Origin of the sequence: Acetobacterium fimetarium, from assembly GCF_014284475.1 — a bacterium.
Lineage (GTDB): Bacteria > Bacillota > Clostridia > Eubacteriales > Eubacteriaceae > Acetobacterium > Acetobacterium fimetarium.
Genome location: NZ_WJBC01000011.1, coordinates 1 through 57,671, shown reverse-complemented (window position 1 = coordinate 57,671; position 57,671 = coordinate 1). Strand labels below are relative to the sequence as shown.

The 57,671-nt window shown below is 45.6% G+C and carries 53 protein-coding genes and 1 riboswitch (1 of these 54 running past the window's edge); of the genes, 9 read left to right on the top strand and 44 right to left on the bottom strand.

Annotation, left to right across the window (positions count from 1 at the left end; all coding sequences use genetic code 11):
- The 8 genes from GH808_RS08855 to aroF form a co-directional block, all read right to left on the bottom strand.
- Nucleotides 1–55 carry the 5' portion of a CCA tRNA nucleotidyltransferase gene (locus GH808_RS08855; protein WP_186842426.1) on the bottom strand. Its footprint begins 1,283 nt before the window's first position, so 55 of the gene's 1,338 nt are visible here — the first part of the coding sequence; it begins with the start codon at nucleotides 53–55; its stop codon lies beyond the left edge, outside the window.
- The gene (locus tag GH808_RS08850) at nucleotides 45–623 is read right to left on the bottom strand and encodes an HD domain-containing protein (protein ID WP_186842425.1); all 579 of its coding nucleotides are present in this window, start codon (nucleotides 621–623) and stop codon (nucleotides 45–47) included. The genes GH808_RS08855 and GH808_RS08850 overlap by 11 nt, the downstream gene beginning before the upstream one ends.
- An 87-nt stretch (nucleotides 624–710) precedes the next feature.
- A complete protein-coding gene (locus GH808_RS08845) occupies nucleotides 711–1,529 on the bottom strand; it encodes an aminotransferase class IV (protein ID WP_186842424.1) in 819 nt (272 codons plus the stop codon).
- Nucleotides 1,530–1,549: 20 nt separating this feature from the next.
- Entirely contained in the window at nucleotides 1,550–2,920 is a 1,371-nt protein-coding gene (gene pabB / locus GH808_RS08840) for an aminodeoxychorismate synthase component I (protein ID WP_186842423.1), read from the bottom strand.
- Nucleotides 2,914–3,501 carry an anthranilate synthase component II gene (locus GH808_RS08835; RefSeq protein ID WP_186842422.1) on the bottom strand — a complete coding sequence of 196 codons (588 nt, stop codon included), beginning with the start codon at nucleotides 3,499–3,501 and terminating at the stop codon, nucleotides 2,914–2,916. The genes pabB and GH808_RS08835 overlap by 7 nt, the downstream gene beginning before the upstream one ends.
- 339 nt (nucleotides 3,502–3,840) lie before the next feature.
- Nucleotides 3,841–4,407 (bottom strand): FUSC family protein, encoded by a 567-nt coding sequence (locus GH808_RS08830; protein ID WP_186842421.1) that lies wholly within the window; start codon nucleotides 4,405–4,407, stop codon nucleotides 3,841–3,843.
- Nucleotides 4,408–4,597: 190 nt separating this feature from the next.
- Nucleotides 4,598–5,491, bottom strand: a complete 894-nt coding sequence (locus tag GH808_RS08825) for a prephenate dehydrogenase (protein ID WP_186842420.1) — start codon at nucleotides 5,489–5,491, stop codon at nucleotides 4,598–4,600.
- Nucleotides 5,491–6,501, bottom strand: coding sequence for a 3-deoxy-7-phosphoheptulonate synthase (gene aroF, locus GH808_RS08820; protein ID WP_186842419.1), 1,011 nt, complete (start codon nucleotides 6,499–6,501; stop codon nucleotides 5,491–5,493). The genes GH808_RS08825 and aroF overlap by 1 nt, the downstream gene beginning before the upstream one ends.
- Before the next feature lie 634 nt (nucleotides 6,502–7,135).
- Between aroF and GH808_RS08815 the strand changes: the two genes are divergently transcribed.
- The gene (locus GH808_RS08815; protein ID WP_186842418.1) at nucleotides 7,136–8,422 is read left to right on the top strand and encodes an O-acetylhomoserine aminocarboxypropyltransferase/cysteine synthase family protein; all 1,287 of its coding nucleotides are present in this window, start codon (nucleotides 7,136–7,138) and stop codon (nucleotides 8,420–8,422) included.
- A gap of 204 nt (nucleotides 8,423–8,626) precedes the next feature.
- Nucleotides 8,627–9,550, top strand: a complete 924-nt coding sequence (metA, locus tag GH808_RS08810; protein WP_186842417.1) for a homoserine O-acetyltransferase MetA — start codon at nucleotides 8,627–8,629, stop codon at nucleotides 9,548–9,550.
- 125 nt (nucleotides 9,551–9,675) lie between these two features.
- Here the strand turns inward: metA and GH808_RS08805 are convergent, their stop codons facing one another.
- The 14 genes from GH808_RS08805 to GH808_RS08740 all read right to left on the bottom strand — a co-directional run bounded on the left by GH808_RS08805 (nucleotide 9,676) and on the right by GH808_RS08740 (nucleotide 26,348).
- Nucleotides 9,676–11,010 (bottom strand): RuBisCO large subunit C-terminal-like domain-containing protein, encoded by a 1,335-nt coding sequence (locus GH808_RS08805; RefSeq protein WP_243166163.1) that lies wholly within the window; start codon nucleotides 11,008–11,010, stop codon nucleotides 9,676–9,678.
- A 160-nt stretch (nucleotides 11,011–11,170) separates the two neighbouring features.
- The gene (locus GH808_RS08800; protein WP_186842415.1) at nucleotides 11,171–11,503 is read right to left on the bottom strand and encodes a cupin domain-containing protein; all 333 of its coding nucleotides are present in this window, start codon (nucleotides 11,501–11,503) and stop codon (nucleotides 11,171–11,173) included.
- A 20-nt stretch (nucleotides 11,504–11,523) separates the two neighbouring features.
- Nucleotides 11,524–11,892, bottom strand: a complete 369-nt coding sequence (locus GH808_RS08795; protein ID WP_186842414.1) for a DUF1667 domain-containing protein — start codon at nucleotides 11,890–11,892, stop codon at nucleotides 11,524–11,526.
- Between the two features lie 19 nt (nucleotides 11,893–11,911).
- A complete protein-coding gene (locus GH808_RS08790) occupies nucleotides 11,912–13,867 on the bottom strand; it encodes an FAD-dependent oxidoreductase (protein WP_186842413.1) in 1,956 nt (651 codons plus the stop codon).
- A gap of 104 nt (nucleotides 13,868–13,971) precedes the next feature.
- A complete protein-coding gene (glpK, locus tag GH808_RS08785; RefSeq protein ID WP_186842412.1) occupies nucleotides 13,972–15,474 on the bottom strand; it encodes a glycerol kinase GlpK in 1,503 nt (500 codons plus the stop codon).
- 53 nt (nucleotides 15,475–15,527) lie between these two features.
- The gene (locus tag GH808_RS08780) at nucleotides 15,528–16,550 is read right to left on the bottom strand and encodes a sugar-binding transcriptional regulator (protein ID WP_186842411.1); all 1,023 of its coding nucleotides are present in this window, start codon (nucleotides 16,548–16,550) and stop codon (nucleotides 15,528–15,530) included.
- A gap of 269 nt (nucleotides 16,551–16,819) precedes the next feature.
- Entirely contained in the window at nucleotides 16,820–17,239 is a 420-nt protein-coding gene (locus tag GH808_RS08775) for a hypothetical protein (RefSeq protein ID WP_186842410.1), read from the bottom strand.
- Between the two features lie 130 nt (nucleotides 17,240–17,369).
- The gene (gene mtnK, locus GH808_RS08770; protein ID WP_186842409.1) at nucleotides 17,370–18,680 is read right to left on the bottom strand and encodes an S-methyl-5-thioribose kinase; all 1,311 of its coding nucleotides are present in this window, start codon (nucleotides 18,678–18,680) and stop codon (nucleotides 17,370–17,372) included.
- Nucleotides 18,681–18,892: 212 nt separating this feature from the next.
- Nucleotides 18,893–19,726 carry an undecaprenyl-diphosphate phosphatase gene (locus tag GH808_RS08765; RefSeq protein ID WP_186842408.1) on the bottom strand — a complete coding sequence of 278 codons (834 nt, stop codon included), beginning with the start codon at nucleotides 19,724–19,726 and terminating at the stop codon, nucleotides 18,893–18,895.
- A 291-nt stretch (nucleotides 19,727–20,017) separates the two neighbouring features.
- Entirely contained in the window at nucleotides 20,018–21,268 is a 1,251-nt protein-coding gene (locus tag GH808_RS08760; protein ID WP_186842407.1) for a serpin family protein, read from the bottom strand.
- Between the two features lie 103 nt (nucleotides 21,269–21,371).
- Nucleotides 21,372–22,094: a GGDEF domain-containing protein gene (locus tag GH808_RS08755; protein ID WP_186842406.1), complete on the bottom strand. Its 723-nt coding sequence runs from the start codon at nucleotides 22,092–22,094 to the stop codon at nucleotides 21,372–21,374.
- A 116-nt stretch (nucleotides 22,095–22,210) separates the two neighbouring features.
- Nucleotides 22,211–23,470: a UV DNA damage repair endonuclease UvsE gene (uvsE, locus tag GH808_RS08750; RefSeq protein WP_186842480.1), complete on the bottom strand. Its 1,260-nt coding sequence runs from the start codon at nucleotides 23,468–23,470 to the stop codon at nucleotides 22,211–22,213.
- A gap of 80 nt (nucleotides 23,471–23,550) precedes the next feature.
- Nucleotides 23,551–25,968, bottom strand: coding sequence for an HD domain-containing phosphohydrolase (locus GH808_RS08745; RefSeq protein ID WP_186842405.1), 2,418 nt, complete (start codon nucleotides 25,966–25,968; stop codon nucleotides 23,551–23,553).
- Nucleotides 25,969–26,048: 80 nt separating this feature from the next.
- Complete coding sequence (locus tag GH808_RS08740; protein ID WP_186842404.1) at nucleotides 26,049–26,348, bottom strand: cupin domain-containing protein; 300 nt, start codon at nucleotides 26,346–26,348, stop codon at nucleotides 26,049–26,051.
- 149 nt (nucleotides 26,349–26,497) lie between these two features.
- Between GH808_RS08740 and GH808_RS08735 the strand changes: the two genes are divergently transcribed.
- The 4 genes from GH808_RS08735 (at nucleotide 26,498) to GH808_RS08720 (ending at nucleotide 31,337) form a co-directional block, all read left to right on the top strand.
- Nucleotides 26,498–27,673, top strand: a complete 1,176-nt coding sequence (locus tag GH808_RS08735) for an iron-containing alcohol dehydrogenase (protein WP_186842403.1) — start codon at nucleotides 26,498–26,500, stop codon at nucleotides 27,671–27,673.
- The gene (locus GH808_RS08730; RefSeq protein ID WP_186842402.1) at nucleotides 27,645–29,141 is read left to right on the top strand and encodes a sensor domain-containing diguanylate cyclase/phosphohydrolase; all 1,497 of its coding nucleotides are present in this window, start codon (nucleotides 27,645–27,647) and stop codon (nucleotides 29,139–29,141) included. Before GH808_RS08735 ends, GH808_RS08730 begins: the two co-directional genes overlap by 29 nt.
- Before the next feature lie 338 nt (nucleotides 29,142–29,479).
- Entirely contained in the window at nucleotides 29,480–29,992 is a 513-nt protein-coding gene (locus GH808_RS08725; protein WP_186842401.1) for a DUF6323 family protein, read from the top strand.
- A complete protein-coding gene (locus GH808_RS08720; protein WP_186842400.1) occupies nucleotides 29,976–31,337 on the top strand; it encodes a DUF6179 domain-containing protein in 1,362 nt (453 codons plus the stop codon). The genes GH808_RS08725 and GH808_RS08720 overlap by 17 nt, the downstream gene beginning before the upstream one ends.
- A gap of 108 nt (nucleotides 31,338–31,445) precedes the next feature.
- Here GH808_RS08720 and GH808_RS08715 read toward each other — a convergent pair whose 3' ends face one another.
- From GH808_RS08715 to GH808_RS08670, 10 genes are all read right to left on the bottom strand, one after another.
- The gene (locus tag GH808_RS08715; protein WP_186842399.1) at nucleotides 31,446–31,838 is read right to left on the bottom strand and encodes a PaaI family thioesterase; all 393 of its coding nucleotides are present in this window, start codon (nucleotides 31,836–31,838) and stop codon (nucleotides 31,446–31,448) included.
- 47 nt (nucleotides 31,839–31,885) lie between these two features.
- Complete coding sequence (nspC, locus tag GH808_RS08710) at nucleotides 31,886–33,025, bottom strand: carboxynorspermidine decarboxylase (protein ID WP_243166162.1); 1,140 nt, start codon at nucleotides 33,023–33,025, stop codon at nucleotides 31,886–31,888.
- Entirely contained in the window at nucleotides 33,025–34,224 is a 1,200-nt protein-coding gene (locus GH808_RS08705; RefSeq protein WP_186842397.1) for a saccharopine dehydrogenase family protein, read from the bottom strand. Before GH808_RS08705 ends, nspC begins: the two co-directional genes overlap by 1 nt.
- 174 nt (nucleotides 34,225–34,398) lie before the next feature.
- Complete coding sequence (gene speB, locus GH808_RS08700) at nucleotides 34,399–35,250, bottom strand: agmatinase (RefSeq protein ID WP_186842396.1); 852 nt, start codon at nucleotides 35,248–35,250, stop codon at nucleotides 34,399–34,401.
- Nucleotides 35,240–36,091, bottom strand: a complete 852-nt coding sequence (speE, locus tag GH808_RS08695; RefSeq protein WP_186842395.1) for a polyamine aminopropyltransferase — start codon at nucleotides 36,089–36,091, stop codon at nucleotides 35,240–35,242. The genes speB and speE overlap by 11 nt, the downstream gene beginning before the upstream one ends.
- Before the next feature lie 3 nt (nucleotides 36,092–36,094).
- On the bottom strand, nucleotides 36,095–37,552 hold the full coding sequence (locus GH808_RS08690) for an aminotransferase class I/II-fold pyridoxal phosphate-dependent enzyme (protein WP_243166161.1): 1,458 nt from the start codon (nucleotides 37,550–37,552) through the stop codon (nucleotides 36,095–36,097).
- A gap of 19 nt (nucleotides 37,553–37,571) precedes the next feature.
- A complete protein-coding gene (gene speD, locus GH808_RS08685) occupies nucleotides 37,572–38,366 on the bottom strand; it encodes an adenosylmethionine decarboxylase (protein WP_186842394.1) in 795 nt (264 codons plus the stop codon).
- A gap of 527 nt (nucleotides 38,367–38,893) precedes the next feature.
- On the bottom strand, nucleotides 38,894–39,562 hold the full coding sequence (locus GH808_RS08680; RefSeq protein WP_186842393.1) for a potassium channel family protein: 669 nt from the start codon (nucleotides 39,560–39,562) through the stop codon (nucleotides 38,894–38,896).
- A gap of 20 nt (nucleotides 39,563–39,582) precedes the next feature.
- The gene (locus GH808_RS08675) at nucleotides 39,583–40,233 is read right to left on the bottom strand and encodes a potassium channel family protein (protein WP_186842392.1); all 651 of its coding nucleotides are present in this window, start codon (nucleotides 40,231–40,233) and stop codon (nucleotides 39,583–39,585) included.
- Complete coding sequence (locus tag GH808_RS08670) at nucleotides 40,230–43,094, bottom strand: cation-translocating P-type ATPase (RefSeq protein ID WP_186842391.1); 2,865 nt, start codon at nucleotides 43,092–43,094, stop codon at nucleotides 40,230–40,232. Before GH808_RS08670 ends, GH808_RS08675 begins: the two co-directional genes overlap by 4 nt.
- Before the next feature lie 326 nt (nucleotides 43,095–43,420).
- On the opposite strand from GH808_RS08670, the gene pdxS reads away from it, so the two are divergent.
- Together pdxS and pdxT are read left to right on the top strand one after the other, a co-directional pair.
- Nucleotides 43,421–44,293, top strand: a complete 873-nt coding sequence (gene pdxS / locus GH808_RS08665) for a pyridoxal 5'-phosphate synthase lyase subunit PdxS (RefSeq protein ID WP_186842390.1) — start codon at nucleotides 43,421–43,423, stop codon at nucleotides 44,291–44,293.
- The gene (gene pdxT / locus GH808_RS08660) at nucleotides 44,293–44,862 is read left to right on the top strand and encodes a pyridoxal 5'-phosphate synthase glutaminase subunit PdxT (RefSeq protein WP_186842389.1); all 570 of its coding nucleotides are present in this window, start codon (nucleotides 44,293–44,295) and stop codon (nucleotides 44,860–44,862) included. Before pdxS ends, pdxT begins: the two co-directional genes overlap by 1 nt.
- A 65-nt stretch (nucleotides 44,863–44,927) precedes the next feature.
- Here pdxT and GH808_RS08655 read toward each other — a convergent pair whose 3' ends face one another.
- Nucleotides 44,928–45,974 carry a DMT family transporter gene (locus GH808_RS08655; protein WP_186842388.1) on the bottom strand — a complete coding sequence of 349 codons (1,047 nt, stop codon included), beginning with the start codon at nucleotides 45,972–45,974 and terminating at the stop codon, nucleotides 44,928–44,930.
- A 292-nt stretch (nucleotides 45,975–46,266) separates the two neighbouring features.
- Between GH808_RS08655 and GH808_RS08650 the strand changes: the two genes are divergently transcribed.
- Nucleotides 46,267–48,399 (top strand): diguanylate cyclase, encoded by a 2,133-nt coding sequence (locus GH808_RS08650; RefSeq protein WP_186842387.1) that lies wholly within the window; start codon nucleotides 46,267–46,269, stop codon nucleotides 48,397–48,399.
- 142 nt (nucleotides 48,400–48,541) lie between these two features.
- Here GH808_RS08650 and thiD read toward each other — a convergent pair whose 3' ends face one another.
- From thiD to GH808_RS08595, 11 genes are all read right to left on the bottom strand, one after another.
- Entirely contained in the window at nucleotides 48,542–49,321 is a 780-nt protein-coding gene (gene thiD, locus GH808_RS08645; RefSeq protein WP_186842386.1) for a bifunctional hydroxymethylpyrimidine kinase/phosphomethylpyrimidine kinase, read from the bottom strand.
- Nucleotides 49,318–49,959, bottom strand: a complete 642-nt coding sequence (locus GH808_RS08640; RefSeq protein WP_186842385.1) for an HAD family hydrolase — start codon at nucleotides 49,957–49,959, stop codon at nucleotides 49,318–49,320. The genes thiD and GH808_RS08640 overlap by 4 nt, the downstream gene beginning before the upstream one ends.
- On the bottom strand, nucleotides 49,956–50,594 hold the full coding sequence (gene thiE, locus GH808_RS08635) for a thiamine phosphate synthase (protein WP_186842384.1): 639 nt from the start codon (nucleotides 50,592–50,594) through the stop codon (nucleotides 49,956–49,958). Before thiE ends, GH808_RS08640 begins: the two co-directional genes overlap by 4 nt.
- Nucleotides 50,581–51,405, bottom strand: coding sequence for a hydroxyethylthiazole kinase (gene thiM / locus GH808_RS08630; RefSeq protein ID WP_186842383.1), 825 nt, complete (start codon nucleotides 51,403–51,405; stop codon nucleotides 50,581–50,583). Before thiM ends, thiE begins: the two co-directional genes overlap by 14 nt.
- Nucleotides 51,406–51,467: 62 nt before the next feature.
- Nucleotides 51,468–51,579: riboswitch (TPP riboswitch) on the bottom strand.
- A 295-nt stretch (nucleotides 51,580–51,874) separates the two neighbouring features.
- Nucleotides 51,875–52,780, bottom strand: coding sequence for an RnfABCDGE type electron transport complex subunit B (rnfB, locus tag GH808_RS08625; RefSeq protein WP_186842382.1), 906 nt, complete (start codon nucleotides 52,778–52,780; stop codon nucleotides 51,875–51,877).
- Between the two features lie 20 nt (nucleotides 52,781–52,800).
- Complete coding sequence (locus GH808_RS08620; protein WP_207722292.1) at nucleotides 52,801–53,376, bottom strand: electron transport complex protein RnfA; 576 nt, start codon at nucleotides 53,374–53,376, stop codon at nucleotides 52,801–52,803.
- Nucleotides 53,376–53,999 carry an electron transport complex subunit RsxE gene (gene rsxE / locus GH808_RS08615; RefSeq protein WP_186842381.1) on the bottom strand — a complete coding sequence of 208 codons (624 nt, stop codon included), beginning with the start codon at nucleotides 53,997–53,999 and terminating at the stop codon, nucleotides 53,376–53,378. Before rsxE ends, GH808_RS08620 begins: the two co-directional genes overlap by 1 nt.
- 1 nt (nucleotide 54,000) lies before the next feature.
- Nucleotides 54,001–54,567: an RnfABCDGE type electron transport complex subunit G gene (locus tag GH808_RS08610; protein WP_186842380.1), complete on the bottom strand. Its 567-nt coding sequence runs from the start codon at nucleotides 54,565–54,567 to the stop codon at nucleotides 54,001–54,003.
- Between the two features lie 6 nt (nucleotides 54,568–54,573).
- On the bottom strand, nucleotides 54,574–55,584 hold the full coding sequence (locus tag GH808_RS08605) for an RnfABCDGE type electron transport complex subunit D (protein ID WP_186842379.1): 1,011 nt from the start codon (nucleotides 55,582–55,584) through the stop codon (nucleotides 54,574–54,576).
- Between the two features lie 14 nt (nucleotides 55,585–55,598).
- On the bottom strand, nucleotides 55,599–56,921 hold the full coding sequence (gene rsxC, locus GH808_RS08600; protein ID WP_186842378.1) for an electron transport complex subunit RsxC: 1,323 nt from the start codon (nucleotides 56,919–56,921) through the stop codon (nucleotides 55,599–55,601).
- Between the two features lie 75 nt (nucleotides 56,922–56,996).
- Nucleotides 56,997–57,413 carry a SoxR reducing system RseC family protein gene (locus tag GH808_RS08595; protein WP_186842377.1) on the bottom strand — a complete coding sequence of 139 codons (417 nt, stop codon included), beginning with the start codon at nucleotides 57,411–57,413 and terminating at the stop codon, nucleotides 56,997–56,999.
- Nucleotides 57,414–57,671: the final 258 nt, after the last annotated feature.

Here is a 57,671-nt window from a genome sequence, read left to right as displayed (position 1 = left end):
CGGTTTCAAGCAATTCAAAAACCTTCAGGACCGCTTCGGGAAGATTAAGCTTCATTGTCACCCAACCCGATTTCATCGGCTACAGCACGCATCCCCAGGATCGTTTCCCGGGTCAGATCTTCGACCGAGTAACCGGACATCTCAGCGCCTTTTCTGATCACGTCACGGTTGACGCCGGCGGCAAAATTCGTGCTTTTGAATTTTTTCTTCACGGATTTCACTTCCAGATCATTGACGCTTTTTGACGGGCGCATATAGGCGCAGGCGGTGATCAACCCGGTTAATTCATCGATGGCATAAAGAATTTTTTCCATCTGCTGAACCGGCTCCACATCCGTACAGATGCCAAAGCCATGGCTGACCACACTGTGAATAAAATCATCATCGTAGCCATTGTTTTTCAGTATCTCCACTACTTTTACGCAGTGCTCGTCCGGATATTTTTCATAATCTAAATCATGCAGCAGACCAACGATCTCCCAGTATTCCTTTTTTTCTCCCTCTAGCTCGGAAAAATGTGCCATCACGCCGGATACGGCTAATCCATGATTGAGAAGCGATTCGCTCTCGTTGTATTCCTTCAATAATTGCAGTGCTGCTTCACGATTTAATTGACTACTCATTCTGATCGACTCCTTTTATATTTATCAAAATGATTAACCGCAAAGAGACGCCGCCCTTTTCAATTAATCATCGATTTTATAAATTGCTTAAACTATATCATATTCTTTTTTATACAGGTTTTTCAAGTAATTTGTGAAAGATTCACTCGTCACCTGAAATTTCAGATTCTCCAGCTGTTTCACCGGCATGATTTCCATCAGCGAATTGGTAATGAAGATCTCGTCGGCATTCATCAGCGTTTCCCTGGTATAATAGCCTTCCGCGACCGGTATTTTGTGTTTTTTAAGCAATGTGATGACTTTGTCCCGGACAATCCCCGGCAAAATTCCGCTATCCTGCGCGGGGGTATAGACCTTTTGATCCCTGATCAAAAAGATATTGCTCATCGTGCCCTCCGCCAGATAGCCTTTGGTATTGAAGAAAACCGCCTCATTGAAACCTCTTTTTTTGCTATCATTCAAGATCAGCAGATTTTCCAGATAATTATTGGACTTGATCGCAACCAGCAGCGACTGCTCGTTTCTCGCATAATCGCTGACACCGATGCTCACGCCCTGTTTAAAGACTTCATCGCCATAATGGTTTTCACGGGCCGTAATGATGATCGCATTCTTTTTTTCACTCTTGCTCAGGGTAACCCGCAGGCCACCCTTGTCGATCTGATTTTTTTCGATCAGTTTTTCACAGTCAACCATGAGCTGTTCGCTCGTTTGACCAAATTCCAGTCCCAGCAAAGCAGCGCTGCTTTTTAGTCTCTCCATGTGCTCCTGAAAAAAGACCAGTTTGCCGCTGCTGACATTGATGGTTTCAAACACGCCGTAACCGTAGAGCAACCCCTGATCCAACGGCACCAGGCATTCCTCTGTTATCTCGCCATTATAACATACGTACTGAATGATGCTCACCTCTATCCAAATTGGAATTTTTAATATCTTTTCAGTGCTTCCATCAGAGCTCGACCCTTATGGAAGGTTTCTTCGTATTCCAGTTGATTCTGCGAATCCCAGACAATGCCGCCACCCACCTGAAAATAGGCTTTTTCGTTTTTGCAGAGAATTGTCCGGATCACAATGTTCAAGTCCAGATCACCATTGAACCCGATATAGCCGATCGATCCGGTGTAGATATTTCTCTGGGTCGGCTCCAGTTCGTCAATGACTTCCATCGCTCTGATTTTCGGCGCCCCTGTGATCGATCCGCCCGGAAAAGAAGCCCGAATGACATCGATGGCATCCACCTCTTCCTTTAATTCACCGGTGACCGTCGAAACCAGATGAAAGACCGTTTCGTAGGTTTCCAGTTTATACAGTTCCGGCACCTTGACCGTCCCTGTTTTCGAAACTCTGCCCAGATCATTTCGCTCCAGATCGACAATCATCAGCAGCTCGGCCTTGTCCTTTTCACTGTTGACCAGGGTATCTCTGTTTTGAGCATCTTCCGCCGGCGTTTTTCCCCGGGGCATCGTCCCCTTGATCGGCCGTGCTTCAATCTGCCTGCCTTTGATCTGAATGAAGCGCTCCGGCGAGCTGCTGACGATCTGACCGGCTCCGAAATCCAGATAGCTGGCAAAAGGGGCCGGATTGATTCGTCGGAGTTCACTATATAATTCCAGCGGGGTGATCTCCAGATCACATTCAAAGCGCTGGGTCAGATTTGTCTGATAGATATCGCCCGCCCGGATGTATTCATGCACCGCATCCAGCGCCGCCATGTATTCCTGCCGGGTGAAATTGCCGGTAAACTCCTTTTCTTCATTAATACGGAAGTCGGAGCGAATCGTCACTTTTTCATTTTTCTCTAATTTCTGTCTGATCCTTGCTGCGATGGCCTCCGGCTCTGCTTCGATGCCAAGCGCGGCAACATAGGTTTTGTTCGTCTGATGGTCGATGATGATGATCCCGTCGTAAAAACCCATGTGGCAGTCCGGGATCTGCACATCATCCACGGCACTGCGCGGCAGCACTTCTATCTGATGACAGAGGTCATAGCCAAGATATCCCACGGCCCCGCCTAAAAACGGAAATTTCGATGGATAGTCCCTTTGGTAGCGGCGCAACAGTTGCTGTAGTTCAGCAAACGGATCGCCCTGATAATGCTTTTCTTCCGTTTTTGTTCTGATTGTGATGGCATCATCCTTGCTGCTAAAAACAAGAAAAGGATCACCGCCGATAAAAGAGTATTGTCCCAGGTTGTCGGCATCTCTGCCACTATCCAGAAAAAAACTGTAGGGTTCATCTTTGAATAAAAGATAGGCTTCAAAGCTGGTTAAGGTTGTCTTGATCTCTTGTATTAACATAATGCCCCCTTTTCTTTTGCCGAACGAAAAAAGTTGTCCAGCAATTCCATTCCCATTTCGGTCAAGATCGCTTCCGGATGAAACTGGACCCCTTCGATTTGATATTCCCGGTGTTTCAAACCCATGATCTCAGCCTCTTTGGTTTTAGCGGTAATTTCGAAACAATCCGGAATCGCTTTATTTTCTACCACCAACGAATGATACCGGGTGACTTTCAATGGGTTGTTCAGCCCCTCAAACACACCTGTGTTATTGTGGGCAATCGCATCGACTTTGCCGTGAACCGGTTCTTTGGCTTTAACAATCCGGCACCCGAAGGCCTGAGCAATGATCTGGTGACCCAGACAGATTCCCAATATTGGTATCCGGCCCTTGAAAACATCCACAACTTCTAAACAAATTCCTGATTCATTGGGCGTACATGGTCCCGGTGACAAAACAATCATGGATGGTTCCATTAACGCAATTTCGTCGATAGTGACTTTATCATTTCTTTTCACAACAACCTCGGCACTCAGTCCTTCCAGATACTGGACCAAATTGTAGGTGAAAGAATCATAGTTGTCTATCATTAGAATCAATTTTATACCTCACTTATATTATAATAGTTGAGCCGTATTGTACCATAAGAAGCGGCCCTAAAACAACCGCGATTGTCTGCAATTTTTAGGGTCGCTCATCCGCGCTTTTGATCTATCTCCAGGTTTTTTCTTTCTAAAATTTACTCTATCCAAAATCCATCTTTTTTCGCAGCGATTTCCGAAAACGGTTCCGGTTTAATCGTTGTATTCGTCTCCAAATTCGTCTTGATCATAAAAAAAAGACCACCGTCATTACGGTAGTCTCTTTTTAAAGGGGAGGGGGTATCTATATTTTAAATTCTTTCTAAACGTCACAAAAATCTAGAAACAACGTAAAACCTATGGTTTAAGGATCATGGCTATCAGGCTTGATAGTCTCATTTTTTTACTATCATTGCTGATGTTCTCTTGCGCCGCTAATGACTTTTCATCTTTTTGTTTTTCTGCATCGCACTCTGGAAGCTTAATAAAGCGGTTCACCAAGTAGGCAACGATAATACCAAATGCTGTTTCCAAAAGTCGCATTCCTGCCAGCATATAATTTCCCAAATCCTGGGAATAGGTGGTCATCACACTGATGAACATCACACAGGCAATGGTAATCGCGCCGTGCTTTTTCAGATTATTGCACAGGTAGATCAGGCCCATTACGCCTAACGGAATAACTGCGATAAAACCAAATTCAAACGGAATCAAATTAGAAATAAAAATGCCCAACATTCCTGCCGCTCCGCCAATAATCGTTCCTAAAATACGGTTCCATCCACTCTCTACCGTTTCTTCAATATTGGACTCCATCGTGATGACCGCTGCGACTGCCGCAAACAATGGATTGAAATTTGGACCCATCATCGCAAATACGGCTACACAAATGAACACCGCCAAAGCAGTTTTTATGTTTCTCATACCAATCGATGGCAGATTACATATTTTTATTTTTTTGCGTCTGTTTTCTATTTGGTTTCTCCCTTCCAGCTCGTCAATTTGCTGAGCCACAAGTTATAAACATGAGTATACTCCGAAGTGAAATTAAGTCAATAGCATTATCTTTTTCAATCTGATGAAACTGTTTTCAGGGGTTTTTTCTTAAGTAAACTTACTTCTTTTTTAAGGTTTTTGCCTTCCTGATCTCCCCCATCGCAATTCGTTTTTCCCTCACCGATGTCAGCCGCTCGATTAATGCTGCCGCTTCTTCTTCCTTGATCATGCGCTTCATTTCTTCCAGACTCGATTCGAATTTTTCAATATTCTGCAGCAGATTCTTCCGGTTGCACATAAACAATTCGGTCCACATCGATGCATTGATCATGGCAATGCGGGTAAGATCTCCGAAGCTGCCGCCTTCGAAATCAGTGATTGAAAGATCATCCTCACAGTCCACCAGTGCGGCCGCAATAACATGGCAGAGTTGCGAAGTGAAAGCAATTTTTTCATCATGAATCGCACAGGTTGTTTCAACAATATGATTGAATCCCAGCTTGGTGACAATCGCTTTGATCAGTTCAATATTTTCCGGTTGATTTGTCGGCAGCGGGGTCAAAATATAATTGCGGTTTTTGAAGATGCTGTCATCCGCATTTCCAAACCCTTCCTTTTCACTCCCGGCCATCGGGTGTCCGGGAATATAATCGATGTCCTCTCGCAGGTGATTACCAAGATTTTTGATGATCACTTCTTTTACGCCGGTGATGTCCGTAATGACCGCGCCGGTTTTGAAGTCTTCCATATATGAGGTCAAGAATGCCAACGTATCCTTCGGGCTCAGACAGATGAAAACCAGATCGCATTGCGGGAGCATTTCCCGAAGTCCTGCCGAATCGGAGCTGCCGCCATCAATCACATGCTGTTCCGTTGCCGCTTTGATAACCGCCTGCTTGATATCATAACCCAATATTTTTCCAGGTCCCTGTTTCCTGAGTCCCATGGCCAGTGCGCCGCCCATCAGACCCAGGCCGATAAAACCAACGATGGAATCTTCTATTTTTTTCATTACATCACCTTGTTTTCAATTTCCGCATATTTTTTCAGCGTTTTCATGATTTTGTCGAATTGTGCCGGAGTGATCGATTGTTCACCGTCACAAAGTGCTTCTTCCGGGTTATTGTGCACTTCCACCATGACGCCGTCCGCACCGACTGCAATGGCCGCCTTGGATAACGCTTCGACTGTCCAGGAAAGACCGGTTCCATGGCTTGGATCGACAATGACCGGCAAATGACTCTTTTTCTTTAAAACCGGAACACAGCTTAAATCCAGCGTATTTCTGGTGGCGGTTTCAAATGTCCGGATGCCGCGTTCACACAGAATAACCTTCTCATTGCCTTCTTTCATGATATATTCTGCCGACATCAGGAATTCCTTCATGGTGGCACACATTCCTCTTTTCAATAAAATGGGCTTATCTATTTTCCCCAATTCTCTCAAAAGAATAAAGTTCTGCATATTTCTCGCCCCAACCTGAATGATATCCACATCCTCGAAAGCCGGCAATTGCTCCAGGGACATCAGTTCACTGACAATCGGCAGGCCAGTTTCTTTTCGGGCAATCTTCAGAAGATCCAGTCCTTCGTAGCCCAATCCCTGAAATGCATAGGGTGATGTACGCGGTTTGAATGCACCTCCGCGAAGAAAAGTCGCCCCGGATTCCTTGACGCTCCTGGCAATCGAAACGATCTGTTCTTCCGTTTCAACAGAACAGGGGCCTGCCATAATGCTGATCGTTCCTTCGCCAACTTTTCGTCCTTTCACATCAATAATGGTATCGTCCGGATGAAACAGTCGATTGGCTTTTTTGTAGGGTTCCTGAACATGCAGTACATTTTCCACAATTTGATTTGAACGAATTTTTTCAACATCGACCAGGGTGGTATCTCCAACAATTCCCAAAATAGTATGATCGATGCCTTTTGAATAGTGAATGCTCACACCTTGTGCTTCAATCATTCTAATTAACCTTTGGACATCTTCATCTACGGTATTCGGTTTGATAACTACTATCATTTTTTTCCTCCATTATTTTTTTATCGTTGGTCAGTTCTATTCATCTATTTTTATTTCCTGTGCACCGGGGAATAAAAAAAGGAGACTTCCTTAGAAGCCTCCTAAAAATCAATTTCTATAAAACACAAACTGCGTTTCTAAAAAATATCTTATGGGTTTGGATTCTCAAAGGAACTTAATTCATGGCATGTAAAATAACCAAAGCTAAAATACCAATAGCTTTGGGTAAAGTTATAATAATATGAATTTAAGTTGCTTTTTAAATCTTTCATGATATTCCTCTCGAGATTCAATATGGGTCTCCCCACGCTCTCATTAGCATAATCTGTATTTCCGTTCATTATAGACTTGTTTTTTATTAATGTCAAATGAATAATTTTCAAGTTTTCTGATTTTTTCTATTCCGGGCCATCCGCTTACGCGTCTATCATTGAAATCCTATTGATCCGCAGCCAGGCGTCTTTTGTGTCTACACCCTTTCACACCCATTCTAACTGAGATAAATGTTGACAGCGACTTGCTTTTTATGGTATATTACGCATAATTCCTACTGGAATGATATGTAATAAGAATTCTGAACTCCAGTTGGCTTTTCACACGGTAACCATAAAGAAATTATTAAGGAGATACGACAATGGCTGAAACAAGAAAATTCGAAACTTTACAACTTCATGGCGGTCAAACACCCGATCCCACAACTCATGCGGTAGCTGTTCCCATCTATCAGACGACATCTTACGTTTTTGATAACAGCGAACATGCGGAAAATCTATTTGGTTTGAAAGAGCCCGGTAATATCTATACCCGTATTATGAACCCGACTAACAATGTTCTGGAAGAACGCATGGCCCTTCTGGAAGGTGGTGTTGGCGCGCTGGCGTTTGCCTCCGGTTCCGCTGCCATCACCGCGGCAATTCTTAACCTTGCCGGTACCGGCGACGAGTTGGTGGCTGCGTCCACCCTTTATGGCGGCACCTATAACCTTTTGAATTCAACCCTTCCCCGTCTTGGCATTAAAACCGCCTTTGTTAACCCGGATGATCCCGAGAATTTCCGATCAGCCATCACTGAAAACACCAAGGCAATCTATATCGAATCACTGGGAAATCCGGCCATCAACATCGTCGATGTCAAAGCCGTCGCCAGGATTGCTCACGATAACGGCATTCCTCTGATTGTGGACAACACCTTCGCAACGCCGTATTTGTTCAGACCGCTGGATTTTGGCGCCGATATTATCGTCTATTCGGCCACTAAATTCATCGGCGGACACGGCACTACCATCGGCGGTATTGTTGTCGACGGCGGTACCTTTGACTGGGCCGCCAGCGGTAAGTTCCCGCTCTTTACAACGCCTGATGACAGTTATCACGGCATTGTTTATGCTACCGATTGCGGTGCGGCCGCATTTATTACAAAAGCCCGGGTTCAGCTGCTGCGCGATACCGGTGCGTGTCTCAGCCCGTTCAATGCGTTCCTGCTTCTGCAGGGTCTGGAAACGCTCTCGCTGCGTTTGGACCGACATCTGGAAAACACGAAAAAGGTTGTCTCGTTTTTATCCAAACACCCACAGGTAACCTGGGTAAATTATCCATCTTTGCCTGGCAATCCCTATAAAGCCTTATCTGATGAATATTTTAAAAAAGGTCCCGGCTCAATTTTCACTTTCGGTATCAAAGGCGGTATTAAAGCTGCCCGTAAATTCATTGACAGCCTTGAGCTGTTCACCCATCTGGCCAATGTTGCCGATGCCAAATCCCTGGTTATCCATCCGGCTACCACGACGCATCAGCAGCTTTCCGGTGATGAACTGATCGCCGCCGGCATTACCGAAGATATGATTCGTCTGTCCATCGGCCTTGAACACAGCGACGATATCATCGCTGATCTGGATCAGGCGTTAACTAAAGCCATTATCTAACCGACGCTCAGGTCATAGCGAAACGACTGCAAGCTTCGCTGCCGGTTTACACGAAACAATTTTTACACTGTACGGCGGACAGTCTATCGACTGTTCGCCTACACGTTACACAATTGTTTGTGTAAACCGCCATCAAAGCAACCATTGTTCGATTATTTTAAATTTCGCAATTACCTGAAAACTACTCTATTAAGGAGAACAAATATGCCGATACGCATTCCCAACAACCTGCCTGCCAGCGAGATTCTGACGAATGAGAACATTTTTGTCATGGATATAAACCGGGCCAGTCAGCAGGATATCCGCCCTTTGAAAATTGCCATTCTGAATCTCATGCCCACGAAAATAGCAACTGAAACGCAGCTACTGAGGTTATTGGGAAATACCCCGCTTCAAATCGAGGTTACGCTGCTGCAGACGAAAACCCATGAAAGCACCCACACTTCTTCCGAACATCTGGGTACCTTCTATTCGTATTTTGAGGACATTAAAGACCAGCGCTTTGACGGACTGATCATTACCGGTGCGCCCATCGAAACGCTTGAATTTGAAGAAGTCGACTACTGGGAGGAACTGACCAAAATCATGGACTGGAGCAAAACCAATGCCTTCTCCACCCTTCATATCTGCTGGGGGGCCCAGGCCGGGCTTTATCACCATTATGGCATTCCCAAACAGTTGCTGCCCAACAAAGTCTTTGGTGTCTTCGAGCATCACCTGGAGAAAGCCTTCGTGAAACTATTCCGTGGTTTTGACGATGTTTTTTTTGTGCCGCATTCCCGTCACACCGGTATCGATCGTGAACCCATCGCGGCGCATCCCGATCTGGAGATCATGGCTGCTTCCGATGAAGCGGGTGTCTACATCGTCATGGCGCATGAAGGCCGGCAGATTTTTGTGACCGGCCACAGCGAATATGACCCGGAAACCCTGAAAGGCGAATATGATCGCGATATTTCCCAGGGCAAACCAATCAATGTTCCCAAGAACTATTACCCAAATGATGATCCCACCCAGCCCCCGGTCGTCCGCTGGCGCGGGCATGCCAACCTGCTGTTTTGCAACTGGCTGAATTACTACGTCTATCAGGAAACGCCGTTTGACAATACCGCAATCTCTGAGTTTTAAGGGATCAAAAATACGCTTCATGAAAAAAAGAACCGCTAAACTTTAACCATGAAAAAGTTTAGCGGTTCTTTTATAATAATATTTTCAAGCCCAAGCGATAACTTAAATAAGGGTAAAAGTTATCGTTAGATCAGATAGTTTTTCTTAACGTTGTCTTTTCCGAAAACGCCCCATTTAGCTAATGCAACGCCCAGTTCTTCATGTTCTCTGCCGGCTTCTTCCAGATCCTGACCATTCATGTAGGCATCAATTGCCTGTCTGAATGCGACTGCGCCCTTTTCTGGTCCCTGTGGATGGCCATGAATCGCGGCTCCGACACCCAGCAAACAGTCATTTCCGGTTTTGTCAAGAATGGTCGGAATTAAGCCTTCAATTACACCGCCGCCCATGAATGGCACGGATGTGTTCATGTCGTATAATTTGCCGGTGCAGGCGATGACTCTTGAGATATATTTGTTTTCAAGATTATCAAATTTACCCCATGGTGCTTCAATCAGGATGATATCCGCGCCGCACATTCTGGTTAATTTTGTTAATACCACTGAGCTGACACCTTGATATTTGGCTACTGATTGAGCTCCGCCGAAGCAGCAATGCGCCAAAATCGGAACATTGATTCTTGGGTCTTCGGCCAAATCTCTCAGCGCTGACAAGCCAATTCCAAAGACATCAACCATGATCCCGTTGGCACCTGCTGCGATTGCTCTTAGCGCATTGTCTTTCAGTCTTGAAATTTCATCGGTGATGTTAACCGTGTAAATTGTTTTTTCACCTTTAACGGCATCGGCTTTGGCAGCAGCGGCCATATTCATTTTAACGCGATCTTCAAGTTTGTTGAAAACTCTGTCGCCGCCGATCAATTCATCATCTTTGATGATATCAACGCCGCCGACTGCCGCATCATAGAATAATTTTGCGCCAACTTCCGGTGTGTATCCGGTACATGGCTTGATCATGTTATTTAATAACGGTCTGTCATAAACACCTAAAAGATCTCTGACTCCCTTGATCCCAAATTTTGGTCCTTTGAATTTTTTCACAAAGCTTTTAGGGAAATCAACATCCAGAAGTTTCAAATAAGGCATCGCTGTAATGTTCCCTGTTACGGTAGCGAAGAACAATGGCAGGTTATCATCAATATTATCAACCGGGAAACCGATTCTCATAATATAGAATCGCATTCCACCTTCAGGCACCGTTTTATCAAGATCCATTTTCAATTCAAAATCAGGTACTTCATATACCCCGATTGTTTTGCCGGCATATCCTTCTCTGATTTCATCGGTTTCGCCGGGAACGTCTACCCATGAGCCGGTTGTTTGTTCAATGGCAATACTCGCTGCCTTTAAAATTGGATCTTCATCCTTTTCTGCTCCAACCAAATAAGTTGCAACGATCAGGTTTTCAACATCTGCACCTTCATAAAGTTTGTTCAACACATTACTATACAGTCTGTTCATTTTTTCCTCCATCACTTTTTAAAGTGTTTGAATTAGGTTTGTTTTTTACTATTTTCCATGGCAATAATTTCTGGTTATGCCGTAAATAGTATCCTTGACTCTATTCTAGTCGCCGTTGGAAATATTATCAATATGGAAAATATTTTCAATCAATCTTTTTTCAGATCGCCGCGTGAAACCAGAATACCCTTAAGTCTACTGAATTTTCATCCCTCTTGATCGCATGTTGGACCCCAGCCGGAACAATGAACGCCGTTTCCGGTTCAAGTTTAAATTCCTGATCACCAACCTTGGCCCATCCGGTTCCATCCAAAACCAGAAAACCTTCCTGATCCTCATGGGCCTGTGAATTGGGATATTCTGTTTTTGTATGACTGCTGATCCCCGTTTTACACCCGGCAACACAACCATTCTTCTCATCGACTAAATACTGACTCGTATAATCCGGTCTCTGGGTTTTTTTTACGTCTTTCAAACGCACAAAATACTTCATTCAAGGACTCCTTTCATATTCTATGAAACCTTTTTGATACTTCTGGTGCATACCAGATCCACGCCGGTTCCGGCGATATTCGGTATGACAACGTCTCCGACCTTGACCGGCGATTCTAACTCCAATTTGCTGATGACCTTCATCACTTCAAATATTTTTTCCTTATTGACTGCTTCTCTGGTCTTTACCGGTACGAAAGGCAGGGTGCCGGCATTGATCTTAACCGTCGTAGTCACAATCCGTTTTGGTTCGGTAAATTCGTTTTCGGCGTATTTCAGTCCGTTATCACAGTTGTAGCCGGTAATCTCATTAATGGTTTTGCCGGTGTGCTTAATTGTTATGCTGCAGCCTTTCGGGCAGCCAATGCAAATCAGCTTTTTTTCTTCCATGGCTTTTTCACCTCCATTTTTATTCTGCCTGTTCCCTGGCAATCGAAATATCAATTGAAGAGGTATCTTTGGTAACAAACTGTCTTGGCAGATTGAAAGTTATCATTGTCCCCGGTTCCACGATTGATTTTTTCAAACTTAATAATTCTTTATTCGCATTGTCTTTCACGACCAGCTTGATGTCTTCATCCGGATTTTTTACCCGCAGGAAGAACTTGACAACTTTGTCCTGGTTGTTCAATGCATCAAAATGCTGAGGCACAACATATCCAATATTTTTATCATGCGTGACTGCCACGATCTTTTCTTCCTTATTCATTTTGCCGGTGATCAGTGCTGCTGCCGCTTTACCGGCGATTTCAGCTTCCTGGGTCACATTGTCAACCAGGTCATGAACATGCAGCACATTTCCGGCGGCAAATACCCAGGGAATATTGGTAATGCGTTTTTCATTAACCACCGGTCCTTTGGTGACCTGATCCATTTCACAGCCTAGTTTATTGGTCAGCTCATTTTCCGGTATTAATCCCACTGACAGCAAAAGGGTATCACAGCTGACATACTGCTCGGTGCCTGCGATGGGCTGAATCCGCTCATCGACCTTGGCAATCGTAACGCCTTCGACTCTGTCTTTCCCATGAATTTCCGTGATGGTATGACTGAGCAGCAGCGGAATGCCGAAATCATCGAGGCACTGCACCCGGTTACGGACCAGTCCGGTGGAATAGGGCATGACCTCAAGCACGCCCTTGACATTGACGCCTTCCAGCGTCAGTCGTCTTGCCATAATCAGACCGATATCGCCGGAGCCTAAAATAACGACTTCTTTGCCCGGTATGTAGCCTTCCAGATTGACGTAGTTCTGTGCTGCACCAGCCGTCATAATACCGGCTTCTCGGACTAATCCTTCAACCATCGTGGCGATTGCCGGTGCCGAAGTTAAGCCAGGCGACTGGATGCCGGCCACGTTGATAAAGCCTTTAACTGTTTTTGCCGGTTCAATGATAAAATCCTCATTGGTACTGGCGGCTCGCAATCCTGCAAAGGTCGTGATGACATCACCCATTCGCGGGAGCTGCGGGAACAGATGTGAAATCATATTTCCGTAAATACCATTCAATGCTTTTGATGATGTTGCCAAATCCGTCGTATCATCAATGGTCTCGGCGTTTGAACCGGCCAACAGATTGCCGTCAACCGTCGGCACAATGATCATTCCCTTGGAGACTTTTGTCGGCGCTGAATAGATCGGATGATTTAAAATGCCGCGCCATTTTTTATCATACAGGAAGTACTCGCCTTTTCTCGGTTTGATCTCAAAATCGATGTCTTCCACCATGCCCGCTATTTTATCGGCATACAGCCCGGCCGCATTGATGATCACTTTTGCTTCAATATCACCGTTGCTGGTTTTCACCCCTTTGACCTTTTTGTCTTCCACGATCACGTCCAGAACTTCTGTTTCCAGCAACACTTTTGCCCCGTTCAGCACGGCATTTTCGGCTAACGCTACCGTGAATTCAAACGGATTGATAATGCCTGTTTCCGGTTCGTACAGACCATATTTTGCATCCGGATTCAGATGGGGCTCCATTTCATGCAGCTCTTTCTGATCAAGCAGTTTCATTCCCTTGATTCCGTTCTTGATGCCGTTTTCCAGCGTATGCTGCATTCTTTCCAAATCGGCTTCTTCAAATCCAACGGTTATCGAACCAAGCGGTTTCTCATACCCGACATCCAAATCTTCGCATAATTGCTTGATCACTTTGTTTGCTTCCAAAGCCAGTTTGCCTTTTAATGTGTCGCCTTTAATATTAAACCCGCTATGAATCATCGCCGAGTTTGCTTTACTGGTTCCCATACACACATCACTCGCTTTTTCAACCAGGATTATATCCATATTATACTTTGCCAGCTGATGCGCAATGGAAGCTCCAATTACACCGCCACCAATTATTAAAACATCTGTTTTCATGGTGTCACCTCCAAATTCTATTTGTAGAAATATTATTTCAGGGTGCGCCTGCATCAACACGATCACAAGCGCGGCCCTGATGGTCAGCTTAGTTATTGCTCATTCTATCGGTCATTTGCCCATTCGAGGGTTGATCTGATTGCGCGTTTCCAGCCTTTATAAAGATCTTCCCGGACGGCCTCATCCATCTTCGGTTCGAAAACCCGATCGACGGTTCGCTTATTGACGATTTCAGCCTGATCTTTCCAGAAGCCAACAGCCAGACCTGCTAAATAGGCAGCGCCTGCGGCAGTGGTCTCGGTATTGTCCGGTCTTTCAATATCAACATTGGTAATATCCGCGGTAAACTGCATCAATAAGTTATTGTTGCAGGCGCCCCCGTCCACTTTCAGGATTGACAATCGTTCGCCCAAATCCTGAGAAAACGCATCAAACATATCTCTTGTCTGATAGCCCAGTGATTCCAGGACGGCTCTGATGATATTATTCTTGGTCGTTCCTCTTTCAATCCCAACGATTGATGCTCTTGCATAGGAATTCCAATACGGCGCGCATAACCCGGTAAATGCCGGGACGAAATAAACCCCACAGTTGCTGTCTTTGGTTTTCATTGCAAAATATTCGGAATCCGGAGATTCATCGAGCATGTCCATCTCATCGCGAAGCCATTGGATGGCCGATCCGGCTGAAAAAGCCACCGCTTCCAGCAGATATTCCACTTTTCCATTGAGTCCCCAACCGATGGTGGTCGTCAGTCCGTTGTTTGACAAGAACGGCTTATCACCAATATTCACGGTCATAACGCCCGCCGTCCCATAGGTGAATTTTGCCATCCCTTTTTCAAAACAGCATTGCCCAAATGTCGCGGCCTGCTGATCACCGGCATCACCGGCAATGGGGATTTCCCGATTGAAGATTTTGGCGGTCGTGCCAAAAATGCCACTGCTTTCCTGAACTTTTGGCAATATGCTTGCTGGTATGTTCAAAACTTTCAACAGTTCTTCATCCCATTTCAGTTCATTAATATTGAAGATCAGGGTTCTGGAAGCGTTGCTGTAATCTGTCGCATGGACTTTCCCGCCGGTCAGATTCCACATAATCCAGGCGTCAACATTACCAAAGAGCAAACTGCCGTTTTCTGCTTTTTCCCTGGCGCCTTCAACATTGTCGAGGATCCACTTGATTTTTGTTCCTGAGAAATAGGAATCGATCATCAATCCCGTTTTATTCCTAACCACTGCTTCGATTTCCGGATTGTCGGCCTTCAGCTGATCGCAATATTCTGCGGTTCTTCTGTCCTGCCATACGATGGCATTGTAAACAGGTTCGCCGGTATTTTTATCCCAGACGATTGTCGTTTCTCGCTGGTTTGTGATACCGATTGCAATGATTTCTTCTTCTTTAATGTTCGATTTTTTCATTGCTTTCTCGATGACTTCTATCGTAACGGACCACATTTCCAGCGGATCCTGTTCTACCCATCCTGAAGCTGGATAAAATTGACTGAATTCCTTGGCAAACACACTGACAATGTCTCCGTCATGATTAAAGAAAATTGCTCTGATACTGGTAGTGCCCTGATCAATACTTAAAATATACTCCTTCATTCGTTTCTTACCACCTTTTCTTTTATTAAAAATGCAATGGTTAGCATTTCTTTCTATAATGATCCCTGTGTTTCTGTTTCATTTTCTTTTCGGTGCAGTTTCATGATTTCCAGTCCCAGCGCATAATCGATGATCAGAACATCCACCAGTTTGCCTTTCAGTACTGAAAGAATCGTGTGAGCCTTGTGTTCACCGGAAGCAATCGTAATTTTAGTGTTTATTTTCTTGAATTTATCCAGCTCAATCGCAATGGTCCGGTCCCTTAATTCGCCGCCGCATTCCTCGCCCTGGCCATTAATAAATCTCAGGGCGATGTCACCGTATACATTTTGATTTTGCAGATTTTTCAGCTCCTCTTCTGACAGATAGTCTCTGCCGGCCAGGACTGAACTCAGGTTCGGATACATCGATCCGATTCCGTTGATGGAAATGGTAACTTTATCAAACATATCAAAAACCGCTTTGGTGTTTTTTTCGTTTCTGATTGAATCAGCTGTTTCTTTGCTGCTCAGCAGCGCTTCTGTCAAAAGATAGTATTGCCTGCCGCCGAATGCCATGGCCATTCTCGACGCCAGGGTTCTGACATCGAGTTCCGAATCGCAGAACGCGATACTCCCATGCAGGGTAACGAAGGCCGCGTCAACTTTTTGACAGGGATTCAAATAATGAATCAGGTAATACATCGTTGTCCCCCATGTAATGCCCAGCACGTCATTCTTTGTAATAATCCGCTGCAAATACCTGGCGCCTTCCAGGGCTACCAGTTTCTTGACCGACTCAGCCGTATTTTTGGCATCATCGACATGATTCAAAAAATCGTTCGGGGCAATAATCACATCCTTTAATCCGAATGTATTGAGCAGCTCTTCTTCCAGATGCATGCATTCAATATAAGGATCGCGAATGACGAATTCGACAATTTTCTCCTCCCGGGCTTTTTTGATCAGCCGGGACACCGTTGTGACGGATATGTTCATCTTTTTAGCGATTTCAGTCTGCGACTCATTTTTTATATAATACAGATATGCCGCTTTCGAAATTGCAAAATTTGATTGATTATATACTTCAGGTTCCATAATCACCCTTCTTCTTATCTGCTCAAATAAGCATTTATTTTTTTTTATGTAAATTTCAAAAGCCGTTTTGATAACAATTATACAAATTATTACCCTTTTGTTATGAGGTTATTCAAATGCTGTTTTTATTGTGATTATACTTCGCGTGCTATTTATTAACAATAGTGAAAATATTTTCGCTAGAACATTTTGTTCCCAGCAAAATACCCAAAAAAAGAAAAAGTGCGGCTGTAATATCGGCTGCACTTTTTCGTTATTTATCCTTCGCTTCACTTAACGGTATACTGATTGACTGTGTCCGGTTTATCCCGATCATCAATATAGATTTCCACGGAATAATTTCCCGGTTGTGACATAAAGTCTGCCGGCAAATAACCGGCCAGGGGTGCATCGCTGACTTCCCCATTTGATATGGTTTTCGTAGCCAATTGCTGTCCTTCATAATACCAGATAAAGGTGATGTTCGTATCGTCTGGTGCATTCTTTAAATCTGCCGCCACATAGACGTCGGTATTTACCGCAAATTCAGTCACATTATCAATGGGCGCATAATTGTCGTCAATCCCGGTCGTCATGACTGCATTGCTTACGTTCGCCGTCGTACTGCTGCAGCTTGCTCCCATAAATAATAACGAAACCATCAGAACGCTGATGATTATTAAATAGGCTGTAATTTTTCTCTTTCTCATGATTATTGCCTCCTCGTGTTAATTCTGTTTCCTATGTGATTATTTTACCCTATTATAATGAAAAAAAACAGCACCGCGTCTTTTCTTGGCACAAAAAACATCAGGGCTGTTTAAATACTATTCTTAATGGTTATTCCGGAACCGTTTTTTGTTGCGCCTGAATTCCCGATAAATCCCGGCCTTTTAACGCCTTCATCACATCGAAATAGCGGTAGGTAATCGTGACGATGATAGCAATTATATCATCCGTGTTTTCGACGGTTTCACGCTTCATGATCAGCTCATCCGCAATCAGCAGTGACAGACGTCTCGCACAATTACGGCTGACCGGATTCTTCAATGTATCAAAATCGGGAAGGCCAATCAGCCCGCCAACCCGGCTGATGATCTGGCAGCCGGCAAAGCCGCACACTTCTTTAAGATAATTTTTGAGAATTGCCTCCCGGTATTCGGTGTATTCCCGGTATAGCGGTTTGGCATCCTTGTCCCAGCATGCACAATAAACGCGCTGATATTCATTAATCAGGTCTCTGATATAGCCCAGAATTTCTTTACGGTAGGCTTTTCGGGATTGCCTGGTTCCGTCGCTGTGATGAAACCAGGCAATGTAGGCATAGATCAGATTGCCAACCAGATATCCGCTATCCGATGATGTCGGTCCCATGAAAGTATACTCCATATCGATGACCTTCATTTCGTTTTCATCAACCATGATATTGGAGGTGTGCAGATCACCATGAACCAGACATTCGCTTCGTTTCATGAAGATTCCGCGCAGCTTTAAGAGCTCCACCCGTACTTCCCGTTTATCCCAGAATAATTCCGTCATCGCCACATGATTGGGATCCACCTCGGCCAGGCGGAAGGTATCATCTTCATCAAACCGTTTGACGAAAAGAATCGTTTCCATGATATGACGCATCTCGGGATTCATAAACGTGCACTCCAGGGCTTTGTGCGCGATCTGATCGAGATAAATCTCTGACGTATAGAAATTGGATTTTGCCATGAATGCGCCAATTTTTTTCGGAAATTCCGGAAAGGATTTCCCCTTGATCAGCTCAAAGCGCATGATTTTCAGGCGGCCGCAGTCTTCATAGATGAACAGATTGTTATTCGCATCAGCATGATACATTTCCGGTATATATTCCGGCGTGATGGCGGCCCGCAGCTGAATCACTTTTGCTTCCATTTGATTACGCCGGGGCGTCAGTTTGGCCTCTTCTCCAAAAATACGCATATAGGGTTTGGCCTGTTTTAGCACAACTGATTTCCCGGTTTCATCGGAAACGCGATAGAGATGATTGACAAAGCCATCGCCATCGGTCTCTTCATCCGAACCGAACTCGTAGACAGCAAGCTTCGCGTCGACCGGAAATATATCGGTATTTGTTTTTATGTACGCGATGACCGTCTCCGGATTCAAATCTTTGTATGACATCGTTTCCCCCGCTTTTTCCCACAAGATAAATTTAATTCATTTTATCATGTTCTTGAGCGGTTTTAAATGAACTATTTATTTCATTAAAGCGACTTTTTTGTATCTCTGCCGCTTAAATGCGCCTGCCGCCATCAGCTTTTCCGGTTTCTGTCCCGGTGCGATGCGTCGCTATGCAACAGCCGGATCACCATAACCGGCCAGGCAATCCCGGTTTATAGTCCCCCGGAGATTAAGAAATAGGCAATCACGATCACCCCTAAAGCAATGCGGTACCAGCCAAAAACCTTGAAGTCATGCTTCTTGATATAGGTCATTAAAAATTTGATTGCCAGTATCGAAGTCACAAAAGCCGTTACCATTCCGACCAGCAGAATGACTACTTCCCAGCCAGTAAAGACAAGTCCGAATTTGATGATTTTCAACAGACTGATGCCAAACATAACCGGCACGGCCATAAAAAAGGTATATTCTGCCGCAATCGACCGGGAGGTTCCCAGAATCATCCCGCCGATAATCGTCGCGCCGGAACGGGAAGTCCCGGGTATGATCGACAAGGCCTGAAATGCCCCGATCAGCAGGGCTGTTTTATAGCTGAGCTGCGACAGTTTAACAACTTCCGGTTGGCGGTGTTTGTTGTAATTTTCGATCACGATGAAAAGAACACCATACAGGATCAGCATTGCGGCAACCGTCAACGGATTCATAAATAATCGATCGACAATATCGTCAAAAAGTAAATAAACCAGGAATCCCGGCAGACAGCCGACGATAATTTTTGACCAGAGAATCATCGTCTGTTTCTTAATCATTATTTTATTGTCTTTGTATGAAAATGGTACCAGCTTATGCCAAAAAATATACACAACTGCTAAAATTGCGCCCAATTGAATGACGTAGAGAAACATGTCAATAAACGCGTCAGACATGTTCAGTTTTGCAAACTCGTCGACTAAAATCATATGTCCGGTACTGCTGATCGGCAGCCACTCGGTTACCCCTTCTACGACGCCCAGAAGTATGGCCTTCAAAATTTCTATAAATCCCATTTTTTCCCTCTCTTTTGTCTTTATTAATAACGTCTTTAATCTCTTCGTAAGCCTGCTTTTTCTGTTTACTGATTGAGATAATAAACTGCTAACCTTTATATTACTTTTTATTATGAAAAATTACAACTTTTTTTAAAACAATTACGACGGTTTTTCCGCTGAAACGAAATGCTGCTGGTGCCTCAAAAAATATTTTACCGCTGATCAGGATGACCTCTGACCAGCGGTGGCTCGTTCATTCAATGGCCTTTACAATGGTGGTACTGCCATCAGAAATCTTGATTTATTTTCTTACTCTGCACTCGGGTCGATGACAGCTCCCATGAAAAGAATCGCGCCGGTTTTGCTGTCCTGAATCGCGTAAAAGAAGGGGCGATTGAAATTCAGTTCGAAATCGTACTCCGGAATACTGGTCGCCGTTATTCCAACCGAAGTAACCGCTGCCGCTTCAGTGCCCGCTTCGTCCACCTGAAGAAATGTTTTATGTTTGACCTCACTGATAAAAACATTCTTTCCGGAAGCTCCGGTTACCATACCGGAGAAATCTGCCTTGTCACCTTCAAAGGCAATCGCCATGCCTGAATTTTTCAAGGCCTGATTTAAAGACGTTTCATACTCCATGGTAAACCGCGGCAGCATAATCGTTCCCTGTTTTTTCTCACCAGATGAAAGCCAGGCGGCCCAGTTTTCCATGTTGAGCTGGCTCTGAAATTGTTCCAGACTGCTGTCTTCAGCCGGCAGAAAAAGAACCATCGCCAATCGGTCTTCCTGACCGTATGGCAGGCGCAGCGACTGGAAGCCCGGGCCGCTGAAATACTCGAAAGAACCACTCTGAACCATCATCGGGACCGTCACCGCCTGACCAGCCTGGGTATGGAAAGTCTGATCGGTGGTCAAGTCCTTATTAAACGGGTGCGTCCACTGCCCCTTGAAATACACAGCATTGATCAGAAACAGAACACTTGACGGATCGACTGGGGCCGCCACAATTTCGCTAATCAGACCCTGGGTCTTTTTCTTGACCCAGCTGTTGATCATGTCGGCAGCATTGGACTTGTCAAAGTCCATCTCCTGAGCGGAAGCCAGATAGAATTTTTCGGTCCTGCTTTTAAACTTCGAATCGAATTCAAGCGCCTGATTCAGCCAGAGCGAATTGGCAATGCTCAGCGTCACCTTGGGATCCGCCGTGCTCAAAAAATAAAGCAGCGCCAGATTATTCGCATTCACTGCGTCAATATCATCGCCCTCTATTTTTAAAACCTTGGCCATCGCTGCTTTTGTTTCTCCCTGAGCGCCGTTATATGTCATGCTTAAAGCCATGGCGATACTGGCCGGCGAAATCATGATATTTTCGTCGCCACTGCTGAGTTCTCGATAAAGATTAAAACCGAAATCGTTGTTTTTAGCAATCATGGTATCCTGAAAAGAATTGAGGATGCTGTCATCAGGCTTCGGTATGGCAGCAGTCTGATTCTCACAACCCGGCAGAAACAAGCTGGCGGCCACCAGCCCGGCTATCACTGAATTTCTAAGCTTCATCATAATCTCCTTCTTCAATTATTTATCGGCAGTTGGGTTATCGCGAACACTTTTTTTGCATGCACGTTTTATGCATTGTTTCTCATCATTCAAGGAAATATGCCGCTCAGCAAATTTCTATCTGATTCCGCCCTTTTTCTTTTGCCTGTCTCAGTGCCGAATCCGCTCTGGCAACAATGCTGGCTGGTAAAAGATCCTTTTTATAGGCTGAAATGCCAAAACTTGCAGTCATCTTGCCAACTTTCGTAAAACTGTAATCATCGATGCGCGCTCGCAATTTTTCGGCCAATAACCTGGCCCCATTTTTGTCGGTTTCCGGCAGCAGAATCAGAAATTCTTCGCCATTCCATCTCCCGACTGAATCGGTTGATCTGATCGTCTCTTTGATCATATTCGCGCATTCCACAAGGACGGCATCGCCGCTCTGATTTCCATATGTTTCATTCACCATTTTTAGAAGGTCAATATTAAACAGCATCACCGCAAATGGCCGCTTGGTCCTTTCGGATCGGTCCATTTCGATTTCCAGAATTTCATCAATTTTCTGCCGATTGTAAAGCTGCGTGAGTTTATCCGTAATGGAAATCCGGCTGATTTCTTCTTTCAGTCTTCTTATTTCCGAAGTGTCTCTGATTTGGAATAATGATTCCAATCGCTCTCGTCCCTCTTTTAATTTTCGGTCCGGATTTCGCAGCGATTTGATCGTTTTATCCAGTTCCAGGAAATCAGGATTTTGAATGAATTTTTCTGGTGGGGCCTGATCCAGCTTGCCATCAACAACCAGAGCCTTAAAATAATCAATCAGTTCTTTTGCATCTTTATCCGACATGATCATTCCTGCCAATACTTTCCTTGTCAAAATGATTGTCCAAAATCAATTCCAAAGCACCTTTCCAGTTCATCATATCATCCCCCAATTATTCAAATTCTCTTGACCAGGTTACATTACACCATTTCGTAATAATATGATTCCAGCAGATATTTCTGTTCATATTTAACTGCCATTTTCCACAAATTCTTCTTCACCTTTTTGATTGATACTTCGCCCCTTTCATACCGCTCTAAAAGCTTCAAGAAATACTTTTTTTCACTGGGCAATGCGCTATTTCTAAAATAGCCCCAGATATGTTGCGCCACATTGATGGAATTGCCGGTGGTTGCTTCTTTCTGCAGCGCATTTTCGATGATCTGATAAAATCCAATGGCAGGATAATCATTTTTATTATGCAGCAGTTTCCGAATCTCTAAATAATCCAGCGGCGATCTTTCCAGAACGGCATACTTATATTTACTCCATTCAATTTCAAGCGCTTTGATCTTTTGCGTCTGCGCTATGCAATTGCTGCATTTGATTGCCGAAAGGTTTTTATCTTTAACCTCCAGCATCACATCAAGTTTGCGACCATCCAGGCCATCGTAGAATTCCATAAATTCTTCAATTCTGATACTGTCCGAGTGTGATCCCGGCTTTTTCTCGGGATGCTGCTGCGAATAATGGATCTTTTGCTTTCCATCCTTTTGTTGCCATGTTTTTCTGCTTTCATCAATCCAATAAACATCGGATTGATTTTCCGCACAGGGGTTGGATTGGTTGTGAAGCGTGTCAAACACCACCGGTATCTCCAAATGGTTGGCGATTTCCAGGACATCGCCAATAGTAAAATTCTTGTCATCATTTTCAATGATAAGACGGTTTTTAATGGCGTCACTTAAATGGTCATAGGCTCTGATAAACCGCTGCATTGCCTGCTTTTTGTCGTCATATCTACCGCCGACATGAAGCACGATTTTACTCTCCGGGCCCACCCCAAGACTATCCAATAAACAGTTATGATAATTCAAATCCGCAACGGCTTTTGTGACGATCTCTTCATCAAGGGCATTCAATACCGTATACTGACCAGGATGCATTGAAACCCGCATTCCACTTCGCATGATTTTATCGCCAATCTGCTTCAATTGATCGTCAAACAGTTCCCACCAGCTAAGCCTGTTGACCGGACTGGAACCAAACGGAATGATCGAAGAGCTGATTCTAAAAAGGCTGATTTCGTTTTCAATGTTGTAATCAATGGTATTTTCCAGCACCTTCAAATTATGCCGGATTAATTCGGTTAGTTTTTCTTCGGATGCATTTTTGAGAAGGCAAGTTTTAATATCTGTATTTGGCACACCAACGGTTAAACATGCATATCCTATCTTCATCAATAAAATGACCTCCTTATGTCGTGCTTGCGTCTGATTTATTATAACATATCGTTTACAAAACAGTAACAGAAAAAGCTTTACGAAATTTTCAGCTTTTCCTGTTGCAGTACTTTTTCAATGAAGACCTTCGCGATCGCGGCATCAAATTGTTTTCCGGCACAGCGTCTGATTTCCCTAATCGCTTCTGCATCGCTCAGTCCCTTGCGATAGGAACGATCGCAGATCATTGAATCATATGAATCCGCAACCGCAATAATCCGTGCTTCAATGGATATTTCTTCACCGCAAAGCTTCTTGGGATACCCGTTTCCATCCCACCGCTCATGATGTTCAAATACGTAGTTTGCTATTTCCGAGAATTCGTTTGATGAGCTTAAAATCCGATAGCCAATTTCAGGATGTCGTTGTATTTCCATCCATTCATCATCTTCCAGTATTCCCTCTTTATTCAGGATTCTTTCATCAATCCCCATTTTCCCAATATCATGCATCAGACCTGCAACGCCGATCTGATTAACGACATCTTTTTCGAGCTTCATTTCTGTTGCGATCATTTTGCATAATTCCCCGACCCGTTGTGAATGCCGCATCTCACGGCTGCTTTTTTCATAAAGGGTGTTCATAATCAGATCGATCGTTTTGCTTTTAACGCTGGCACTTTCATAAAGTTTATGTCGATACATATCATCTTCCGCATGTTTATAGATTTCCTGAATATCCTGATTCATTGCTTCTTTGGTTTCACACCCGAAAGAGATGGAAAGATCAAAGCTGCCGATTCTTTCGCTTGCTGTCCTGGTTTTAAGATTGTTCATTGTTTCCACTGCCTGAAAAACATCTTGCTGCGGCAGAATCATGATGAACTCATCCCCTCCCAGCCGGGCAACGATACTGCCTTCCGGACAGGCCGCAGAAATGAGTTGGGCCGCTTTCTTGAGCAATTCGTCACCCATGGCATGGCCAAAAGAATCATTGATGAGTTTGAGTCCATTGACATCCGCCATAATCAGCGTCATCGGTAAATTCTCAGCGGTATCCAGCCGCGCCAGTTCTTCTTCATAAAATCGGCGGTTATACAAACCGGTCAGATAATCATGATAACTCAAAAAATAGACATCTTCTTCCGCTTGTTTGCGATTGGAAATATCCGAGATGATGACTGCAAATTCTTTGAAGCGCGGAGAATAAGCAACCACTTCAAAATGTTTGCCCAGTTCCTGTGAGTAATTTTCGTAATGAACCGGCTCGCCGGTCATTGCGACGCGACCGTATGTATCAATCCAATAGGTTTCAGTTTCCGGCAATACCTCCAGAACCGTTTTTCCGATAATCTTTTCTTTTTTCAGTCCAGTCAGCCGCTCATAGCTTTCATTGGCATCCAGGAAGCGATAATCGACGACTTTCTCCGTTTCATCCAGGATCACTTCGTGGACTGCCAAACCCTGAGCCATCTGCGTGATCAGAAGGCGATTCTTCTCCTCACTTTCTTTTAACGCTTGCTCCGCCTTTTTGTGTTCGGTAATATCCGACAGCAGATAACTGATGAGCTTTCTTTTCTGATTGAAAACATTTCTGTTTACCTGAAACCACCTGATCCTGTCATTAACCGGAATCATCACCGGTCTCTGTTTAATACCACCCTGATCAAGGATTCTTGTCAGGCCGGCAATATTGTTATTCTTGCCCTTCCAGAAATCCTCAGCCCTGGCATTCAAACTGACAATTTCTTCATCACTGTTAATCAGGAAAGCCACTTCCCCGATATTCAGAAATGTGTTTTCCCAGCGATTTATTTCCAGCTGAAAAAAATCATTTCGCACTTCGCTAATTCCAATCAAAATCGATATGAACAAAATGACAATCGGAGTGGGATCAAAAAAGGTATCAAATCCCAATAGGATAATGAGGACTGCAACCCACGAGAACTGAATGGATCCGAGCAACAATCTGCAGCTTCTTTTTAAACTCAAAGAATCTGATTCCCTTGCTGTTTTAAACAGTACCATGACTGAAAAAGCTAAAAACAGGGTATAATAGGCAAGTATAAAAAAATACCCGAAGTTCTTCGTTGTCGATGCGATCGAAAAGCCCTGCGCTGTTGTCATTTCGATCCGCTTGTAAGTCCAGTGGTAAAGCGGATTTGTAATATACATGCTCCACAGCAGACCTGAAACAACAAACAAAAGCAATTTAGACGATTGCGACAATTTATTCTTTGTATACGCTGATACAAACAAGATACCAAATGTCGGAATCAATACCACCCCCAGATACTCAAAGCTTCGGGCCAGCAAAAACACCTCCGTGTTAAGAGCATTGAGTGCCAGAAAATATCCCGCTGTATAAATCGCTGCGGCAAACATAAATAGCGAAAAATAATTGAACTGCTCATCCGCCTTATACTTGTACAGCTTGATTCCCGTATAAATATAAACGAGTGAAATAATTGGAAGGGTAAAGACGATTAAGTTCAATAACACATGCTGACTATTCATTTCCGGTACCTCATCAGACCATTCTTTTTATATTTACAAACATTTCAACCCGTTTATGCTCAATTTCCAGCCGCATCCACTCAATAAAAAACACACAGCCAAACACAGGGCGGCTCACTGGATGTATAGGCAACGCGATGCTTCTGATGCGGATGAAGCAAAAGGGTTTCCCCGCTTGCCAATGCTATTCTCTCACCGTTCTCAAATTCCAGTTCAGCATTTCCAGCACAAAGCACCACAAATTCCGTTTGATCCTGATCATACCAGTCCGAGGTTTGTCCGGTACTGATAATGCGTTCAATTCGAACCGTCTCACTTTCGATCAGAATATTTGTCACTTCATCCGCTAAGGGAAGATCCGGCAATTTAAAAATATTCATCTTACTACCTCTTTTGTACAAATAATACCATAAAACCGTGCATTTAAAAACGGAATTGGTACAAATTTGTTGTTTGGATAAGGTTTACATTTGAAAACTGACCTGTTATACTGAAATCAGTTAAATCATTAAATAAGGGGGAGTTCAAGGTGACTGAATCGTTATTGGAATTAAGAAAATTTGTTGTTCCAGAAATAATCATTGGGGTGGATGCCCGATTACTGATCGGACGTTATATATCGCATTTTAATGCAAAAAAACCGATGCTTGTAACCGACAAAGCCATCCAGAAATTCGAATGGTTTCAGGAAATTATGGATCTTACCCAATCATACAGCGAAGATCTTTATCTTTTCGATGAAATAACTCCAAACCCCAAGGACTTCGAAGCCATGCTCGGTGCCAGTCTTTTCTTATCCTTTGGCTGCGACCTGATTATCGCAATCGGTGGCGGCAGTGCCATTGACTGCGCAAAATGCATCAGTATTGTCGCTTCCAACGGCGGTAATATCCTTGATTATGAAGGCGTCGATGAAGTCAAAATGCCCGGCCCCCCGCTGATCTGCATTCCCACCACCGCCGGTTCTTCTGCCGATGTATCTCAATTTGCGATCATCAAAGACACCTCCGCCAACCTGAAATGCGCCATCATCAGCAAAAAAGTGGTTCCGGATTTAGCCCTGATCGATCCCGTTCCACTGATGACTATGGATCCTTATCTGACCGCCTGTACCGGAATGGATGCTCTGACCCATGCCATCGAAGCTTACGTATCCAACACGCATTCCGCCTTGACCGATGTCCACGCCCTGGAAGCCATCAAGCTGATCAGTCAGGGGCTCGAAAAAGCCATCCGGCCGGAGCGAACCCTTGAAACGATGTTTCAGGTCATGCATGGTTCCCTTCAGGCGGGTCTGGCCTTTTCAAATGCCAGTCTCGGCGCGGTTCATGCCATGGCCCACTCGATGGGGGGACTTTTGGATCTGCCCCACGGCGAATGCAACAGCATTTTACTTGAGCATGTCATTCGCGTTAATTTTAACAGTGTTCCCAAGCGATTCAGAAATATCGCCAGACAACTGGGAATTCAGGTGGATAACCTGACTGATGCTGTCCTTCTTGAAGAAACCGTAGCCAAAATTGTTTCGCTCCGGAATAATCTGCACATCAAATCAGCGATAACCGTGGCTACCCTTGATGAGGCAATGCTGGATTATTTAGTTGAGAATGCACTCAATGATCCCTGCATGGTAACCAACCCAAAAATTTTGACAAAAGATGAGGTGAGAAGCATTTATGAACGAGTATTACATACCCAAAAATAAAAAAGAGATCACCCGGGAATCCATTATTGGCCTTGGCGAAAACTCGTTTAAGAAGAATTATTATTCTGAACTTCAAACTAAATTATTGGATCTGGAACGGGTTAACAGCCGCAGCAAGGCCTTGATTGCCACCATTCCGGACATTTTATTAATCGGCGATGACAACGGCCGCATCTCTCCTTATGGCTCCTCGATCAACAACGACTCGACCATTACTTTAGAGATCATGCGAAACCAGACGATCATGGATGATTTGAAACAGGTAATCGAACAGGTTGTAAAACGCAGAGTTTTAAGCGCCTATTATTTTACGCTATCTTTAAGCGATCAGCTTCACTACTTTGAGGTCCGCATCCAAATTTCAGAATTTGATGAAGTTTTAATCATGATTCGGGATATGACAGAACGCGTCACGCTGGAAAATCAATTGCGCGATATGGCTGAAAAAGATGCTCTGACCCATATTTCAAACCGGCGTTTTTTTGAGGTGGCGCTTGAAGAAATCGATCATCAGGCTATCAATAATCTGATTATCGTTCTGATCGATATTGATGGTTTGAAATTTGTCAACGATACGCTTGGTCATCTGGTTGGGGACCAGGTCATCATATCAACCAGCCGCTTTATCAAACATTGTTTTCAACGGTTTGGCATTGTTTCAAGAGTCGGCGGCGACGAATTTGGCATCATTATCCGGAACCAGCTGCCTGAAACCGTCGAGATGGCACTGGAAGATCTGAAGATCGCTTTGAATGCCTTTAATGAAGCCGGCACTGCGCCGTTCAAGATCTCTCTTTCTTATGGATACGCTTACCATGCATCCGGCTGTGTCAATACCGATTTTCTTTTTCAGGAAGCCGATGACAATATGTACCAGAATAAACTGCTTAAAGAATCGAGCGTCCGCAATAGTCTGGTAAAAACGCTGATGAAAGCTTTAGAAGTCAAGGATTACGTTACCGAAGGCCATACCAATCGGATGCACGCTCTTTCAACCCTCATCGGCCACCAGCTTCATTTGCATCAGAATATCATGGACCGCATCCAATTATTGACGAAGTTTCACGATATCGGCAAAGTCGGCATCCCCGACAGCATTCTTAAAAAGCCCGCTGAATTGAATCCGGATGAATGGAATGTGATGAAAACGCATTGCACCATTGGCGAGCGGATTGCCAACGAATCCTCTGAATTAAGAGAGATTTCCCATCTGATTCTCAAGCACCATGAGAAATGGAATGGCACCGGCTATCCTTTGGGTTTGTCCGGAAAAGATATTCCCATTGAATGCCGCATCCTATCAATTGTTGATTCATTTGATGCCATGACCAATGACCGGCCCTATCGTTCCGCACTGTCAGTCACTACCGCAATCAATGAAATCATGAGTTGTTCCGGCACTCAGTATGATCCGGAATTGGTAGAAATTTTCACTCAGGTCATCGACCGATATCTGCAGGAGCGATGAAAACACCGCTTTATTTTTCATCCTGCGCCACTAAAAAAGGCTGATTATTTATCAACTGTGCGATACTTTCGTATACACCGGGATAAATAATCAGCCTTTTATATTTTTGTTACCTGTATTCTGAATAAATCGTGTTCCTGCCAACAGATGCCAATGCAACTGCTGCTGCTGTTTTTTCTTTTTATTATCATTGATTTATGGCAATGATTGTGATATCATATAATTTGCGCATATTGGATTGCGCACATTGACAAATTACATATGTATGATATCACATTAATCCAATTTTGTCAATATTTTATTCAAATTAATTATTTTTTCCATAGGAGGTACCCGATATGTCATTTAATCTGACGCTTTTTGACAACAAACAACTGGAAGTGCAGGCTGTTTCCGACATTATGTTATGCAACCAAACGACACAACAGTATGCGCTGTCACTGACTGAAAAACAAGCCATGGAAATCGTCGAAACCCGTACCACGGCCCTTAAGCATTCTGGGAGAATCGAATTTGGCGGCGGTATCATCGGCGAGCTCATCGCCGTTTTTTGTGACTCACCATACCTTTCACAAAGCAACTATGAAAAGGTGCTTCATGAACTGATCGAGATTTTTTATTATTTTAAAAATGAAACCCTGGATTTGATGAGCGATGATGACCTGTTGGCATATATGAAAGAATATTTCGACGGCGTTTGCAGCGGCGACCTGGATCTGCTTAAATCCCGCGAGCTTGAAAGAATCGCCCGAAATATCAGACTTGGCAATGACCCTGACTACAATGAGCTGGCAGAAGAACGCCAGAAACAAATCGAAACGGAGGCGAAAGAAAATGAATCCTATCGATAAGCATTCAAAAATTGATCAAAAAAAGCTCAGTAACGAATTCTATTTACAGTCACTTCTCCAGGAGGCTTATATCCAGGGCGAACTCAATGCGACGGAATCCCAACGGATTCAGAATGAATGCATCACGCTGCTGACAAAAAGCATTGATCGTTACACCAAGGGGCAAAGCAGTTCCGTGAGAATTGAGATTGCCCAGAGCATCATGGCTTCCAACTCCTATACCATCAGTCTCTATCTGAAATCATTGCCCAGCGTCGCAACCGCCCTTGACCAGATCATCAATGAGCCCATCGAAAAGCTTTATGCTTATGGGTATGATGTGCTCAAACGGAAATTCAAAGTCGCCAATTATTTTTTTCATCTTGTCGGCAAAACCAAAATATCAACCCCGAATCATGCTTACAATGTAACCATCGATCATGGACTCAGTCCCTTCTTCACGCAGTATGATTTTGATTTCTGCGCTCATGAAGCGCCAAGTTCAATCGATTATCAGCTCATCCATCCCGTTACCGACCTGGCCGGCGTGGAATTCATGATTCGGTATCTGGAAAACCTGTACTATGAAAACCTGTTCTGTCAGAAATTTACTGCAACCATTATCGACGAAGTCATGTGCGGCTACAGCAACGGCTATCAGGACCTGCTCGACAATCTCTGCGAGCAGGTGTTTCAAAACGCGCTGGGCTGTACTCTGTCGCAGCAACCGGTGCAGTCTCTGGATTTAACTCCATCCGATCTTCAAAAAATCGGTAATGACCTGAACGGGATAAGCCGGCAATTAATATTTGAGCGTTTGCAGCAAGCAGCAGGCAGCACTTTCAGCGAGCTGGCCATTTCAAACGTTGCAGTCCGACGCTATCTCCAGTCAAGCTTGCCCAAAATAGCCACAAAAATTTACGCCGCTTTGGAAACGGATACCCTGTCCAAAGTCTTTGTCTCCCGATACCACTCTGATACAAAGTCCCCGATCCGCTTCGATATGGGTGCCAGAATGGATGATAACATCTACCGGAAGGTGTTTGCTGAATTGATCTCCTGCCGGTATCTTGAAGACAAACTTCAGATTATCAAAGACTCCATTAAAACACTCGCCGATATGGAAGACCTCCTCATTGCCGGAGAATTAAAAAGCGATGAGTCCGCGCAAGTGTTTGATCTGCTCGACGATATCGAGCTCGCCGTCCTGCTCAAGCGCCATTCGCTTGACCCGGAAATCGATGCCGTTGAATTTTCAGAAGGAGAATTAAGGCTGCAGCAGCATCTCGACCAGTATTTGGCGAATCTACCCAAACAGCGTCTGGATGCGGTTGACGAACTCATGACCCGCATTGAAGTCGTCTGAAATTCTAAAAAGCAAGTGGCATTATATTGGCCAGTGTCTGACTTTCAGGTAATTCAAGCCTAACCGTTTCATCTTTCCCAACCTGATTGTTCGATGATTGTTCGATGCTTATTCGGTTCTTTTAATAAATCCGGTTCCGTTGAATCGGGCCACCAGGCGGTCGGTGTCATCAAAAATATCGACCGTGCAATTGCAGATACTCTTTGTTGCGGAAATTTCCTGTGCCTTGGCAATCAGCCACTTTCCTTTAGGCGGTTTGAAATATGAAATATTCGCGTTGATCCCGACGGTGACCATTCCGCTGGCGTTTGATGCTGCTGCAAAGGCATAATCCGCCAGGGTAAAAATCACCCCGCCCTGAACGATCCCGACGCCATTGAGATGATCTTCGCTCAGTTCCAGTTTGACTTCGGCATAACCCTGCTCGACCTTCTCCACCTGCAAACCGACAAACTTGGCAAACCGGTCATTTTCAATGATCTTAATTTTTTCCTTTTCCATAAGCATCTCCCTTATCGATAAATATCTATTCACTGAAAGAGGTTATTTCAGGACAGACGGTTCTTAAAATCCGCATAGCCGAACTGCTTCACCAGCCGGATCTGCTTTTGCTGCGTAAAGATGGCAATCGACGGCAAATTCATGCCGTTGAAGGTGTTATTTTTGACCATCGAATAGATCGCCATATCGCCGAACACCAGTCGGTCGCCAGGCTTCAGCTGCTGGTCAAAGGAATAATCCCCGATGATGTCACCCGCCAGGCAGGTCGGTCCGCCCAAGCGGTAGGTGAAAGCTTTCTCCTCCGGCTGCCCCGCGCCGATGATTTCCGGCCGGTAGGGCATTTCCAGCACATCCGGCATATGACAGGCGGCCGAGGTATCGAGAATCGCAATCTGAATCCCGTTGTCGACGATATCCAAAACCCTGGCAACCAGAAAGCCGGTGTTCAAGGCGACCGCCTCGCCCGGCTCGAGGTAGACCTGCACCTTATACTGATCCTGAATCCGGTTGATGCAGGTGACGAGCTTTTCCACATCATAATCCGGCCGGGTGATATGGTGTCCCCCGCCGAAATTCAGCCACTTCATCTGATAGAGATAAGGGCCGAACTTCTCTTCAACCGCGTTCAGTGTCAACTCCAGAGCATCAGCATTCTGCTCGCAGAGGGTATGAAAATGAAGGCCTTCGATGCCTGCCAGCAGTTCCGGCTTGAACTGATCGGCGGTTACGCCCATCCGCGAACCCGGAGCACAGGGATCATAGATGGCATGATCCTGGGTTGAGCATTCCGGATTGATGCGGATACCGCAGCTGCGGCCGGCCGCCAGCGCCTGGTTTTTGTATTGGCTCCACTGACCAAAGGAATTGAAGATGATATGGTCGCACAACGCAACGATCTCAGCGAACTCATCTTCCCGATAGGCGGTTGAAAAGACGTGGTTTTCTTGGCCCATTTCCTCACGACCAAGGCGCGCTTCAAATAGCCCGCTGGCAGTCGTTCCGGACAGATACTTGCCGATCAGCGGATAGAGCGAAAACATCGAAAAAGCTTTCTGCGCCAACAGAATGCGACAGCCGGTGCGTTTTTGAACCGCATCGAGGATTTCCAAGTTTTTTACCAGTAGCTCTTCATCCACGATATAGCAGGGTGTCGGTAGCTCGGAAAAAGCATCCTTGAGTGCCTTCATCAGTCGACCAGCTCCGGCGCAAAGCTTTCCTGCCAGGGCAGGCCCCATTTGTTCAGTGCCGCCATAAACGGATCGGGATCGAATTCTTCAATGTTGTAGACGCCCGGTTTGTTCCATTCTCCCGTCATCACCATCATCGCGCCGATCATTGCCGGAACGCCAGTGGTATAGGAAATCGCCTGGGAGCCGACCTCTTTGTAGCATTCCTCGTGATCGCAGACATTGTAGACGTAATAGGTTTTGTCTTTGCCGTCCTTTTTTCCCTGAAAAATGCAGCCGATATTGGTTTTACCTTTGGTTCGCGGCCCCAGCGTGGAAGGATCCGGCAAAACAGCGGCCAGAAACTGCAGCGGCACGATTTGCTTGCCTTCGTATTCGATCGGTTCAATGGAAGTCATGCCGACATTTTCCAGACATTTCAGATGGGTCAGATAGCTCTCGCCAAAGGTCATGAAAAAGCGGATCCGTTTGATTCCCTTGATGTTCAGCCCCAGCGATTCCAGTTCTTCGTGATGGAGCAGGTACATATCTTTCGGTCCGATTTCCGGGAAATTGTAGACCCGTTTGATTTCCATCGGTTTGGTTTCCACCCACTTGCCCTGCTCCCAGTAGCTGCCGTTGGCGCTGACTTCCCGGATATTGATTTCCGGATTGAAGTTGGTGGCAAAAGGATAGCCGTGATCGCCGGCGTTGCAGTCGAGAATGTCGATATAATTGATCTCATCAAAGTGATGCTTCATCGCATAGGCCGAAAACACGCCGGTGACGCCCGGATCAAAGCCGCTGCCCAGCAGCGCCGTGATGCCAGCTTTTTCAAAACGTTCGCGGTATTCCCACTGCCATTTGTACTCGAATTTTGCGGTGTCCTCCGGCTCGTAGTTGGCCGTATCCACATAATTGGTCTTCGTGGCCAGGCAGGCATCCATGATCGTCAGATCCTGATACGGCAGTGCCAGATTCAGCACCACATCCGGCTTGAAGGCTTCAATGATGGCGATCAGTTCGTCCACATTGTCGGCATTCACCTGCGCGGTCGTGATTTTCGTCGCCCCTCCGTCAAGCTTTGCTTTGAGCGCATCGCACTTGCTCTTGGTCCGGCTGGCGATGCAGATTTCACTGAACACCTCGCTGTTCTGACAGCATTTATGAATGGCCACACTGGCAACGCCGCCACAACCGATAATTAATGCTTTTCCCATAATTTTATCCTCCTTTTATCATATAATTACAAAACTTAAAAGCGACAAACCTTTATTGCTTTGGGTTCAGTTTCCACAAACAATTTGGTAACGTGTAGGCGAACAGTCGCTAGACTGTCCGCCGTACAGTGGACAAATTGTTTCGTGCGAAACTGGACCCAAAGCTCACGTCCCCTATTTAATCACTGCCAGCAGCAGTTCACGCAAGACCTTGCAGGCCACGGCTGTTGAAACGCCGCTCTGATCGTAAACTGGGGATAACTCGTTGATATCGCAGCCCACAATTGTAAGGCCGCTGACGGTTTGGATCGCGTCGAGCAGCTCCATGAAGCTGACGCCGCCGGGTTCCGGCGTTCCGGTGCCGGGAAAGACCGACGGGTCCAGCACATCGAGATCCAGCGTGAAATAAACCGGCTTGCCTTTGAGCTTTTCCACCACCGCTGCCAGCCCCACAAAATCAAACTTCCGGGTCACCACATGCTCTTTTCCCCAGCGGAATTCGCTGCGGTCGCCCGAACGGATACCGAACTGAAAAATCCGGTTATCTCCGACCAGATCCCAGACCCGATGCAGAACGGTGGCATGAGATAAGCTCGCGCCGAGATAGTCTTCTCGCAGATCCGCATGGGCATCGAAATGCACTACCTGTAGATCCGGGTATTTTGCAAATACCGCCCGGACCGCACCCAGGGTTACCAGATGTTCGCCACCGATCATCACCGGCAGTTTCCCATCTGCGATAATCCCGGCCGTGAAGGCTTCAATTTGTCCCAGCGCCGCGCTGGTGTCGCCGAAGCAGAGCTCCAGATCGCCGCCGTCAAAAACCGGAATGTCTTCCAGGTCTTTATCCTGATAGGGGCTGTAGGTTTCCAGTCCGTAGGAATCCCCCCGCATGGTTTTGCTGGCAAAACGGGTTCCCGGTCGGAACGAGGTGGTCGAATCAAACGGCGCTCCGAAAACAACCGCTTTGGCCTCGTCGTAGCTGTTGTCGCAGCCCAGAAAGGTCTCAATATTTCTATTCAACATCTTTGAGCAGCTCCTCCACGTAATTTGGCAGTGCAAATGACCCGACATGCAATCGGGTATTGTAGTAGCGGGTTTTGAAGCCCAGGGCATTCCATTTCGCTGCTTTCAGATCCTCGATCGGGTGATATTTCTTGGCGGCAAATCCGAACAGCCAGTGGCCCGAGGGATAGGTGGGGATATGGGCCTGATAAACGCGGCTGATCGGGAATGAATCGACAATCCGCTTATGAGCCCGCTGCATCGCCACCGCATCGTCCTGGTAGAATGCGCTTTCATGCTGATTGACCATGATGCCGTCGTCCTTGAGCGCCTTGTAGCAGTTGCCATAAAATTCCTTGGTGAACAGCCCTTCCCCCGGACCGAAAGGATCGGTGGAATCGACAATGATCAGATCGTATTCATTTTCGCAGCGGCGAATGTATTTCAAACCATCCTGATAGTGCACCGTCACCCGCTCGTCACCATAACAGCAGGCCGTAAAAGGCAGATGTTTTTTGCACACCTCGACCACCAGCTCATCGATCTCGACCAGATCAATATGTTCAATCGTCGAATACCGGGTCAGCTCTCTGACCGCACCGCCGTCACCGCCGCCGATGACCAGCACTTTCTTCGCTGCCGGATGAACCGCCAGCGGAATATGCACCATCATTTCATGATAGATAAACTCATCCTTTTCGGTCAGCATCATGTAGCCGTCCAGCGTCAGAAAACGGCCGAACTCCCTTGAATCAAAGACATCAATCCGCTGAAACTCGCTTTTCCCGCAATAAAGCTGGCGATCCACCTGGATCGAGAATTTTACGCTGGGGGTGTGTTTTTCCGTAAACCATAGTTCCATTGTTTATACCTCTTTCAGTACATTGAGCGATGCGACATCCATATCTTCCGGCCCGGTCAAAAAGCAGCCTTTATCCTTCATGTACTCAATCGAATCAAGAATTTCCGCGGTTATTTTTTCTCCCGGTGCCAGAATCGGAATCCCCGGCGGATAACACATCACAAATTCGCTGCAGATCCGCCCGCCGCTTTCCTTTAGCGGCAACGCTTCCTTCTCCGCATAAAAAGCCTTCTGCGGCGGTACCACCACTTCCGGATTGATGTACTCGTACTGGAGCATCCCGGCTTTGTCCTTTTTATAAATGCGCCGGATTTCTGCCAGCGCGCTGACCAGACGTTCCAGATTCCGGTGGCTGTCCCCCACTGAAATATAGGCCAGAATATTGCCGACATCGCCGAATTCCACCTGAATATCGTATTCGTCCCGCAGGATGCTGTAAACTTCAATGCCGGCAAGTCCCACATTCAGGGTGTTGATCGACAGTTTTGTCTCATCAAAATCATAAATCGTGTCGCCGTTGATCAGTTCCCGGGAATAGGCGTAGTAATCCCCGATCTGATTGATTTCATCCCGGGCATACTGCGCCATTTCGGTCACTTTTGCAAAAATCGCTTTGCCGTTGCAGGCGAGGTTTTTCCTGGAAATATCCAGACTGGAAAGCAGCAGATAGGAACCGCTGGTCGTCTGGGTCAGGTTGATGATTTGCCTGACATAGCCCGGACTGACAGTCTCCCCACCAACCAGCAGAAACGAGCTCTGGGTCAGGGAACCGCCGGATTTGTGCATGCTGACCGAGGCCATGTCCGCACCCGCTGCCATGGCGCTGATCGGCATGTTTTCGCCGAAATAGAAATGGGTGCCATGGGCTTCATCGACCAGCACCAGCATCCCCTGCTGATGTGCCAGCTCGGTAATGGCTTTTAGATTCGAACAAATCCCATAGTAGGTGGGATTGTTGACCAGCACCGCTTTAGCCTCGGGATTCTCTTTGATGGCTTTTTCCACCGCTGCCAGTGACATCCCCAGGGATATCCCCAGTTCGCTGTTGGTTTCGGGATTGACATAAACGGGAATCGCGCCCCCGAGTATCAGCGCATTGATGACGCTGCGGTGGACGTTTCTGGGCAGAATGATCTTCTCGCCTTTTTTGCAGGCCGACAACACCATGCTCTGAACCGCCGAGGTGGTGCCGTTGACCATAAAAAAAGCCTGTCTGGCGCCAAAGGCATCCGCCGCCAGCGTCTCCGCTTCTTTGATGACCGAAACCGGATGGCAGAGATTGTCCAGCGGTTTCATCGAATTGACATCCACCGACATGCACTGCTCACCCAGAAAATCCGTCAGTTCCGAATTTCCCCGGCCACGTTTATGCCCCGGAACATCGAAAGGAACGATCCGGCTTTTCTTGAATTGATTCAAAGCTTCCAAAATGGGCATCCGCTCTTGTTTTAATTTAGACAATTTTTTCTATTCCCTCCTTCTAGTACACATTGCTGCCGCTGAAAATCTCGATCATTTCGCGGCGCAGGCTTTCAGATATCTGCAGCCGCGTTCGCGGCGGCAGTTCATAAACATCCGTATTGAAAAGATAGTTCTGCAGCGAAATTTCTTTCAGCATCATTTTTGTATGAAAAATGTTGGACTGATAGACATTGATGTCGATGGCATCATATTTTTTCAAGGTTTCGTCATCGATATAATCCTGAATCGAGGTAATTTTATGATCGATAAACAATTTTTTTCCCGTCACATCCCTGGTGAAACCCCTGACCCGATAGTCCATCGTGATAATATCCGAATCGAAGCTCCCGATCAGAAAATCCAGCGTGCTCAACGGCGTAATTTCGCCACAGGTGGCGACATCGATATCGACTCGAAAGGTCGCAATGGAGTTATCCGGGTGATTCTCTGGATAGGTATGCACCGTGACATGACTTTTATCAAGATGGGCAACAACGGTATCCCCGTTTAAATCAGCCTTCAGCCCGCCTTCTTCCCGAAACTCCCGCAGAAAAGTCTCTTCGGCAATTAAAAAAGTGACACTGGCGCCCTGGGGATCATAATCCTGTTTGGACACATTCAGCACCCGAGCTCCGATCATCTCCGTCACCCGAAACAGAATATTCGTCAGCCGTTCCGCATTGTACTGTTCGTCAATATAAGCGATATAGTCACGCTGTTCACGTTCGCTTTTAGCATAACACACATCGTAAATGTTAAAGCTAAGGGATTTTGTCAGATTGTTAAAACCGTTTAACTTTAATTTATTTTCCATGAATCCACCCCATCTCACAATTTTTCTTTCACATCAAAAAACTCAAGCGATCTTTCAGCATTTGCTGTTCATCCACTTGAGTTTCTTTTCTACTAATCTTGTTTTATTTCGTATTAAATGCTTAATCGCATTTTCTATTTTATTAATTCAAAATGTAGAAGTCAGAGTCTATATAGCAAGAAATTACTTTTACTACTCTTATTGATTGTTTCACAAGTGTGATGTGCAAAAACGCACACGGTTTTAAGTAACCAACTTATAAAATTTGAGCATTCGCTCAATCAATAAGGCAACGCAAGTTGCCAACCGGCATTCGACCTAGCTGTCCGTATGGCATTCAATCTCTTTATCGTTATCGATTTACCGGATAAAGAAATGGTCAAAATAATTCTTTGCCGTATTCAGAAACGGGTTTAAGAATACGCTGTAATAGACTAAAATCTTCCTCTAATCATACGACACAAATTGTACTATAAAAGAGCGTAAAAATCAAGCGCATTTTCATATTTGCCAGCGCAAATTAAGATCTATTTTATCGGGCCCAGTATCTTCGCCAGATCTTGTATCTTTGAGGCATGAACAATTGCCAGAACCTCATCTTCTGAAAGCAGCCGCGTCTTACCGTGGGGAATAATCAGCTTATTATTTCGAATAATGGCCACCAATATGCATTCTTCCGGAAGATTGAGCTGATTTACTTCTTTGCCAACCGCCTGGGAAGCGGGATGAACCTTTTCCTCAATCAGCGAGAAGGCTCCTTTATTCAGCTTCAGCAAGGTCATCATGTCGCCCACCGACATCTCTTCCACAACCAGACTGGCCATTAATTCCGCCTGATTCAAAGCGACATCAACGCCCATTTTCGGAGTAAACAGCCAGGCATTCTTGGGATTTTTAACCCGGGCAACCACGCGGGGCACCTGATATTCCAGACGCGCGATGGTGGCCGCCACCAGATTGATTTCATCGGCTCCGGTCACAACGGCAACCACATCGGCGGTGCGAATGCCCGCCGCTTCCAGCACCGCCGGATCGGTCCCGCTTCCCAGGATAACCGTTTCTTTTGGAAAATCTTGTTCCAGAATCGCAACTTGATGCGGCCTGATTTCGATCAATTGTACCCGATGTCCAGCGCTTAATAATAGGGTCGCCAGATATTCTCCGACTCTCCCCCCGCCTACGATTATTACGTTCATCGTCCGACATTCCTTTCTTTTCACACTAATCCAAGCAGCTTTTTGAGACGATTGCTGGATGATGCAACGACCGCGATATGAACCAGATCCCGATTATTGAATATGGTATCGCTAGCCGGCAAAATTGATTTGTTTCCCCGGCTGATGGAGATCACACTGATCTCACCCGGTATCATCAGTTCACTGACTTTTCGCCCCACCAGCAATGCCGGAATTTCTATTTCCATCACTTCCACATCGCCATTCCCAATGCTCATTGCGATATTCATTGGCGAAAAATTCAAAAGATCCGCAACCCGATGAATTCCCCATGACATCGGATCAAAAATTTGCAATCCCAGGCGACTGTAGATCTCCGCCTTTCTTGGCTCATGCAGTGCCGATACCACTCTGGGAACTCCGAAAATCTCGCTTGCAACCCGAGCCGTCAGCGCGTTCACTTCGTCATTGGATGTAACCGCCGCCAGGGCATCGGTCCGCTTGATTCTGGCCTGCGCCAGTACATCCCGGTCAAATCCAAGACCAGCAAGCGTTTGACCTTTAAATGCTGCGCCCAGCTTTTTAAAAGTCAGCGGATCCTGATCAATCACCGTGATTTCATGTCCTTCCTGGCTGAGCATCAGAGCCAGTCCGGATCCGATGCGGCCACACCCGACAATGATAATTTTCATTGGGATACCCCTTTCCGGATTTTATTTTTTCTGCTGGCAGAACGTTGCTCCCAGCTTCTGAGCAATGCTTTCCGCGATTCATCAAGCAGGATGACAATGGGTATCCACATGAACAGATAGGCCCATTCAATCAATCCGATTGGTGCCGTGTTAAAAAGCGTATGCAGAAATGGCGTATAGATCAGAATACAGAGAATCGCCAATTCAAAGGCAATCCCGATGATGACTAGACGGTTCTTGAAAAAGCCGACTTTAAATAATGAAGCGCGTTCGGTCCGGCAATTGAACACCGTCCCGATCTGAGTCGCCACAATGCCGGCCAGCGTCATCGTCGTTGCCATCTGGTAAATCACGCCCGCATTTTCCATTGGCACACCCGGCCAGCCGTTTTGCCAGTACAGAAAGAAAAAGGCCGACATCGCAATCGACGACTCAATCAGCCCGTACCACAAAAATGCCCGGATCAGCAGATAGCGGTTGAGCAGATGTTCTTTTTGTCTCCGGGGGGGACGTTTCATAATCCCCTCTTCCGGAAGTTCAGAACCTAATGCGATTGCCGGCAGCATATCCGTCCCCAAATCAACGGCCAGTATCTGCATGATTGTTAACGGCAGCGGAATGGTCCCGCGCGAAAAAAGAAAGATGATAAACGGGACGGCTTCAGGCACGTTACTGTTCAAAATATAGGTGGCAAATTTGCGGATATTATTGTATACGCCACGCCCCTCTTCCACGGCATTGACGATGGAAGCAAAATTATCATCCGTCAGGATGACATCAGCCGCTTCTTTGGCAACATCAGTCCCGGAAATTCCCATCGCCACGCCGATATCGGCTTTCTTCAGGGCCGGTGCATCATTAACGCCATCACCGGTGACGGCCACCACATTTCCCATCTCCTGAAGCGCTGTCACGACCCGCAGTTTCTGTTCCGGGGCCGCCCGGGCAAAGATGATTTCACCGGCCAGGGCTTGCTTCAATGCATCATCGTTTAGCTCATCCAGTTCCGCCCCGGTGATGATCCGTGGCTGATCCTCATAAATGATGCCGATACGCCTGGCAATGCTCTCCGCAGTCAGGCCATAATCTCCAGTGATCATAATAATCTTGATGCCGGCCTGATTGCATTTACCGACGGCCGCTTGCACTTCTTCCCGGGGTGGATCGGCCATCACCGTCAGGCCCAAAAACGTCAGATCCTGTTCGATCAGATCCGAAGTATATTCGCTCAGGCGCGCCGGCAAATTCAGATCTTTTGTCAATAACCGCATGGCCACCGCCAAAACGCGCAGCCCTTTTCGCGCAAATTCGTCATTTGCCGTCATCACCTTTTCCCGGGTTACCTCATCAAGCGGCAAGCCCTGACCGTCCTGATAAAATTTCGTGCATAAATCGAGTACTTCTTTCGGTGATCCTTTGATGTAGGCAAGCTGCTTTCCATCGGATATTTCTGCCGAAACCTGATGAATCGTACTCATCCGCTTGCGATATGATTCAAAAGGCAACTCACGCAAACGCGGGCTGTGCTGGGCTTCTTCCGCCAGATCGAGCTTTCCCTTTTGGGCCGCCACGACCAGCGCCGCTTCGGTGGGGTCTCCCAGAATGCTCCAATGACTGGTCTCCGGTCCGGGCGGCAATAACCGGGAATTATTGCACAGACTGGCCGCCAGCAATAATTGCCGCAGGTCCTGATTTTCAGCCAGTGAAATTGGCAGATTCTCCCGCAGCATCTCGCCTTCCGGTGCATAACCGACACCCGTCACCCTGACTTGCTGCTTGACCATCCACAAATCACTCACGGTCATTTCATTCTGCGTCAATGTCCCGGTTTTATCCGTACAGATCACGGTGGTGCAACCCAATGTTTCGACTGCCGACAGGCGCTTGATCAAGGCGTTGCGTTGTGCCATCCGCTGAACGCCCATTGCCAGCGACAATGTCACCGTCGGCAGCAGTCCTTCCGGTATAAAGGCTACAATCATACCCATCGCAAAAATAAAACTCTCGGCAATGTTTACATTGGCAACCAGTATCGCCATGACGAAAAAAAACGCCCCGATGCTCATCGCCATCACTGAAACCAGTCGTGTAACCCGTCCCAGCTCTTTCTGTAGCGGACTTTGAACCTCGCCCATGCTTTGTGTCAAATCGGCAATTTTGCCAAACTCCGTATTCATGCCAGTGGCAAAAACAACTGCCTTGCCGGATCCGGAAGCCGCATTGGTGCCGGCAAAAATCAGATTAGGCTGCTCGGCCCGGCCAAGATCGGTCCGGTTACCCACGTCCTTTGTTTTATGAGCCGGATGCGATTCGCCCGTAAGAATTGATTGATCTGCTCTGAAATCATCCGCTTCGACCAGCCGTCCATCGGCCGAAATACGGTCTCCCTCCGCCAGTATGATCACATCGCCGGGAACCAGATCTTCAGCCAGAATTCGGGCTTCGCCGCCGTCCCGGAGCACATGTGCATAGACCGGCAGCAGTTCGCCCAAAGCCTCAACCGCCTTCTCTGCCTGGTATTCCTGCCAGAAACTGAACAGACCGTTAATGATGTTGACCAACCAGATGGCCACGCCAAGCTGGGGCAGCTGGGCAATAAAACCAACAACCCCTCCAATCCACAAAAGGATGGCCATCAGATGGGTGAAATTCGCCAGAAATTTTATGATCAGGGGTTTGCTCTTTCTTTTCTGGATGCTGTTTTTACCATAATATTCCAGCCGCTTTTCGGCTTCAACCTGAGTTAATCCGCTGGCAGCCGTTTTTAATTCAGCGTAGACCGCCGCTGCCGGCAGACTTTCGATCGGGTTTTCTGCCACAGCACCAGCTGTTTGACCTTTTTGAGATTCGTTCATATTCATCACTCTCTTCTGCCTTTGATTCCTGATTTGCCGGACTTTATCGGTAACCACTGATTGAATTATTATATGCTTTGTTTATTCTTGTACCCAGCCGCCTTAATTTCAAACACGTTCAAGGCCGCTATCTTCATTTCAGACTGCCGATACTAAAACAGTACTCCATCCAGTGAGCACTTATCTGGCGCCATCATTTTTATTATTTTTGGTCCTTTTAATGATATCAGAGTTGTATTACAATTAGGCACATCAAAAAAATCATCAGCAATTGACGTAAGTATTTTTGAATTTTGCAATTGCCTGGAAAACAAATATGAGGAGAAATTAAAATGAACAATCGCTATGAATTAAACAAAAACCTGGCCCAGATGCTCAAGGGCGGTGTCATCATGGATGTGACGACGGCTGAACAGGCGCGAATCGCCGAAGATGCGGGCGCCTGCGCCGTGATGGCGCTTGAGCGGATTCCCGCCGATATCCGTTCGGCCGGCGGCGTCTCGCGAATGAGTGACCCCAAAATGATCAAGACCATTCAGGAAGCGGTTTCCATCCCGGTTATGGCCAAGGTCCGGATCGGCCATTTTGCCGAAGCGCAAATCCTCCAGGCCATCGAAATTGACTATATCGATGAAAGCGAAGTCCTCTCACCTGCTGATGATACCTTTCATATCGATAAGACTCAGTTTGATGTTCCTTTTGTCTGCGGCGCCAAGGACCTGGGTGAAGCACTGCGACGGATCAGCGAAGGGGCTGCGATGATCCGCACCAAAGGTGAACCGGGAACCGGGGATGTGGTTCAGGCCGTCCGCCATATGCGTCTGATCAATCAGCAGCTTCGCACGATTCAGAACACCCGTGAGGATGAACTTTTCCAGGTTGCCAAAGACCTGCAGGTTCCCTATGATTTAGTGAAATTTGTTCATGAAACCGGCAAACTGCCGGTTGTCAATTTCGCTGCCGGCGGCATCGCAACGCCGGCCGATGCCGCTTTAATGATGCAGTTAGGCGCTGAAGGTGTCTTCGTCGGCTCCGGCATTTTCAAATCGGGGAATCCCGCCAAACGGGCCCAAGCGATTGTCAAAGCTGTCACGAATTTCAATGATCCCAAGCTGCTTGCCGCCCTGTCCGAAGATCTGGGTGAAGCGATGGTTGGCATCAACGAACAGGAAATCGAACTGCTGATGGCTCAGCGAGGAATCTGATGAAAAAAACAATCGGCGTGTTATCTGTCCAGGGCGCCTTTGAAGAGCACATCAAAATGCTTGAGCAGCTGGATGTGAATTGCCTTGAGATAAGAAAGAAAACCGATCTGACCGGGCATACCATTGACGGTCTGGTCTTACCCGGCGGAGAAAGCACCGTGATCGGCAAGCTGATTCGCGAGCTTGACCTATTTACCCCCTTGAAGACATTAATTGAAGCCGACATGCCCGTCCTGGGAACCTGTGCCGGACTGATCCTCCTGGCTGGCAGAATAGCCGATGTTGAAACCATTCATTTGGGCACCATGGATATTACCGCCAGACGAAATGCTTACGGGCGTCAGCTGGGAAGTTTTCAGACCGACGAAGCCTTTGACGCATTGGGAAAAATTCCGATGGTATTCATCCGGGCTCCCTATATTGAAAGCGTCGGGGAAAAGGTTGAAGTTCTGGCCCGGGTTGACAATCACATCGTCGCGGCCAAGCAGGACCACATGATTGTCACGTCGTTTCATCCCGAACTGACCAACAGCCTTACCGTTCACCGGTATTTCCTTAATCTGATCTAACGGCAAACAAAAAACTGTGTCGCGTTTTATCACGGCACAGTTTTTTTCTATCGGTTATCTATTTTTTAATGACTATGCCGATGATGCACATCCGGAAGATGGTCATGATTGTGTTCGATACCCTCATGCGTATGAACATGGCAATGCTCCTCATCCGCTGCAGGATGATCATGATTGAGATGGTGTCCGTCCGTATGAACATGCTTATGTTCATGGGTTACCTCCCGGTGAACATGGGTATGTTCATGTTTTTCGGATAATGTCAGATAGGTCCCCAGCAGCATGATTGCCAATGCGATGATAAAAGAAACCGTGACGGATTCCCGCAGAACCACCCATGAAATCACCACTCCCATAAACGGTGCCGCTGCATAATAGGCACTGGTTCTCGCCGCCCCCAACCCTCGCTGGGCTTTCACATAGAAAAAGATGCTGAGTCCATAGGCAACAAATCCCAGCATCATCGCTGCAACAACATAAATCAGACTTCCCGATAATTCCCCCCAAATGGAAGCAATCACGAGTGACCCCAGCCCCGAGCCAAACCCTTTGATGATCACAATCTGGACCGGATCTTTGATGGATAAATTCCGCGTGCAGTTGTTTTCAAATCCCCAGCACACACAGGAAAGCAGCACAAAAACTGATCCAAGCGACAGATTGATCGTCGTTATATCATCAACCGTCAGCAGAATACTAGCCAATGAAATAAAACCGATCGCAACCCAAAGTCGGTTCCCGATTGCCTCTTTGAAAAACAGCATGGCGATAACGGAGGTCGCCGCAATTTCAAAATTCCCCAACAGTGCCGCGGTGCTTGAGTTTGTCATGCTGATTCCGATCAACAAAAAGATCGGGGCCGCAATATCAAGCAGAATCATCAGAATGATATAGGGCATTTCTTCTTTTGTAAGTCTGGCTTCCCTCGAATCAAGCCGGCGTTTTTTATTTAGGACAGTCAGCACCGTCATCCCGATTCCTGCGCCGAGATACAGCAAGGCGGCCAGAAACAGCGGATTTAATTCATTAATCAGCAGTTTGGAAAAAGGCGCATTGATTCCAAAGAGTAATGCTGCCAGAACTGCAAACAGGACAGAATAGTTTTTTTTCACGTTTTTTATGCCTTCCTTTTTTTGAAAACTTCGTTCTTTTCGATTATTGTATCATAAATCAAAACGCCTTCATTCATTTATTTGAACATTCTGATTTTCCTCTCAGTCGCCGTTTTTTTCTTTCTAAAATGGATATATACCAGAATAAAGTAATTATATTGGAAACGGTGGTCAAACAACAATCGCCGGCCAAAACGGTATGACAAACGCGGTCTTGTGGTTTGTTGATAAGCCGAGCGGTTTTTTTACCTGACTTCATCCCCCCGTTTTTCAATATATTGAGAGGTCGATCATGCTTATAGACATGCGTACAGTTGCACTGATTTTAGTCATTTCCAGTTTTTTTCAGGGAATTGTTATTATTTTTCAATCTTTGGTGAATAAAAACTATCAGGGTATCCGAATTTTTGGTATCAGTTTTTATTTTTGTGCCTTGGGCTTTCTTTTCATTTTACTCCAAACCGTCATTTCCTGCTCTTTTGTTACCATTGTGCTGGGAAATTCACTGCTGCTGCTGGCCTTGATTTTCCAGTACGTCGGTTTACTGCGATTTTTGAATTTAAAAGAAAAAACCTGGCTTTCAAACGCTGTTTTTTTTGTTGCCTTTTTATTACTCAACTACTTTAATTTTATCGATGACAACATTACTTGTCGCGTTTTTTCTTTAAGTATTTCGATTGCCTTGATCTCGCTGCTTACGGCTTTCGGTCTTTTGAAAAGCCGAATCGCATCGCTGCTCAACTCAGCGCGGTTTCTTTCCGGAATATTCTTTCTGGTTGGAGCCTTTTCAGTTCTGCGCGCTTTTTCGGCATTCTTTTTCAGGCCTTTAACCCATGCGCTTGATCAGGACATTTTACAGATGCTTTCATTTGCCGGCATTTTTATTCTGAATTTCATCACAACTTATGCCTTCATTTTTATGATCAATAAACGTTTGAGTTCAGAATTTTTCGAAGTCACTGAATTCACATGGGATGTTATCTGGGTCTATAATATTACCAACCGCCGATTCACCTATATCAGCCCGTCCATGTTTCAGTTGCGCGGTTTTACTCCCGAAGAAGCCATGGGCGAAACGTTGGAACAATTTGTTGTCGCCGGCTCTCTGCCGGCAATTAAAGACACCATCAAACATGATCTGGAATGCTTCATTGCCAATCCCGACAATGCGAATTCTTCGCTTGTCGAAATTCAGCAGCCCTGTAAAAACGGCGGTATTATTTGGGTTGAACTGTCAACAAAGTACCGCTACAACCCCAAAGGCGATATTGAAATTGTCGGAGTCAGCCGCAACATTGAAAAACGAAAACGCGCTGAAAAAGAAGTCCTTTATCTGAGCTATCATGATCAGCTCACCGGCCTCTACAACCGTCGCTTTTACGAGGAAGAACTGCAGCGCCTGGACACCGAACGCAACCTGCCGATTGCCCTGATTATGGCCGATGTCAATGGCCTGAAATTAATCAACGATGCCTATGGGCATCAGGCCGGCGACACCATTCTGAAAAGTTTTGCAGACATATTAAAAAACGAGTGTCGAAATGATGAAATTGTCTCCCGAACCGGCGGTGACGAATTTGTTATTCTGCTGCCGCGAACCAATGCCGAAGATGCCGAGAAAATAATTGAACGTCTCTATGATTCAATTTCAAAAGAGAATATTGAGCATTCAATTTTATCCGTTTCCATGGGCTTTTCAGTAAAGCATACCGTTGCCGAGAAAATAACAGAAGTCTATAAAAAAGCTGAAGATGCCATGTATGCACACAAGCTTGCTGTCAGCCCCAATATCAAGAAAGCTACCATCGATTTGATTATCAACTTATTGTATGAAAAAAACAAACAGGAGATGTTTGAATCCGGAGTTGTCGGCGATATCTGCGCGGCAATTGCGAAGGAAATGAATTTTAGCCCGGATGCCGTCAACCAGATCCGAATCGCAGGTCAACGGCACGACATTGGAAAAATAGCGATCGGCGATGCCATCCTCAATAAATCGGATAAACTCAACACCGATGAATGGTTCGAAGTGAAACGGCACCCCGAAATCGGCTACCATATTCTCCGGTCGGTCAGTGAATTGTCCGAAGCTGCCAAATATGTCCTTGAACATCATGAACGCTGGGATGGAACCGGCTATCCGAAAGGACTGAAAGGTGAAGAGATCTCCGTACCGGGACGAATCATCGCCATCGCCGATGCCTACAGTGCAATGACTTCCGACCGGCCTTTTCACAATGCTTTAAGCACCGAAGAAGCCATCGCCGAAATCAAGCGCTGCTCCGGCACCCAGTTTGACGGTAAAATCGCGAAAATTTTTATTGAAAAAGTATTGAAAAAAAATGGTAACCGCTTGATCTGCAGTATCATAAAAGAACCGGAATCAAAATTCAGATTGAGACTGTATGACAAAGCACTAACGTAGTACCGACAATTGTTACATCATGTTGCACCCTAAGGGGCAGGCTCTATGCATCAGAGCGGACACGGCGACAGTCTGTCCGATTCTGCAGCATACAACAGATTAACAATTGGTCGGTACGGGAGCAACAACCGGAATCATCCGCCTATATTTTATATCCGTGATCGAGCGGGCCGCTGCCCTTTCCCAGATCAAGCTGTGCCGCCAGCGCCCCGGCGACATAGTCTTTGGCATTTTTGACTGCCCGCTTCACGTCCTGTCCCGCCGCGAGATTGCAGGCAATGGCTGATGAAAGGGTGCAACCGGTGCCATGGGTATTGGGATTATCGATTCGTTTTCCTGGAAACCAGATTTCTTCCGCCCCCGCCAGTAAAAAGTCATCGGCACATTCAGCCAAATGCCCGCCTTTGATCAGAACGCTTCCCTTACACTCCTGCGCAATGATTTTTGCAGCGCTCACCATATCCGCTTGTGATAAAATCGCCAACCCGCTCAGGCATTCCGCTTCCGGTATATTGGGCGTGATGATATCGGCAATGGGAAACAGTTTCTTTCTTAATGCTGCCACGCTGTCGTCACAGATCAGTTTTCCGCCGCTGGTTGCCACCATCACCGGGTCGACAACGATGTTTCCGGCTTTGTATGCAACCAGTTTTTCGGCAATACCGTCGATAATATCGGCACGGTACAGCATCCCGATTTTTACCGCATCCGGAAAAATATCGCTAAAAACGCAATCCAGCTGATTTTCCACAAAAGCTCGGTCGACTCCAAAAATTTCGTTCACGCCAGTTGTATTCTGCGCCGTTAAAACCGTGATCACCGTCATCGCATACATCTTATGGGCCATGATGGTTTTAATATCTGCCTGAATTCCTGCACCGCCGCTTGAATCCGACCCGGCAATTGATAGAACCTTTCTCATTTTTTCAATTCCTCAAAACTGTTAATCGTCCGATCGGAAATTCTTTTTATTTCGTCCCAGTCATTTTTTGAAAATTCATCATAAACGCCGACGATATAGCATTCTGTATTCTTGGCCGCCTGAATACAGTACAAAGAATCCTCAACAATTGCGATTTCTTTTTCCGGCAGTTCCAGACTTTCGACGGCCTGGTAATATATTTCCGGCTGCCGTTTTGACAGGCCGGTCATCCCGCATGTCAGAATGAAATCGAAATGATCGATCAGTCCCAGTCGTTTAAATGCCGCTTCAGCCAGGGCCCGGTCGGTAGCTGTCAGAATGCTCATTTTTATTCCCTGTCGTCGATACTGATCCAGCACTTCCTTCACAAAGGGCTTTAAGGGCAGATGTTTTCCATAATTCTCGCGGATCATTTCGTTGATTTCAGCATTCACTTCGTCTTCTGTCAAAGGAATGCCAAATGCCTTAACGAAATAACGGGAAGACTCCTGAAAGCTCATGGTGGTAATGATGTCATTGAGATTATCCGGTGGCTTGACGCCATGATTTCGCAAGAAATTCCCGCCCAGATTCTGCCATACCGGCATTGAATCGATCAGCGTGCCGTCCATATCAAAAATGATTCCTTTTTGCTTCATGATTTCACCATTTCCCGGGAAAGACCGTGCAGTTCTTTCGTTGCTCCGGCAATATCCGGTTTGGAGAAAATAGCCGATACCAACGCGACCCCGTCAACACCAGTCCCCTTTAAATTGAGAATGTTATTTTCATTTAACCCGCCAATGGCAACAACCGGAATGGAAACCCTGCTGCAAATCTCCTGCAGTGTTTCAAACGTGACAAGATTGGCATCGGTTTTGGTTGCGGTGGAATAAACCGCTCCCACGCCAATATAATCAGCCCCGTCCGCTTCCGCTTTGATGGCCTGTTCGACAGTCTGGGCCGATACGCCAAGGATTTTATCGCCCATCCGTTTTCGCAGTTCCCCGGCATCCATGTCGCCCTGTCCGACGTGGACGCCATCGGCATCGACTGCCAAAGCAACCTGATGATCGTCATTGATCACAAACGGAATCTGATATTGATCTGTCAGTTTTTTTATTTCCCTGGCTTCTTCCACAAAACCTTCGAAGGAGAGCGCCTTTTCCCGAAGCTGGATAAAGGTTGCTCCACCGATGATGGTTTCTTTCACCTGTTGAACCAGCGTCCGGTTTCCCAACCAGGTCCGGTCGGTCACGGCATATAAAAGCAGGGCTGATTTATCGAGTTTCAATCTTCATTCCCCTTTCTAACATCTCGGCATTCATATTGCTCATAAAGTCAATGATGTAGGTTCTAAAAGAAGCGGTTCCTTCTTTCTGCGCCCACACTTTTTCAAACGCCAGCTCGCCACATAATCCCATACAGCTGACGGCCGTCGCTGTTGCAACGAGAAGATCATCCGGATTGGCTCCGCAATAACCGCCGATGACCGTTGTGAGCATACATCCGGTTCCGGTTATTCTTGACATCATCGGATGCCCGTTTTTAATCACAAAGGCCTTTTTCTGATCCGCCACGACATCGATTGCGCCGGTGATGGCAATGACGGCCCCGGTTTTTTCGCTGAGTCTTTTTGTAAATTGGACTATCTGGTCAAGATTACCATCGTTCAGGGCATCATTGCTATCCGCATCCACGCCTTTGGTGGTTCCGCTGCCCTGATCAATCGTCTTGATCTCAGAGATATTTCCCCGGACAACAGCGAATTTCACCTGCTCTAGCAGCTCCAGAGCGGTGTCTGTCCGCAGTTTTGAAGCCCCGGCTCCGACCGGATCCAGGATCACCGGCAGACCCAGTTGATTGGCTTTTTGTCCCGCTCTGATCATCGACGCGATGGTTCGTTCATTCAGGGTGCCGATATTGATGACCAGCGCATTACAAATCGAAACAATTTCTTCCACCTCATTGATGTCGTCCGCCATAATCGGCGCACTCCCGCACGCCAGCGCCATGTTTGCACAGTCATTGACCGTGACATAATTCGTGATCGCATGAACCAGGGGATGTTTTTTGTTGACGTTTTCCAGTATTTTCCCGAACATTATTTCTCCTCCATTAACTTATCAGCACCTTGATCAAATAAAAAAAACTGTACACGAATGCACAGCAAATCAGCAGAATTTCCCTACGTCGGCATTATCCGTATCAGGTGCATGGGTCGAAGCAACACTTTGCTTCCTCTCAGCCTAAATGCTTAAGCTCCCCGTCTATTTTATTGTAACAAAGATTATCATACCCATTCTTTTTTGTCAATATTGAAAGCAGCTCGGTCAATTCTTAATTTAGCTTAAATGCGCCTTATTTCAAGATTCACTAAAGGTTCAGACCTTATTATAAACCCAAGAGATGAAACATCTCCCCTTTTTCTTTTCATTCCTAATATAAAAAAGGCAGCAGGTCATCCGGACCTGCTGTTTTTTTGTGCTCATCTTTCAATCTAACAAAAAGTCTGCAGAAGATAAAACCCATCATCTTCTGCAGACTTAAATGTATCTGATTATTCGATCCGATTTATTTTTCTTCTTTTTTTGCCTGTGCTGCCTGCGCCGCTTTTTCAGCCTTCGCTTTTGCAGCCGCTTCCTTGATGACTACCGATGCTTTTTTGGCATCTTCCGTCAAAGGAACAATTGCTCCGGTCGGGCATTTTTCCAGACAAATTGGATTATTGCATTTTTCAAGGCAAATTTTCCCATCAACAACCGCTAAGTTGTTTTCAACCGTAATTGCATCATATGGACAGCTCTTCTTACAAGCACCGCAACCGATACAAGCAACTGAACATACTTTTTTGGCAGCCGCACCTTTGTCTTTTGAATTACAAAGAACGGATACCGGTTCCCCAATTGGTGACATTGCGATGACATGCTTCGGACAAACTGAGGCACATTTTCCACAACCGGTACACTTTTTCTGATCAACGATCGGCAGACCATTTTCTCCCATTGAAAGTGCATCAAACGGACAATTGGCGGCACAAGTACCAAAACCCATACAGCCATACTGACATCCTTTGGGTCCACCCTGTACAAGGCTGGCAGCGATACAATCTTCTATTCCAACATAGTTATATTTCTTTGTGGATTCGGCGATCCCGCTGTTACATCTGATCTGAGCAACTTGCGGTTCAACCTCAGCTGATTTTTTTCCGGTTATTTCCGCCACTTCATCTGCGACCGGTTTTTTCCCGGGGATACACAGATTTGGTGGAACATCTGGGTCTAAAACAACTGCTTCAGCGTAAGCTGCACAGCCGGCATAACCGCAGGCACCACACTGTCCCTTAGGAAGTGCTTCTTCAACTATTTCAATAAGTGGATTAACTTCTATGGCAAAGGCTTTATTAGCAAAAGCCAGTATCAAACCAAAAATCAAACCAACGCCTGTCATTACCAGCACAACCATTATTGCAGTATTCATGATTCTTTATCTCCTTTCTATTATCCAATCATTCCTGAAAAACCAAGGAAAGACAAAGCCAGCATACCTGCTATAATAAACGCGATTCCAATACCTTCTAAAGGTTTTGGCACATCTGCTAATCTCAATTTTTCCCGACAACTTGCCATAAGGACGATTGCCAGCGCAAATCCCAAACCAGAACCGACCGCGTTGACCAGACTGTATAAGAATCCATAAGATGATTCCACATTTATCAATGGTATTGATAAAACGATACAGTTTGTGGCGATCAGCAATAAGTAAATCCCCCACATATTGTAAAGTGCCGGCGAGTATTTTTTGATGACCATTTCAAGCAATTGCACAAAACTTGCAATCAATAACACAAATACTGCGGTTGTCATAAAAGTCAGACCAAATGGCAGTAGAATAAAATTATATATGAGCCATGCCAGTGCTGAACTCATCACCATTACTGCTGTAACGGCAATACCCATACCAGCGGAAGCGCTCAGGTTCTTTGAAACACCAAAGAAAATACATAAGCCTAAAAACTTTGTCAATACGAAGTTGTTAACAACAACTGCGCCCATAAATAGAGTAAAATATTCCATTATGCCTCACTCCTTTCCGCTTCCTTTTTTTCCATGTGCTGAACCAGCATTTTCCAGCCACCAATCAGGTATCCGATTAACATGAATCCGCCGGCTGGTAAAATCATAATCAGTGGCGCATTATACCAGTCACCCAGAAGCTTAACGCCGAAAATTGAACCGGCACCAAACAGTTCACGAAGAACACCGATAATAACCAGCGCGACACAGAAACCAACTCCCATTCCCAGACCATCGAAGAAGGATGGAATCAGAGTATGTTTAGACGCAAATGATTCGGCTCTTGCCAGAATGATTGCAAAAACAACAATCAATGCAAGATAAATACCCAACGCATCGTACAGCGCCGGTGCATATGCCTGAAGGGCTAATTGCACAACGGTAACGATGGTTGCAATCGATGTGATATAAACCGGTACCCGAACCTTGGGATTGACCACATTTCGAATAAGGGAAACCACACAGTTATTCATCGTTATAACAAACATAACTGAAAGTCCCATTGTCAAGGATGTCGTAGCTGAAGACGTAACCGCCAAAGCCGGACAAAGGCTCAGTGCCAAAACAAAGATAGGATTTTCTGCAATAATACCCTTTTTAAATTCTGACCATAAACTATTCATATTACTTGACACCTCCCACGTACTCGACGACGCCGTCGACTGCTTCTTTAACTCCCTTTGTTACCGCTTTGGATGAAATGGTAGCTCCGGTCATTGCCTGAACATCTTCTTTGTTTGAAGCATCCTTCGTTACCACGAGATGATCAGAAGTTTTACCGATGATCTGGGATTTGAATGGTTCTTTACCCGCTTTATCACCAAGACCAGGCGTTTCGTTGGCTACCAGGATCTGATAATCAATAACAGAACCATCCGCATTAACAGCAACCAGCATGCCTATTTTTCCGCCGTATCCCTTTGTTTCTCCCGGGACGACATAGGCTATGGTTTCTCCGCCCTTTTCTGCTGCATACCAATCCTCTTCGCCTTCAATCGGGGTAAATTTGTCTGCCTCAGGAACGAGAACCTGCATGGTCTCCATCTCTTTGGCCGCTGCGTTTTTTACTGCAACCGGGTGTGATATAAAATAAACGCCCGCAATAATTATCCCCGATATAAAGCAAGTTATCGTCAAGTTTATCGCAATCTGAAAAATTGAATATTCTTTTGGTGTATGTTCAGTTGACATTTTCAATTACCCCCTTGCTCCGAATTTTTTTGGTTGACAGAAGCGATCAATCAGAGGTGTCAAACAGTTCATTAACAAGATTGAATAGCAAACACCTTCAGGATAACCGCCTAGAAGTCTAATCATAACTGTCATCACTCCAGCGCCAGCGGCGAAGATTATCTGACCTTTTATCGTCATTGGAATGGTAACCATATCCGTTGCCATGAAGAATGCACCGATGATTAAACCACCAGCCATTATATGGAACAATGGATCGCCAGCAAAGAAACCCAAAGAGCCAGCAGGATCGACAAGTCCACCAAATATCCAAGTTAAAATGCCAACCGTTCCAATCATCACGACCGGCACCTGCCAGTTGATGTATTTTTTATAAATTAAAAATAATCCACCTAAAACCAACAGCACGGTACAGGTTTCACCGATACAACCGTTGCGCGTTCCCAAGAATAATGCCTGATACATATTTGATGCGTTGCCAAAAGTATCGATTAACGCTTCATGACCCTGCATCTTTAAAACATTAAGTGGTGTTGCCGAACTCACAACATCCGCTGCTGTCGTCATTTTGCTCCATGTTGTCATCGCTACCGGCCATGACACCATCAAAGCAGCTCTACCAATATGCGCTGGATTGAAGATATTAGAGCCCAATCCGCCCATAGCATGCTTTGCAATGACGATTGCAATAAATGATCCTACAATTGTCATCCACCATGGAAGTGTCGGTGGCAAACACATTGCCAGCAACAGACCGGTCAGAAAAGCACTTCCGTCTTTTACTGTAACTGGTTTTTTTCTGATCTTCTGAACTGCCCATTCGAAAAACACAGCCGATACAACTCCTGCGACCAAAATCAGAATGGCATTTAGCCCAAAATAATAAGCTCCAAACAATGCAGCCGGAGCCAGGCATATGTTTACCGTCCACATTATTTTTGAAACTGACTCCTTCGAGCGAATATGTGGAGATACTGATACATTAAATAATTCCTTGTTTGATTTTACTTCCGCCATGAAAAACTCACCCCCTATTTCCCTGCAGCTTTTTTAGCAGCATTTTGTGCCTTACAGTATTTAACATATTGAACGATATTTCGTTTTGCTGGACATACATAAACGCAACTGCCACACTCAACACAATCAAGTAGATTGAAATCCTGTACGGCTTCTTCAAAGTGGCCTCTCTCCCCTAAAATACTGAACATGCTTGGATTCAATCCCATTGGACATGCATTAAGACATCTTCCGCATCTGATACATGATGACTCTGTCCCGGTGTTTGATTCACCTTCGGCCATGGCAAGTATTCCGGAAACACCCTTGATAATTGGAAGGTCAATACTCGGTTCTGCCATTCCCATCATCGGGCCACCGCTAATGATTTTCTCAGGTGTACTGGCAAAGCCACCGCAAAAATTGATAGCATCTTCAAATGTTGTTCCAACTCTTACCAGAATATTTTTCGGTTCTTTTATCGCCTTGCCGCTGATTGTTGTCACACGCTGAATTAAAGGCAAGCCTTGCGTAACGGCATCGCAGATTGCTGCCGCCGTACCGACGTTTGCAACTACAACACCAACTTCCAATGGCAATCCGCCAGATGGCACCTCTTTGCCTGTTAATACCTTAATCAACATTTTTTCAGCACCCTGCGGATACTTGGTTGGCAGTCCGACAACTTCGACTCCCGTTCCCGAAAAAGCTTTTTTCATCGCTTCAATCGCATCGGGTTTGTTATCTTCAATCCCAACATAACCTTTTGTAACACCAAGTGCTTTCATTGCTATTTTTACACCGGTAACAATTCGATCCGATTGTTCAAGCATCATGCGGTGGTCAGCAGTCAGATATGGTTCACATTCTGCCGCATTTAAAATAAATGCTTCCGCTTTTTTGTCTTTTGGCACGGCCATTTTCACATGGGTTGGAAAAGTTGCTCCACCCATACCAACAATACCAGCTTCTCTGATGATCTTGTTGATGCTGTCAGTATCCAGATCCTGCCAGTCACGTTTCAATGGAATTCCTTCCACCCATTCATCTTTGCCATCGTTTTCAACAACAATTGCAAGACATGTTCCAAACACTGGATGTGGATAATCTCCCACATCAATTACTTTTCCTGAAATTGATGCATGCACATTTCCCGAAACAAAAGCATCCGTTGTTGCAATTAATTGTCCTTTTTTCACTAAGTCGCCTTTAGCTACAATAGGTGAACAAGGTGCTCCGATATGCTGTCGCACAGGTATGATTGCTTTGTCAGGCAAAGGTGCTGTTTCTATCGGCTTACTCGCTGTATAACTCTTGCTATCGTTTGGATGTACTCCACCACGAAAACTCTTCATCATATTTAAAACCTCCCTTTTTTTATTATAATGAATCTCTATTGATAAACAAAAATATCAAGGCAAATCGGAACTTATTCAGCTCAATATTTTTGTAATCACCGGTAATGTTTTAGTATTTTTTTTCATCGCTCTGTCATATAATTTTACAAAAATCAACGACAGGCCAAACCCTATTATGCCGCCACCTATTTGAAACGGAACCACCGCCTGTCCAAATTCACCGGCAATATACCATCCGATAATCGCACCAGCAGCTGCAGCTAAAAGAGGCAATGCATAAACCACAAATGCCGCCGTAACCATACTCGCTTCGTGCATCTCAAATGCAACCCTTTGCCCTACCTTGGCAGAAATCGGATTTTGAACATCCATCGTAATCGCATCATCGCCGGGACATGCTCCACATTCCTTGCAGTCTCCATGTCGGGCGGCTCTTACTTTAGCAAATTCTCCTTCTGCTTCAATAACAATACCAATTTCTTCCTGTTTCATACTTTTCGCCTCCTTAATCAGAAAACCGCGATCATTAATTACATCACAATATCGTTTACTGAGCTCATATATAATTCCGGGAAAATTCTTAAGATACATTTTCTCCGGAATCATCATGGTTTTTTATTCTCGATCGCTATATCAAGTACAAAATATTACACGTCTGAACCTTGTATATACATCGTTTGTTTCTCATTATACCTGTTACATATTTATTTGCAACAGTTTTTTTTGAAATTACCACATCTTGTATTTACC

Bases quoted from the DNA above. Each gene is read 5' to 3' on its own strand.
- GH808_RS08850 (WP_186842425.1), bottom strand. From the start codon at position 623: ATGAGTAGTCAATTAAATCGTGAAGCAGCACTGCAATTATTGAAGGAA.
- pabB (WP_186842423.1), bottom strand. From the start codon at position 2,920: ATGTTAATACAAGAGATCAAGACAACCTTAACCAGCTTTGAAGCCTAT.
- GH808_RS08830 (WP_186842421.1), bottom strand. From the start codon at position 4,407: ATGAGAAACATAAAAACTGCTTTGGCGGTGTTCATTTGTGTAGCCGTA.
- GH808_RS08825 (WP_186842420.1), bottom strand. From the start codon at position 5,491: ATGAAAAAAATAGAAGATTCCATCGTTGGTTTTATCGGCCTGGGTCTG.
- aroF (WP_186842419.1), bottom strand. From the start codon at position 6,501: ATGATAGTAGTTATCAAACCGAATACCGTAGATGAAGATGTCCAAAGG.
- GH808_RS08815 (WP_186842418.1), top strand. From the start codon at position 7,136: ATGGCTGAAACAAGAAAATTCGAAACTTTACAACTTCATGGCGGTCAA.
- metA (WP_186842417.1), top strand. From the start codon at position 8,627: ATGCCGATACGCATTCCCAACAACCTGCCTGCCAGCGAGATTCTGACG.
- GH808_RS08805 (WP_243166163.1), bottom strand. From the start codon at position 11,010: ATGAACAGACTGTATAGTAATGTGTTGAACAAACTTTATGAAGGTGCA.
- GH808_RS08800 (WP_186842415.1), bottom strand. From the start codon at position 11,503: ATGAAGTATTTTGTGCGTTTGAAAGACGTAAAAAAAACCCAGAGACCG.
- GH808_RS08795 (WP_186842414.1), bottom strand. From the start codon at position 11,892: ATGGAAGAAAAAAAGCTGATTTGCATTGGCTGCCCGAAAGGCTGCAGC.
- GH808_RS08790 (WP_186842413.1), bottom strand. From the start codon at position 13,867: ATGAAAACAGATGTTTTAATAATTGGTGGCGGTGTAATTGGAGCTTCC.
- glpK (WP_186842412.1), bottom strand. From the start codon at position 15,474: ATGAAGGAGTATATTTTAAGTATTGATCAGGGCACTACCAGTATCAGA.
- GH808_RS08780 (WP_186842411.1), bottom strand. From the start codon at position 16,550: ATGGAACCTGAAGTATATAATCAATCAAATTTTGCAATTTCGAAAGCG.
- GH808_RS08775 (WP_186842410.1), bottom strand. From the start codon at position 17,239: ATGAGAAAGAGAAAAATTACAGCCTATTTAATAATCATCAGCGTTCTG.
- mtnK (WP_186842409.1), bottom strand. From the start codon at position 18,680: ATGTCATACAAAGATTTGAATCCGGAGACGGTCATCGCGTACATAAAA.
- GH808_RS08765 (WP_186842408.1), bottom strand. From the start codon at position 19,726: ATGGGATTTATAGAAATTTTGAAGGCCATACTTCTGGGCGTCGTAGAA.
- GH808_RS08760 (WP_186842407.1), bottom strand. From the start codon at position 21,268: ATGATGAAGCTTAGAAATTCAGTGATAGCCGGGCTGGTGGCCGCCAGC.
- GH808_RS08755 (WP_186842406.1), bottom strand. From the start codon at position 22,094: ATGTCGGATAAAGATGCAAAAGAACTGATTGATTATTTTAAGGCTCTG.
- uvsE (WP_186842480.1), bottom strand. From the start codon at position 23,470: ATGAAGATAGGATATGCATGTTTAACCGTTGGTGTGCCAAATACAGAT.
- GH808_RS08745 (WP_186842405.1), bottom strand. From the start codon at position 25,968: ATGAATAGTCAGCATGTGTTATTGAACTTAATCGTCTTTACCCTTCCA.
- GH808_RS08740 (WP_186842404.1), bottom strand. From the start codon at position 26,348: ATGAATATTTTTAAATTGCCGGATCTTCCCTTAGCGGATGAAGTGACA.
- GH808_RS08730 (WP_186842402.1), top strand. From the start codon at position 27,645: ATGAACGAGTATTACATACCCAAAAATAAAAAAGAGATCACCCGGGAA.
- GH808_RS08725 (WP_186842401.1), top strand. From the start codon at position 29,480: ATGTCATTTAATCTGACGCTTTTTGACAACAAACAACTGGAAGTGCAG.
- GH808_RS08720 (WP_186842400.1), top strand. From the start codon at position 29,976: ATGAATCCTATCGATAAGCATTCAAAAATTGATCAAAAAAAGCTCAGT.
- GH808_RS08715 (WP_186842399.1), bottom strand. From the start codon at position 31,838: ATGGAAAAGGAAAAAATTAAGATCATTGAAAATGACCGGTTTGCCAAG.
- nspC (WP_243166162.1), bottom strand. From the start codon at position 33,025: ATGAAGGCACTCAAGGATGCTTTTTCCGAGCTACCGACACCCTGCTAT.
- GH808_RS08705 (WP_186842397.1), bottom strand. From the start codon at position 34,224: ATGGGAAAAGCATTAATTATCGGTTGTGGCGGCGTTGCCAGTGTGGCC.
- speB (WP_186842396.1), bottom strand. From the start codon at position 35,250: ATGTTGAATAGAAATATTGAGACCTTTCTGGGCTGCGACAACAGCTAC.
- speE (WP_186842395.1), bottom strand. From the start codon at position 36,091: ATGGAACTATGGTTTACGGAAAAACACACCCCCAGCGTAAAATTCTCG.
- speD (WP_186842394.1), bottom strand. From the start codon at position 38,366: ATGGAAAATAAATTAAAGTTAAACGGTTTTAACAATCTGACAAAATCC.
- GH808_RS08680 (WP_186842393.1), bottom strand. From the start codon at position 39,562: ATGAACGTAATAATCGTAGGCGGGGGGAGAGTCGGAGAATATCTGGCG.
- GH808_RS08675 (WP_186842392.1), bottom strand. From the start codon at position 40,233: ATGAAAATTATCATTGTCGGGTGTGGCCGCATCGGATCCGGACTGGCT.
- GH808_RS08670 (WP_186842391.1), bottom strand. From the start codon at position 43,094: ATGAATATGAACGAATCTCAAAAAGGTCAAACAGCTGGTGCTGTGGCA.
- pdxS (WP_186842390.1), top strand. From the start codon at position 43,421: ATGAACAATCGCTATGAATTAAACAAAAACCTGGCCCAGATGCTCAAG.
- pdxT (WP_186842389.1), top strand. From the start codon at position 44,293: ATGAAAAAAACAATCGGCGTGTTATCTGTCCAGGGCGCCTTTGAAGAG.
- GH808_RS08650 (WP_186842387.1), top strand. From the start codon at position 46,267: ATGCTTATAGACATGCGTACAGTTGCACTGATTTTAGTCATTTCCAGT.
- thiD (WP_186842386.1), bottom strand. From the start codon at position 49,321: ATGAGAAAGGTTCTATCAATTGCCGGGTCGGATTCAAGCGGCGGTGCA.
- GH808_RS08640 (WP_186842385.1), bottom strand. From the start codon at position 49,959: ATGAAGCAAAAAGGAATCATTTTTGATATGGACGGCACGCTGATCGAT.
- thiM (WP_186842383.1), bottom strand. From the start codon at position 51,405: ATGTTCGGGAAAATACTGGAAAACGTCAACAAAAAACATCCCCTGGTT.
- rnfB (WP_186842382.1), bottom strand. From the start codon at position 52,780: ATGAATACTGCAATAATGGTTGTGCTGGTAATGACAGGCGTTGGTTTG.
- GH808_RS08620 (WP_207722292.1), bottom strand. From the start codon at position 53,376: ATGGAATATTTTACTCTATTTATGGGCGCAGTTGTTGTTAACAACTTC.
- rsxE (WP_186842381.1), bottom strand. From the start codon at position 53,999: ATGAATAGTTTATGGTCAGAATTTAAAAAGGGTATTATTGCAGAAAAT.
- GH808_RS08610 (WP_186842380.1), bottom strand. From the start codon at position 54,567: ATGTCAACTGAACATACACCAAAAGAATATTCAATTTTTCAGATTGCG.
- GH808_RS08605 (WP_186842379.1), bottom strand. From the start codon at position 55,584: ATGGCGGAAGTAAAATCAAACAAGGAATTATTTAATGTATCAGTATCT.
- rsxC (WP_186842378.1), bottom strand. From the start codon at position 56,921: ATGATGAAGAGTTTTCGTGGTGGAGTACATCCAAACGATAGCAAGAGT.
- GH808_RS08595 (WP_186842377.1), bottom strand. From the start codon at position 57,413: ATGAAACAGGAAGAAATTGGTATTGTTATTGAAGCAGAAGGAGAATTT.